Annotated in this window: 45 protein-coding genes and 1 pseudogene (1 of these 46 running past the window's edge); 13 read left to right on the top strand and 33 right to left on the bottom strand. The window is 70.0% G+C overall.

What is annotated here, in order from left to right:
• Positions 1 to 206: 206 nt before the first annotated feature.
• The 3 genes from BGP73_RS14490 to thyX form a co-directional block, all read right to left on the bottom strand.
• Entirely contained in the window at positions 207 to 1,892 is a 1,686-nt protein-coding gene (locus tag BGP73_RS14490) for a ribonuclease J (RefSeq protein WP_069814837.1), read from the bottom strand.
• Positions 1,893 to 1,993: 101 nt separating this feature from the next.
• The gene (gene dapA, locus BGP73_RS14495; protein ID WP_069814838.1) at positions 1,994 to 2,893 is read right to left on the bottom strand and encodes a 4-hydroxy-tetrahydrodipicolinate synthase; all 900 of its coding nucleotides are present in this window, start codon (positions 2,891 to 2,893) and stop codon (positions 1,994 to 1,996) included.
• A gap of 206 nt (positions 2,894 to 3,099) precedes the next feature.
• Positions 3,100 to 3,864, bottom strand: coding sequence for an FAD-dependent thymidylate synthase (gene thyX, locus BGP73_RS14500; protein WP_374701148.1), 765 nt, complete (start codon positions 3,862 to 3,864; stop codon positions 3,100 to 3,102).
• A 167-nt stretch (positions 3,865 to 4,031) separates the two neighbouring features.
• Here thyX and BGP73_RS14505 point away from each other — a divergent pair, with 167 nt between their 5' ends.
• Positions 4,032 to 4,580, top strand: coding sequence for a hypothetical protein (locus BGP73_RS14505; protein ID WP_069815361.1), 549 nt, complete (start codon positions 4,032 to 4,034; stop codon positions 4,578 to 4,580).
• Positions 4,581 to 4,621: 41 nt separating this feature from the next.
• Here the strand turns inward: BGP73_RS14505 and BGP73_RS14510 are convergent, their stop codons facing one another.
• From BGP73_RS14510 to eccD, 6 genes are all read right to left on the bottom strand, one after another.
• Positions 4,622 to 5,074, bottom strand: a complete 453-nt coding sequence (locus tag BGP73_RS14510; RefSeq protein ID WP_069814840.1) for a hypothetical protein — start codon at positions 5,072 to 5,074, stop codon at positions 4,622 to 4,624.
• An 11-nt stretch (positions 5,075 to 5,085) separates the two neighbouring features.
• Complete coding sequence (gene dapB / locus BGP73_RS14515) at positions 5,086 to 5,850, bottom strand: 4-hydroxy-tetrahydrodipicolinate reductase (protein ID WP_069814843.1); 765 nt, start codon at positions 5,848 to 5,850, stop codon at positions 5,086 to 5,088.
• A gap of 104 nt (positions 5,851 to 5,954) precedes the next feature.
• Positions 5,955 to 7,334, bottom strand: a complete 1,380-nt coding sequence (locus tag BGP73_RS14520) for a M16 family metallopeptidase (RefSeq protein ID WP_069814845.1) — start codon at positions 7,332 to 7,334, stop codon at positions 5,955 to 5,957.
• Positions 7,331 to 9,583 (bottom strand): polyribonucleotide nucleotidyltransferase, encoded by a 2,253-nt coding sequence (locus tag BGP73_RS14525; protein ID WP_069814847.1) that lies wholly within the window; start codon positions 9,581 to 9,583, stop codon positions 7,331 to 7,333. The genes BGP73_RS14520 and BGP73_RS14525 overlap by 4 nt, the downstream gene beginning before the upstream one ends.
• 395 nt (positions 9,584 to 9,978) lie before the next feature.
• Complete coding sequence (gene rpsO / locus BGP73_RS14530) at positions 9,979 to 10,266, bottom strand: 30S ribosomal protein S15 (RefSeq protein ID WP_069814849.1); 288 nt, start codon at positions 10,264 to 10,266, stop codon at positions 9,979 to 9,981.
• Positions 10,267 to 10,459: 193 nt separating this feature from the next.
• Positions 10,460 to 11,929: a type VII secretion integral membrane protein EccD gene (eccD, locus tag BGP73_RS14535; protein WP_069814851.1), complete on the bottom strand. Its 1,470-nt coding sequence runs from the start codon at positions 11,927 to 11,929 to the stop codon at positions 10,460 to 10,462.
• Between the two features lie 253 nt (positions 11,930 to 12,182).
• On the opposite strand from eccD, the gene eccCa reads away from it, so the two are divergent.
• The 5 genes from eccCa to BGP73_RS14555 all read left to right on the top strand — a co-directional run bounded on the left by eccCa (position 12,183) and on the right by BGP73_RS14555 (position 20,222).
• Positions 12,183 to 16,178 carry a type VII secretion protein EccCa gene (gene eccCa, locus BGP73_RS14540; RefSeq protein WP_069814853.1) on the top strand — a complete coding sequence of 1,332 codons (3,996 nt, stop codon included), beginning with the start codon at positions 12,183 to 12,185 and terminating at the stop codon, positions 16,176 to 16,178.
• 253 nt (positions 16,179 to 16,431) lie between these two features.
• The gene (locus tag BGP73_RS14545) at positions 16,432 to 16,854 is read left to right on the top strand and encodes a hypothetical protein (RefSeq protein WP_069814855.1); all 423 of its coding nucleotides are present in this window, start codon (positions 16,432 to 16,434) and stop codon (positions 16,852 to 16,854) included.
• Between the two features lie 10 nt (positions 16,855 to 16,864).
• Positions 16,865 to 19,183 (top strand): hypothetical protein, encoded by a 2,319-nt coding sequence (locus BGP73_RS14550; RefSeq protein ID WP_069814857.1) that lies wholly within the window; start codon positions 16,865 to 16,867, stop codon positions 19,181 to 19,183.
• A 48-nt stretch (positions 19,184 to 19,231) separates the two neighbouring features.
• The gene (locus tag BGP73_RS22905; RefSeq protein WP_139134570.1) at positions 19,232 to 19,828 is read left to right on the top strand and encodes a hypothetical protein; all 597 of its coding nucleotides are present in this window, start codon (positions 19,232 to 19,234) and stop codon (positions 19,826 to 19,828) included.
• Positions 19,829 to 19,991: 163 nt separating this feature from the next.
• Positions 19,992 to 20,222, top strand: coding sequence for a DUF397 domain-containing protein (locus BGP73_RS14555; protein WP_069814858.1), 231 nt, complete (start codon positions 19,992 to 19,994; stop codon positions 20,220 to 20,222).
• Between the two features lie 76 nt (positions 20,223 to 20,298).
• Here BGP73_RS14555 and BGP73_RS14560 read toward each other — a convergent pair whose 3' ends face one another.
• The 6 genes from BGP73_RS14560 to mycP form a co-directional block, all read right to left on the bottom strand.
• Positions 20,299 to 20,589 (bottom strand): WXG100 family type VII secretion target, encoded by a 291-nt coding sequence (locus tag BGP73_RS14560; protein ID WP_069814860.1) that lies wholly within the window; start codon positions 20,587 to 20,589, stop codon positions 20,299 to 20,301.
• Between the two features lie 36 nt (positions 20,590 to 20,625).
• The gene (locus BGP73_RS14565; RefSeq protein ID WP_069814862.1) at positions 20,626 to 20,970 is read right to left on the bottom strand and encodes a WXG100 family type VII secretion target; all 345 of its coding nucleotides are present in this window, start codon (positions 20,968 to 20,970) and stop codon (positions 20,626 to 20,628) included.
• A 46-nt stretch (positions 20,971 to 21,016) separates the two neighbouring features.
• A complete protein-coding gene (locus tag BGP73_RS22155) occupies positions 21,017 to 22,186 on the bottom strand; it encodes a S8 family serine peptidase (RefSeq protein WP_079127564.1) in 1,170 nt (389 codons plus the stop codon).
• A gap of 1,386 nt (positions 22,187 to 23,572) precedes the next feature.
• Entirely contained in the window at positions 23,573 to 24,010 is a 438-nt protein-coding gene (locus BGP73_RS14570; RefSeq protein ID WP_069814864.1) for a hypothetical protein, read from the bottom strand.
• A gap of 275 nt (positions 24,011 to 24,285) precedes the next feature.
• Positions 24,286 to 25,863: an outer membrane protein assembly factor BamB family protein gene (locus BGP73_RS14575; protein WP_079127531.1), complete on the bottom strand. Its 1,578-nt coding sequence runs from the start codon at positions 25,861 to 25,863 to the stop codon at positions 24,286 to 24,288.
• 440 nt (positions 25,864 to 26,303) lie between these two features.
• Positions 26,304 to 27,656, bottom strand: coding sequence for a type VII secretion-associated serine protease mycosin (mycP, locus tag BGP73_RS14580; RefSeq protein WP_079127532.1), 1,353 nt, complete (start codon positions 27,654 to 27,656; stop codon positions 26,304 to 26,306).
• Positions 27,657 to 27,828: 172 nt separating this feature from the next.
• Here mycP and eccE point away from each other — a divergent pair, with 172 nt between their 5' ends.
• The 3 genes and pseudogenes from eccE to BGP73_RS22160 form a co-directional block, all read left to right on the top strand.
• On the top strand, positions 27,829 to 29,232 hold the full coding sequence (gene eccE, locus BGP73_RS14585) for a type VII secretion protein EccE (protein WP_079127533.1): 1,404 nt from the start codon (positions 27,829 to 27,831) through the stop codon (positions 29,230 to 29,232).
• On the top strand, positions 29,232 to 29,984 hold the full coding sequence (locus BGP73_RS14590) for a hypothetical protein (RefSeq protein ID WP_069814868.1): 753 nt from the start codon (positions 29,232 to 29,234) through the stop codon (positions 29,982 to 29,984). The genes eccE and BGP73_RS14590 overlap by 1 nt, the downstream gene beginning before the upstream one ends.
• 290 nt (positions 29,985 to 30,274) lie before the next feature.
• Positions 30,275 to 32,413: pseudogene (locus BGP73_RS22160) on the top strand (SCO5717 family growth-regulating ATPase); the annotation flags it as partial.
• 206 nt (positions 32,414 to 32,619) lie between these two features.
• Here the strand turns inward: BGP73_RS22160 and BGP73_RS14600 are convergent.
• The 8 genes from BGP73_RS14600 to rimP all read right to left on the bottom strand — a co-directional run bounded on the left by BGP73_RS14600 (position 32,620) and on the right by rimP (position 40,860).
• Positions 32,620 to 33,591, bottom strand: coding sequence for a bifunctional riboflavin kinase/FAD synthetase (locus tag BGP73_RS14600; protein WP_069814872.1), 972 nt, complete (start codon positions 33,589 to 33,591; stop codon positions 32,620 to 32,622).
• Positions 33,592 to 33,782: 191 nt separating this feature from the next.
• Positions 33,783 to 34,691: a tRNA pseudouridine(55) synthase TruB gene (truB, locus tag BGP73_RS14605; protein WP_069814874.1), complete on the bottom strand. Its 909-nt coding sequence runs from the start codon at positions 34,689 to 34,691 to the stop codon at positions 33,783 to 33,785.
• Positions 34,688 to 35,182, bottom strand: a complete 495-nt coding sequence (gene rbfA, locus BGP73_RS14610; RefSeq protein ID WP_069814876.1) for a 30S ribosome-binding factor RbfA — start codon at positions 35,180 to 35,182, stop codon at positions 34,688 to 34,690. Before rbfA ends, truB begins: the two co-directional genes overlap by 4 nt.
• A 79-nt stretch (positions 35,183 to 35,261) precedes the next feature.
• On the bottom strand, positions 35,262 to 35,558 hold the full coding sequence (locus BGP73_RS14615; protein ID WP_069815366.1) for a DUF503 domain-containing protein: 297 nt from the start codon (positions 35,556 to 35,558) through the stop codon (positions 35,262 to 35,264).
• Between the two features lie 194 nt (positions 35,559 to 35,752).
• Positions 35,753 to 38,749 (bottom strand): translation initiation factor IF-2, encoded by a 2,997-nt coding sequence (gene infB, locus BGP73_RS22165; protein WP_079127535.1) that lies wholly within the window; start codon positions 38,747 to 38,749, stop codon positions 35,753 to 35,755.
• A 143-nt stretch (positions 38,750 to 38,892) separates the two neighbouring features.
• The gene (locus tag BGP73_RS14625) at positions 38,893 to 39,207 is read right to left on the bottom strand and encodes a YlxR family protein (protein WP_069814881.1); all 315 of its coding nucleotides are present in this window, start codon (positions 39,205 to 39,207) and stop codon (positions 38,893 to 38,895) included.
• Positions 39,208 to 39,307: 100 nt separating this feature from the next.
• Complete coding sequence (nusA, locus tag BGP73_RS14630) at positions 39,308 to 40,330, bottom strand: transcription termination factor NusA (protein ID WP_069814883.1); 1,023 nt, start codon at positions 40,328 to 40,330, stop codon at positions 39,308 to 39,310.
• Between the two features lie 2 nt (positions 40,331 to 40,332).
• Positions 40,333 to 40,860: a ribosome maturation factor RimP gene (gene rimP, locus BGP73_RS14635; protein WP_069814885.1), complete on the bottom strand. Its 528-nt coding sequence runs from the start codon at positions 40,858 to 40,860 to the stop codon at positions 40,333 to 40,335.
• A 222-nt stretch (positions 40,861 to 41,082) separates the two neighbouring features.
• On the opposite strand from rimP, the gene BGP73_RS14640 reads away from it, so the two are divergent.
• The 3 genes from BGP73_RS14640 (at position 41,083) to BGP73_RS14650 (ending at position 43,309) form a co-directional block, all read left to right on the top strand.
• Positions 41,083 to 41,652, top strand: a complete 570-nt coding sequence (locus BGP73_RS14640; protein ID WP_244501209.1) for a hypothetical protein — start codon at positions 41,083 to 41,085, stop codon at positions 41,650 to 41,652.
• A gap of 50 nt (positions 41,653 to 41,702) precedes the next feature.
• A complete protein-coding gene (locus tag BGP73_RS14645) occupies positions 41,703 to 42,212 on the top strand; it encodes a ferritin-like domain-containing protein (protein ID WP_069814887.1) in 510 nt (169 codons plus the stop codon).
• Between the two features lie 146 nt (positions 42,213 to 42,358).
• Positions 42,359 to 43,309 carry an aminoglycoside phosphotransferase family protein gene (locus BGP73_RS14650; RefSeq protein WP_069814889.1) on the top strand — a complete coding sequence of 317 codons (951 nt, stop codon included), beginning with the start codon at positions 42,359 to 42,361 and terminating at the stop codon, positions 43,307 to 43,309.
• 64 nt (positions 43,310 to 43,373) lie between these two features.
• On the opposite strand, the gene BGP73_RS14655 is transcribed toward BGP73_RS14650, so the two are convergent.
• The 7 genes from BGP73_RS14655 to BGP73_RS14685 all read right to left on the bottom strand — a co-directional run bounded on the left by BGP73_RS14655 (position 43,374) and on the right by BGP73_RS14685 (position 52,781).
• Positions 43,374 to 45,068, bottom strand: a complete 1,695-nt coding sequence (locus BGP73_RS14655) for a proline--tRNA ligase (RefSeq protein WP_069814891.1) — start codon at positions 45,066 to 45,068, stop codon at positions 43,374 to 43,376.
• 62 nt (positions 45,069 to 45,130) lie between these two features.
• A complete protein-coding gene (locus BGP73_RS14660) occupies positions 45,131 to 45,685 on the bottom strand; it encodes a GNAT family N-acetyltransferase (protein ID WP_069814893.1) in 555 nt (184 codons plus the stop codon).
• A gap of 84 nt (positions 45,686 to 45,769) precedes the next feature.
• Positions 45,770 to 46,615, bottom strand: coding sequence for a GNAT family N-acetyltransferase (locus BGP73_RS14665; RefSeq protein ID WP_069814895.1), 846 nt, complete (start codon positions 46,613 to 46,615; stop codon positions 45,770 to 45,772).
• A gap of 144 nt (positions 46,616 to 46,759) precedes the next feature.
• Positions 46,760 to 47,914, bottom strand: a complete 1,155-nt coding sequence (gene ispG / locus BGP73_RS14670) for a flavodoxin-dependent (E)-4-hydroxy-3-methylbut-2-enyl-diphosphate synthase (protein WP_069814897.1) — start codon at positions 47,912 to 47,914, stop codon at positions 46,760 to 46,762.
• Positions 47,915 to 48,177: 263 nt separating this feature from the next.
• Positions 48,178 to 49,479: a M50 family metallopeptidase gene (locus BGP73_RS14675; protein WP_069814899.1), complete on the bottom strand. Its 1,302-nt coding sequence runs from the start codon at positions 49,477 to 49,479 to the stop codon at positions 48,178 to 48,180.
• A complete protein-coding gene (dxr, locus tag BGP73_RS14680; protein WP_069814901.1) occupies positions 49,476 to 50,729 on the bottom strand; it encodes a 1-deoxy-D-xylulose-5-phosphate reductoisomerase in 1,254 nt (417 codons plus the stop codon). Before dxr ends, BGP73_RS14675 begins: the two co-directional genes overlap by 4 nt.
• Positions 50,730 to 50,843: 114 nt before the next feature.
• Positions 50,844 to 52,781 carry an acyl-CoA dehydrogenase family protein gene (locus BGP73_RS14685; RefSeq protein WP_069814903.1) on the bottom strand — a complete coding sequence of 646 codons (1,938 nt, stop codon included), beginning with the start codon at positions 52,779 to 52,781 and terminating at the stop codon, positions 50,844 to 50,846.
• 245 nt (positions 52,782 to 53,026) lie between these two features.
• On the opposite strand from BGP73_RS14685, the gene BGP73_RS14690 reads away from it, so the two are divergent.
• Positions 53,027 to 53,698 (top strand): GNAT family N-acetyltransferase, encoded by a 672-nt coding sequence (locus BGP73_RS14690; RefSeq protein WP_069814906.1) that lies wholly within the window; start codon positions 53,027 to 53,029, stop codon positions 53,696 to 53,698.
• Between the two features lie 76 nt (positions 53,699 to 53,774).
• On the opposite strand, the gene BGP73_RS14695 is transcribed toward BGP73_RS14690, so the two are convergent.
• The 3 genes from BGP73_RS14695 to BGP73_RS14705 all read right to left on the bottom strand — a co-directional run.
• Entirely contained in the window at positions 53,775 to 55,232 is a 1,458-nt protein-coding gene (locus BGP73_RS14695; RefSeq protein WP_069814908.1) for an aldehyde dehydrogenase family protein, read from the bottom strand.
• 180 nt (positions 55,233 to 55,412) lie between these two features.
• The gene (locus BGP73_RS14700; protein ID WP_069814910.1) at positions 55,413 to 57,074 is read right to left on the bottom strand and encodes a PucR family transcriptional regulator; all 1,662 of its coding nucleotides are present in this window, start codon (positions 57,072 to 57,074) and stop codon (positions 55,413 to 55,415) included.
• A gap of 114 nt (positions 57,075 to 57,188) precedes the next feature.
• A protein-coding gene (locus tag BGP73_RS14705; protein ID WP_069814911.1) for an ATP-binding protein crosses the window boundary here: on the bottom strand, positions 57,189 to 57,671 show its end. 1,737 nt of this gene lie beyond the right edge of the window; only the last 483 of its 2,220 coding nucleotides appear in the window; the start codon falls outside the window, past its right edge; its stop codon occupies positions 57,189 to 57,191.

Genomic DNA, 57,671 nt, shown 5'->3' on the forward strand with positions numbered 1-57,671 from the left:
ATTCCAGAGGCCGTTGGAAAGCCTTTTGCCTTTCGGCTGACCCGACCGTAGCAGATTCTGCTTAGTCGGTTTCCCTCCGGGTTTTCGTTAAGGGCAGGCGCACTAGGCTTCCTGTCCCTCACCCCGGTGGAGCCGTAAAGGTACTGGACGGCCGCACCAGGAAGCAAATCCGCCCGGCACGACCGCCCAACAGGAGTGACGTGACGTCAGACCTCCACCACGACGGGGAGGATCATCGGACGACGGCGGTAGCTCTCGGACACCCATCTGCCGACGGCCCGGCGGATCAGCTGCTGGAGCTGGTGCGGCTCGGCGACCCCGTCCGAAGCGGACTTGGCCAGGGCTTCCTCGATCTTGGGGACGGCGGCGGAGAGCGCCGCGTCTTCGATGCCCGAGCCGCGGGCGTGGATGAACGGGCCGCCGGTGATCTTCCCGGTGGTGCTGTCCACCACCACGAAGACGGAGATGATGCCTTCCTCCCCGAGGATCCGCCGGTCCTTGAGGTGGGTCTCGGTCACGTCTCCGACGGAGAGCCCGTCGACGTAGACGTAACCCGCCTGCACCTTGCCGACGATCTTCGCGATGCCGTCGACCATGTCGACGACCACGCCGTCCTCAGCGATCACCACCCGGTCCTTGGGGATACCGGTGGAGGCACCGAGCTCGGCGTTGGCCCGCAGATGGCGCCACTCACCGTGCACCGGCATCAGGTTCCGCGGCTGGCAGATGTTGTAGAAGTACAGGAGCTCGCCGGCGGACGCGTGTCCGGAGACGTGCACCTTGGCGTTGCCCTTGTGGACGACGTTGGCGCCCCAGCGGCTCAGCCCGTTGATGACCCGGTAGACGGCGTTCTCGTTCCCCGGGATCAGCGAGGAGGCGAGGATGACCGTGTCGCCGGGGACGATGCGGATCTGGTGGTCCCGGTTGGCCATCCGCGAGAGGGCCGCCATCGGCTCTCCCTGTGACCCGGTGCAGACGAGCACCACCTCCTCGTCCCGGAGGTCGTCGAGCGTCTTGACGTCGACGACGAGGCCGGCCGGCACCCGCAGGTATCCGAGGTCCCGGGCGATCCCCATGTTGCGGACCATCGAGCGGCCGACGAAGGCCACCCGTCTGCCGTGCTCGTGCGCGGCGTCCAGGATCTGTTGGATGCGGTGGACGTGGCTGGCGAAGCTGGCCACGATGATCCGCTTCCGGGCGGTGGCGAAGACCTGCCCGAGGACGTTCGAGATCTCCCGCTCCGGCGGTACGAAGCCTGGCACCTCGGCATTGGTGGAGTCCGAGAGCAGCAGGTCGATGCCCTCCTCCCCGAGCCGGGAGAAGGCTCGCAGGTCGGTCAGACGACCGTCGAGGGGGAGCTGGTCCATCTTGAAGTCCCCCGTGTGTACCACCATGCCGGCGGGGGTCCGGATCGCCACGGCGAGCGCGTCCGGGATGGAGTGGTTCACCGAGACGAACTCGCAGTCGAACCCTCCGATCCGCTCCCGGTCCCCTTCCTTGACCTCGAGGGTGTAGGGGCGGATGCGGTGCTCCTGCAGCTTGGCCTCGATGAGGGCCAGGGTCAGCTTGGAGCCGATCAGCGGGATGTCGGCCTTGAGCCGGAGCAGGTACGGGACACCGCCGATGTGGTCCTCGTGCCCGTGGGTGAGCACGATGCCGTCGATGTCGTCGAGGCGGTCCCGGATGGTGGTGAAGTCAGGCAGGATCAGGTCGATCCCCGGCTGCTCCTCCTCGGGGAAGAGCACTCCGCAGTCGACGATCAGCAGCCGGCCGTCGTATTCGAAGACCGTCATGTTCCGGCCGATCTCCCCCAGCCCGCCCAGCGGGGTGACACGGAGGCCACCTTTGGGGAGCTTGGGAGGCGGGCCGAGTTCTGGATGGGGATGGCTCAAAGGACTCTCCTCACCACGCGCGCCACCTGCCCGTCGGGCACGTGGCGCGCGTGACATTCCTACACTTGCGTTTGCTCTTGCTATGCAGTTGTGAAGTCTGGTTACAGATGTACTCCACCGGCGGCGAGGTCGCGCCTCAGCTGCTCGGTCTCCTCCGCGGTGAGTTCCACCAGCGGCAGTCGCAGCGGTCCGGCGGGCAGCCCCTGCTGCACCAGGGCGGCCTTGGTCGTTATCACTCCCTGGCTGCGGAACATGCCGGTGAAGACCGGCAGCAGCTGCTGGTGGATCTCGGTCGCCTTGGCCACGTCGCCCGAGAGGTGCGCCTCCAGCAGCGCGCGCAGCTCGGGGGTGACGAGGTGTCCCACGACCGAGACGAAGCCCACCGCACCGACCGACAGCAGTGGGAGGTTCAGCATGTCATCGCCCGAGTACCAGGCCAGGCCCGACCGGGCGATCGCCCAGCTGGATCGGCCGAGGTCGCCCTTGGCGTCCTTGTTGGCGACGATCCGCGGGTGCTCGGCGAGCCGGACGATGGTCTCGGTGTTGATCGGCACACCGCTTCGGCCGGGGATGTCGTAGAGCATGACCGGCAGGTCGGTCGCGTCCGCGATGGCGCTGAAGTGCCGGTAGAGCCCTTCCTGCGGTGGCTTGCTGTAGTAGGGCGTCACCGCCAGCAGGCCGTGGGCGCCCGCCTTCTCGGCCGCGCGGGCCAGCGCGATGCTGTGCCGGGTGTCGTTGGTACCGGCTCCTGCCACCACGTGGGCCCGGTCGCCGACAGCCTCCACCACTGCCCGCACCAGCCGGGATTTCTCCTCGTCCGTCGTGGTGGGCGACTCGCCGGTCGTACCACTGACGACCAAGCCGTCGTTGCCGGCATCCACCAGATGGACGGCGAGTCGCTGCGCACCGTCGAGGTCGAGTTCACCATCGGCGGTGAACGGCGTGACCATGGCGGTCAGCATCCGCCCGAACGGGGTCTGTGGTGTGGAGGTCGGAGCCATGGGACCCACGCTACTCGGAGGGCACCCCGGAGCGCGCCCTCGGGTGACCGGGGACAGGGATCCCGGCACTGCCTGCTCGGGGGTTCAGACAGTGCCGGGTCCGCTTTTCAGCCTAAATGAACTTCTTGAAAGCATGCAATCCGGACACCTCTCCAGAGGTGCCGTGGCGCTGATCACCAGGGCTTCGCACCCGGTCGGGCGGCCGATCAGGGCGCGACGCGGCCGTTGTCGTTGAAGGCCGCGTAGGTGAGCGGCATCAGCTTCGCCCACTCGGCCTCCATGCGCTCTCCCACCATCTCGATCTCCCGCTGCGGGAAGGAGGGTACGGCCGCCCGCTCGTGCTGGGTCCGCAAGCCGAGGAAATGCATCAGGGAGCGGGCGTTGCAGGTGGCGTACATGGAGGAGAAGAGCCCCACCGGGAGGACCGAGCGGGCCACCTCGCGGGCCACTCCGGCGGCCAACATCTCCTGGTAGGCGTCATACGCCTCCCGGTAGGCACGCTCCGTCACCCGGGTGGTCAGTTCGTGCTGCTCCTCGGTACCGGCCACGAAACGGTACTTGCCTGGGCGCCCTTCCTGCACGAGCTTGCGGGACCGGCCCGGGACGTAGAAGACGGGTCGCAGTTCCCGGTAGCGCCCGGACTCCTCGTTGTAGGACCAGCCGACCCGGTGCCGGAGGAACTCCCGGAAGACGAAGATCGGCGCGCTGATGAAGAAGGTCATCGAGTTGTGCTCGAAGGGGCTGCCGTGCCGGTCTCTCATCAGGTAGTTGATCAGCCCCTTGGAGCGCTCCGGGTCCTTCTGGAGCTCCTCGAGGGACTGCTCTCCGGCGGTCGACACTCGGGCGGCCCAGAGGACGTCGGAGTCCGCGGCGCTGCACTTCACCAACTCGACGGTCACATCGTCGCGGAAGCTGGGTTCGACGCTCTGAGCGGGGGTCTCGGTCACCGGCGGGTCCCTTTCACTGTTCATCACAGGGGCTCCGCCCAGCTTAGGACTCCGCACTGACACCCCGGCCCGGACGCGGTGCGGCGGCGGTCCGGACCGGGCAAGGTGGCCCGCCCCACGATTACCCGGATAATCTCACCGGGCACAGCCCTACCGAGCGTGCCAGCGTGCACATGAGTGAGGACCCCGTCGTGCCACTGACCTTTCTGACCGACGAGCGCGCTGTCATGGAGACTCCGGACGAGACGACGGCCCGTCTCGACGACCGCAGTCGCTGGCGGCGTCCGTACCGGCCCGGCCCCTACCGGGTCGGGGCTGCGGCACTCCTGATGCTGCTCGCCGCCTACGTGCTCTTCGCCGGGGTGATCATCGCCCTGGCAGGCCCCCTGAAGGGCGCGGGCGCCTGCCTCGCGCTGGCCGCCGTACTGATCGCCCTGGCGCTCCGCCTGCTGCGGATGGGCGCCTGGGTGAGCGAGCGGGGCGTCCGACGAGTCGGTCTGCTGTCCACCACCACCCTGCCGTGGCGGCGGCTGGCGAGCGTCCGGACGACCCAGCAGCCGGTGAAGTGGCTGGGACTGCCGCGCACCGTGCAGGGGCAGGCGCTACTCGCCGTTCCGCTCACCGGCGAGCCGCCGCGCCCGCTGCTCACCGACCACAACGCGGACTTCCTCGGCCGTTCCGAGGCCTTCGCCAGGGCCTGCGACGCCATCGAGGCCTGGGCGGACGAGTACCGCCGCTGAGGGCCGTCCCCGAGGGGCGGAGTTCTGACCGGGCCCGGCCCTCAGGACCGTGGAGTCTCGCTCTCCCGGAGGGAGATGGCCCGCTGCATCGCCTTCCGGGCCCGCGGGGTGTCCCGGGCGTCGTGGTAGGCCACGGCGAGCCGGAACCAGTTCCGCCAGTCCTCCGGTGCCTGTTCGGTCTCCCTGCGGCGTTCGGCGAAGACCGCGTCGGCGCAGTCCCGGTCGATACGGCCGCTGGGGGTGCGGAGCAGTTCGTCCCTGGGCAGGCCTCCCTCGGCGTCCAACTCCGCCGCCAGGCGGTTGGCGCGGACGGCGAACCGGGTGGCCTGCCAGAGGAACCAGCCGCCGATCAACGGCAGTACCAGGACCGACGCGCCGAGGACGACGGTGACCGGGGTGCCCTCCTCGATGAGCAACACCCCTCGGCTGCCCACCAGGACGAAGTAGACGACCAGGACGGCCGAGAGTACGAAGTGCGTGATCTTCGCGCGCATGGAGCCGTCACTCAGCCGAGGTCGAGGAAGTTCTCCAGGCCGAAGGTGATGCCCGGGGCGGTGGGCACCCGCCGTACCGCCAGCAGGATCCCCGGCATGAAGCAGCTGTGGTGCAGGGAGTCGTGACGGATGGTCAGGGTCTCGCCGGTGTCGCCGAGGAGCACTTCCTGGTGGGCCAGGAGGCCGCGCAGCCGTACGGCGTGCACGGGGACTCCGTCGACATCGGCGCCCCGGGCCCCCTGCAGCGCACTGCTGGTGGCGTCCGGCTGCGGCGCCGCGCCGGCCTCGCGGCGGGCCTCGGCGATGAGCTGCGCGGTCCTGGTGGCCGTACCGGAGGGTGCGTCGGCCTTGTTCGGGTGGTGCAGTTCGACGACCTCGACCGATTCGAAGAACCGGGCCGCCTGCCGGGCGAAGGCCATGCTCAGCACGGCCCCGATAGAGAAGTTCGGTGCGATGAGCACCCCGGTCGAACCGGCGGACGGCGAGGCGTCGAGAGCCTCGCGCAGCCGGCCCAGGCGCTCTTCGGTCCAGCCGGTGGTGCCGACCACGCCGTGGATGCCGTGCGCCACACAGAATTCGAGGTTTTCCATCACCGAGTCCGGGTGGGTCAGCTCCACGGCGACCTGCGCCCCCGCCTCGGTGAGCTCCTCCAGCCGGTCGCCCCGGTCGAGCGCGGCGACGAGCTCCAGGTCATCGGCGTTCTCGACCGCCCGGGCCGCCTCCGAGCCGATGCGCCCCTTGGCCCCGATGACCGCCACCCGCAGCTTGCTGCTCATAGTGCTCCGTTCTTCACGGTGTGGTTCTGCCGTCCTGCTGGACGGGTCCCGCTGGCTTCCACTCGAAAGCGTGACAGGGAGCGATGCCCGTCAGCATCCTCCGTTCACGCGACGGTCTCGCTCAGCCGGTCCGCCTGCCGGTCCCGCAGCGGGCCGATCACCGACAGCGAAGGCCGCTGACCGAGGATGTCACGGGCCACCGCCCGTACCTCCTCCGGTGTGACGGCGCTGATCCGCTCCAGCATGTCGTTGACGGACATCTGGTCGCCCCAGCACAGCTCGCCCTTGCCGATGCGGTTCATCAGCGCGCCGGTGTCCTCCAGACCGAGGACGGTCGATCCGGACAGCTGGCCGACGGCACGCCGCAGCTCCGCGTCGCTCAGGCCCTCCGCCGCGACCTGGTCCAGCTCGTCCCGGCAGATCTTCAGTACGTCGTGGACCTGGTTCGGACGGCAGCCGGCGTAGATCCCGAAGAGTCCGCAGTCGGCGAACCCGGCGGTGAAGGAGTAGACGGCGTAGGCCAATCCGCGCTTCTCGCGGACCTCCTGGAAGAGACGGGAGCTCATGCCGCCGCCGAGCGCGGCGTTCAGCACACCGAGCGCCCACCGCCGGTCGTCGGTGCGCGGGATACCGGGCACACCGAGGATCACGTGCGCCTGCTCGGTCTGCCGGTCGAGCAGGTCGACCCGGCCGGCGGTCCGCAGCGTGTGGCTTCCCGCTCGCGGCGGGACCGGCTCCGCGCCGGTACGGGAGAGCGCCCCGACCCGGTCGAACGCTCGGTACACGTGTTCGACAACCGACTCGTGTTCGACGTTGCCCGCGGCCGCGACGACCAACCGGGTCGGGTCGTAGTGCTCCTGGTAGAACCGCTCGATCCGGTCCCGGGTGAGGCCGTTCACCGTGTCGACGGTGCCCAGTACCGGGCGGCCCAGGGCCGTCTCCCCGAACATGGTCTCGGCGAAGAGATCGTGCACACCGTCCCCGGGGTCGTCCTCGGTCATGGCGATCTCTTCGAGGATGACCCCCCGCTCGGCCTCCACGTCCTCGGCGGCGATCAGCGAGCCGGTCAGCATGTCGCTCACCACGTCGATGGCGAGCGGGAGGTCGTCGTCGAGCACACGGGCGTAGTAGCAGGTGTACTCCTTCGCGGTGAAGGCGTTCATCTCGCCGCCGACCTCGTCGACGGCCGCGGAGATGTCCAGCGCGCTACGCCGTTCGGTGCCCTTGAAGAGGAGGTGCTCCAGGTAGTGCGTGGCGCCGTTGAGTTCCGGGGTCTCGTCCCGGGAACCGACGTGCGCCCAGATGCCGAAGGTGGCGGAGCGCACGCTGGGGAGGGTCTCGGTGACGACGCGGAGGCCACCGGGCAGAGTGGTGCGGCGGACCGCGCCGACGCCGTTCTCGCCGGTGAGCAGGGTTTCGGTACGGGCGACGGCCCGCCCCTCCGAGGAGGCGCGGGCCGTCGTCCGGTCTGTACGGACCGTCACTTCGCGGCTTCGTCCTTCGTCTGGAACTTGGCCTCGGGCTGCTCCTCGGCCTCGGCACCGGCCTTCTCCTCGTCCTCCAGGACGGGGATCAGTGAGAGCTTGCCCCGGGAGTCGATCTCGGCGATCTCGACCTGGACCTTGGCGCCGACCTGGAGGACGTCGTCGACGTTCTCGACCCGCTTGCCGCCAGCGAGCTTACGGATCTGCGAGACGTGCAGCAGACCGTCCTTGCCCGGCATCAGGGAGACGAAGGCTCCGAAGGTGGTGGTCTTCACCACGGTGCCCAGGTACCGCTCACCGACCTCCGGCATCGTCGGGTTGGCGATGCCGTTGATGGTGGCGCGGGCGGCTTCGGCGGCCGGTCCGTCGGAGGCACCGATGTAGATGGTGCCGTCGTCCTCGACCGAGATGTCCGCGCCGGTGTCCTCCTGGATCTGGTTGATCATCTTGCCCTTGGGGCCGATGACCTCGCCGATCTTGTCGACCGGGATCTTGACGCTGATGACGCGCGGGGCGTTCGGCGACATCTCGTCCGGGACGTCGATGGCCTCGTTCATCACGTCCAGGATGTGCAGCCGGGCGTCCCGGGCCTGCTTGAGGGCCGCCGCCAGCACCGAGGCCGGGATGCCGTCCAGCTTGGTGTCCAGTTGGAGGGCGGTGACGAACTTCCGGGTGCCGGCGACCTTGAAGTCCATGTCACCGAAGGCGTCCTCGGCACCGAGGATGTCAGTGAGCGTCACGTAGTGCGTCTGCCCCTCGACCTCCTGGGAGATCAGGCCCATGGCGATGCCGGCGACAGGGGCCTTCAGCGGCACACCGGCGTTCAGCAGCGACATGGTGGAGGCGCAGACCGAGCCCATGGAGGTGGAGCCGTTGGAGCCGAGCGCCTCGGAGACCTGCCGGATGGCGTACGGGAACTCCTCGCGGTCGGGCAGCACCGGCAGCAGGGCCCGCTCGGCCAGCGCGCCGTGGCCGATCTCACGCCGCTTGGGGGAGCCCACCCGGCCGGTCTCTCCGGTGGAGTAGGGCGGGAAGTTGTAGTTGTGCATGTACCGCTTGCGGGTCACCGGCGAGAGGGTGTCCAGCTGCTGCTCCATCCGGAGCATGTTCAGCGTGGTGACGCCCAGGATCTGGGTCTCGCCGCGCTCGAAGAGCGCCGAGCCGTGCACCCGCGGGATCGCCTCGACCTCGGCTGCGAGGGTGCGGATGTCGGTGACACCACGGCCGTCGATGCGCACCTTCTCCTTGATGATGCGCTCGCGGACCAGGGTCTTGGTCAGCGACCGGTACGCGGCCGAGATCTCCTTCTCCCGGCCCTCGAACTGCGGCAGCAGCTTCTCGGCCGCCAGGTTCTTGACGCGGTCGAGTTCGGTCTCCCGCTCCTGCTTGCCGGCGATGGTCAGCGCCTGGGCCAGCTCGTCCCGGACGGCCGCGGTCAGCGCCTCCAGGACGTCGTCCTGGTGGTCCAGGTAGATCGGGAACTCGGCGGTCGGCTTGGCAGCCTTGGCGGCCAGCTCGGACTGCGCCTGGCAGAGGGCCTTGATGAACGGCTTGGCGGCCTCCAGGCCGGCGGCCACGACCTCCTCGGTGGGGGCCTCGGCGCCGTCCTTCACCAGCTGGATGGTCTTCTCGGTGGCCTCGGCCTCGACCATCATGATCGCGACGTCGCCGTCCTCGAGCACGCGGCCCGCGACGACCATGTCGAAGATGGCGTTCTCCAGCTCGCTGTGGGTCGGGAACGCCACCCACTCTCCGTTGATCAGTGCGACCCGGGTACCGCCGATGGGGCCGGAGAACGGCAGACCGGCGAGCTGCGTCGAACAGGAGGCGGCGTTGATGGCGACCACGTCGTAGAGGTGGTCGGGGTTGAGCGCCATGATCGTCTCGACGATCTGGATCTCGTTCCGCAGTCCCTTCTTGAAGGAGGGGCGCAGCGGGCGGTCGATGAGGCGGCAGGTGAGGATCGCGTCCTCGGAGGGCCGCCCCTCGCGGCGGAAGAAGGAGCCGGGGATGCGCCCGGCGGCGTACATCCGCTCCTCGACGTCGACCGTGAGCGGGAAGAAGTCGAGCTGCTCCTTGGGGTGCTTCGAGACGGTGGTGGCCGACAGCACCATGGTGTCGTCGTCCAGGTAGGCCACCGCGGAACCGGCGGCCTGACGGGCCAGCCGGCCCGTCTCGAAGCGGATGGTGCGGGTGCCGAAGGATCCGTTGTCGATCAGCGCTTCGGCGTAGTGGGTCTCGTTCTCCACCAGGAAATTCTCCTCGTCTGCGTCCCTCGCCCGGGTGGCGGGGACGTGCGGTGGAGCGTCCCGGTCCGCTCGCTCCCTCCGGCCGGGCCGGTCTTCGATCGAAGCCCCCGGGATACGCGCGGTGCGCGTCGTTCCGGCGGCCACTACCGAGGACCGGCGCCTGCGGCGTCGGTGCGGCGGTGGGGTGCGCCCCTCCTCGTCACGGCTCCGCGTCGGTCGCGCAGCCGCGTTGTTTGCTTTTGTTGGGCATTACCAGACTACAAAGCTTCCCTCGGCGTCACGAGGGATGAAGCCTCCGGACTGCCGGAACGCCACTCGCGCGGTCACCCTCCCCGAGCGGCGTACGGCGAAGGGAGCGGCTCCCAGCGGGTGGGAACCGCTCCCTTCGCAGCGACTTACTTGGCGCCCGCGGCGCCGCGGCGGATGCCGAGGCGTTCCACCAGCTGGCGGAAGCGGGTGATGTCCTTCTTCGCCAGGTACTGCAGGAGGCGGCGTCGCTGGCCGACCAGGAGCAGCAGACCCCGGCGGGAGTGGTGGTCGTGCTTGTGGGTCTTGAGGTGCTCGGTCAGGTCCGAGATCCGGCGGGAGAGCAGTGCGACCTGGACCTCGGGGGAGCCGGTGTCGCCCTCCTTGGTCGAGAACTCGGCCATGATCTGCTTCTTCGTAGCGGCGTCAAGCGACACGCGGTACTCCTCAAATTCTTCTTCGAAACCACCGAGTGCCCCTGGTCTGACTCGCAGGGGAGCTTCCATTACTCGGGAGGTGAGGTCCGCTGGGCGCTGTCCCCAGCTCGACGAGCCGCCGGGGACGCGTACACGAACGGCCGCCATCACAGTAGCAGTCCCCGGGCCTCCCCTCGGCCGCCGGTCGCTCCGGTCATCCGCTGGTCATGCTGCGAGCCGAGGTGTAAACGTCGAGGACCGCCAGGCAGAGCGGCACCAGGGACAGCAGTAGGAGGCTCTCGGACACCTCGAGGAAGCGGCCCCAGAAGGGTGACAGCCCCTTCCGGGGGACGATCAGGGCCACCGCGACCAGCAGGGCCGCGCCGAAGGCCACCGCGGCGGCGAGCCAGAGCGTCCGGATGTCCATCGCTGAGGTACTGCCGGCCAGCAGCTCCGCCACCGCCGCGGGCGGCGGGTTGAGCGACAGCCCCAGCAGCAGCAGCGACAGCGACGACAAACCGGCGCACAGGACGCAGCCGACCTGCGAGGTGTACCGGAAGAGCCGGGCCCGCAGCAGCATCGCGAGCCCCGTGGCGAGGGCGAGCAACTGGGCCCAGACGATCTCGGAGAAGCTGAGCACCGCGGCCGACCCGATCACGACGAGGGCGCAGCCGCCGACCAGACCGAGCAGCATCTCGTGGCCTCGACGCGCCTGTCCCGCGATGCGCTCGCCGTCCACCGGTTCGGCCGCCGGCAACGCCTCCGGGTCGGCGTCGAGGTCGCCCTCGCCTCCGGCCCGCGGCGCGGCGTAGCCGATGGGCAGTCGGGCGAAACGGGCGGACAACCCCGGCAGGAAGGCGACGGCGCCGATGGCCGCCGGAGCGCAGACGGCGGCGACATCGGTGGCCGAGGCGTCGGCGAGGACGGCGGTGAAGGTGGCGAGGGTACCGACCGCGGCCGCGAAGGTCGTCGCGACGAACGGGCCGTCGCCACTCGGTGTGAGCGCGACCAGGGCGACCGATCCCACCAGGACGCAGGCGCAGCCGAGGAGGAACTGCAGCCGACCGGCCCCCTGCCCCGCCTCGGGGGCCAGGATGCCGGAACCGGCGATCATCAGGTGCGGCATCGCCCCCAGACCGAGGGCGACGGCGGAGGCGCGGTCCCCGTAGACCCGGGCGCGCACCCCGGCCAACGCCGTCAGCAGCAGGGCCGCGGCGCCGGCGACGACGCCCGGCAGGCCGTGCATGTCATGCCGGAGAGGGTCGGCGAACCAGATCACGAAACCCATCAGGGCGAGCAGCACCACCCCACCGGTGAGGCCGGCACCGCGCAGCAGGTCGTCGGTCCAGCGGCGGCGGTCCCGGGCGACGGCCGACGCGACCGCGTCGGAGACGTCGTCGAAGACGGCGGGCGGCAACGAGTCCGCGAAGGGGCGGAGCAGCAACACCTGTCCGTCGAGGACGCCCTGGGCGGTGAGCGACCGGGCGCCGTCGAGCACCGAGCCGTCACAGCGCACCAGGTGGTAGCCGACGGGGGCGCCCACCGCCTGTGACTGGCCGGTCAGCCGGAGGACCTCGGGGCAGAGGTCCGCCACCGCCACGTCGTCCGGAAGAGCGACATCGATACGGCTGTCGGGTGCTACGACGGTGACCCGGCAGAAGCCGGTCGCTGTGGCCGTACTCACCTGGTGAGACCCCCTGTTTCCGGTAGTACGCGGTGTATTCGGTCAGTTTCCCGCCGGCTTCTTCCGCCGGGTTTCCGGTGTTCTCTCCGACGGTGCGCGGCCCCGCGGCTCCGTCACACACAGTGCGCGGGCGACACCCTACCGCCACCGGTCCCATGGTCTTGCCATAGGATCACCGCCGCTGGGAGGGGAGCTGTCGCCACGCGGGCGCCGGCGCGAACTCCTCTGTCCGTACCGAGGGATTGGTGCTCCGGTGAGCCAGATCGTCGTCAAACGCCCGCCGCGTTCGCTGCCGCCCGAGGTGCCCCTCGACGAGCTGCGCCTCGAAGCGCCGCCCGAACTGCCCCGCGGGCAGCAGGACGGCGTGCTGATGCAGCTGCTGCCGATGCTCGGCATGGGGTCCTCGGTCGTCTTCTTCTTCAACCCCGGCGCGCATCCCTTCATGCGGGTGATGGGCTCGCTGATGCTGGTGTCCACGCTGGCGATGGTGATCGCCCAGGTCGTCCGGTACCGCCGCGGCACCCAGGGCCAGTTGGCCGACGCCCGGCGCGACTACCTCAAGTACCTGGCGCAGACGCGCCGGAAGGTCCGCCGTACGGCACGCGCGCAGCGCGACGCACAGCTCTACCTGCACCCTGCCCCGGACCAGCTGTGGTCCCTGATCGCCCGGGCGTCCTCCCGGTCGGCGGGCGAGGGGCAGTCCCGGGTGTGGGAACGCCGGGTCGCCGACGAGGACTTCGGCCAGGCCCGGATCGGCCTGGGCACCCAGCAACTGTCCACCCCCCTGGTGGCGCCGGACACCGCGCCGGTTGACGAGCTTGAGCCGCTGACGGCCGGGGCGATGCAGCGCTTCCTGTCGGTCCACGGCTCCGTGGAGGGCCTGCCGATGGCCCTGTCGCTGCGCGCCTTCTACCACGTGACCGTCTCCGGCCAGCCCGAAGCCGCACAGGGCACGGCCCGGGCGCTCATCGCCCAGCTGGCCGCCTTCCACTCCCCCGAGGACCTGCTGATCGCGGTGGTGGCCGGCCCCGGCGCCGTCGCGCGTTGGGACTGGACCAAGTGGCTGCCGCACGCGCAGTTGGCCGGTGCCGTGGACGGCGCGGGCAGCAAGCGGCTGTTCGGCGACGACCTCGGAGAACTCGAGCAACTGCTGGCCGACCGCCTCGAGGGCAGGTCCCGGTTCAGCCGGGAGAGCCCTCCGCTGCTCGACCAGCCCCACCTGCTCGTCGTCCTGGACGGCGGCATGGTGCCGCCGGACTCCGTCTTCGCCGCACCGGAGGGCCTGCAGGGCGTCACCATCGTCGAGATGGTCTCGGGCGAGCTGGGCGAACCCCGCGGCGGCCTGTCGGTAGTGGTGCACCCCGGACGGCTGCGACTGGAGTCGGCCTCCGGGATCTGCTATGACGGCTCCCCCGACACCCTGTCGCTGGAGGCCGCCGAGGCCCTTGCCCGGCAACTGGCCCCGCTGCGCGCGGGGACCGGGGACGACGACGAACCCCTGCTCGCCAACCTCGACTTCACCGAACTGCTCGGGCTGGGCGACGCGGCCTCGGTGGACGTGGCCCGCACCTGGCGCCCGCGCTCGACGGCCGAGCGTCTGCGGGTGCCGATCGGCGTCGGCGAGGACGGCCAGCCGGTGATGCTGGACCTCAAGGAGGCGGCCCAGGAGGGCATGGGCCCGCACGGGCTGTGCGTGGGCGCCACCGGTTCGGGCAAGTCCGAGCTGCTGCGCACCCTGGTGCTGGGGCTCGCGGTGACCCACCCCTCGGAGACCCTGAACTTCGTACTGGCGGACTTCAAGGGCGGTGCCACCTTCGCCGGCATGTCCCAGCTGCCGCACGTGGCGGCCGTCATCACCAACCTCGCCGACGACCTGACCCTCGTCGACCGCATGGGCGACTCGATCCGCGGTGAGCTCCAGCGCCGGCAGGAACTGCTCCGCTCCTCCGGCAACTTCGCCAACGTGCACGACTACGAGAAGGCCAGACTGGCCGGGACCCCGCTGGAACCACTGGCCTCCCTCGTCCTGGTCATCGACGAGTTCAGCGAACTGCTGACGGCCAAGCCCGACTTCATCGACATGTTCATCCAGATCGGCCGCATCGGCCGGTCGCTCGGTGTCCACCTGCTCCTCGCCTCGCAGCGGCTGGAGGAGGGCCGGCTACGCGGTCTGGACACATACCTCTCTTACCGGATCGGGCTCCGCACCTTCTCCGCGGCCGAGTCCCGCACCGCCCTGGGCGTGCCGGACGCCTACCACTTGCCGTCCGTACCGGGATCCGGGTTCCTCAAGTTCGGCACGGACGAGATGACCCGCTTCAAGGCCGCCTACGTGTCCGGCCCCTACCAGGCGGGAAACACCCGGCGGGCGGCGGAGGGCCGCAGCGGGCTGGCCGTGGAGCGCAAACCCGTGCTGTTCAGCGCCGCACCGGTGGCCGTCTCACTGCCGCCCCCGGACCCACAGACCCGTCTCCGCCCCGGCCGGGCTCCGGCCGAGGACGACGCGTTGGCCGACACCGTCCTGGACGTCGTCGTCCAGCAGCTGGAGGGCCGCGGCGCACCGGCCCACCAGGTCTGGTTGCCGCCGCTGGACCACGCCCCGTCGCTCGACCGGCTGCTGGAGTCCCTGAAGGTGACCGAGGGGCGCGGCCTGCAGTCGGCGGCGGAGCAGCAGCAGGGGCGGCTGACCGTACCGCTGGGGCTGGTGGACAAGCCCTTCGAGCAGCGCCGGGAGACGCTCGTGCGGGACTTCTCCGGCGCCGCCGGCCACATGATGGTGGTGGGCGGACCGCAGTCCGGCAAGTCCACCCTGCTCCGCACCCTGATCGCCTCCTTCGCGCTCACCCACACCCCGCACGAGGTGCAGTTCTACGCCCTGGACTTCGGCGGCGGCACGCTCAGCGGCGTGGCCGACCTGCCCCACGTCGGCGGGGTCGCCTCCCGCCTCGACCCGGAACGCGTGCGTCGGACAGTGGCCGAGGTCGCCGGTGTGCTCGCCCGTCGTGAGGAGTTCTTCCGGCAGCACAACATCGACTCCATCGCCACCTACCGCAGGCAGCGAGCGGCCGGGCGGCTGCCGGGCGAGGAGTGGGGCGACGTCTTCCTGGTCATCGACGGCTGGGGCGCCTTCAAACAGGACTACGAGCTGATGGAAGGGGTCATCGCGGACATCGCAGCCCGCGGCCTCGGCTACGGAGTGCACGTCGTCCTCACCGCCTCCCGCTACATGGAGGTACGAGCGGCGCTCAAGGACCAGATCCTCTCCCGGCTGGAGCTGCGCCTGGGCGACACCATGGACTCCGAGTTCGACCGGAAGGTCGCGGCCAACATCCCGAAGGGCGTCCCCGGACGGGGGCAGGTGCCGGAGAAACTGCACTTCATGACGGCACTGCCGCGTATCGACGGCTCCTCGGCCGCGGAAGACCTCTCGGAGGCCACCGCGGACCTGGTCCGACAGATCGCGACCGGTTGGCAGGGACCGCCGGCCCCCAAGGTCCGGCTGCTGCCCCGCAGGCTCACCGCCGACCGGCTGCCCAAGGGCTACGAGTTCCCCCAGCAGGGCATCGCGATCGGCATCGACGAGACCGACCTCGAGCCGGTCTTCGTCGACTTCGAATCCGACCCGTTCTTCCTGGTCTTCGGCGAGAGCGAGTCGGGGAAGACGGCGCTGCTGCGACTGATCGCCAAACAGCTCTCGGAGCGGTACACACCGGAGCAGGCGCGCATCGTGGTCGGCGACTACCGGCGCACGCTGCTGGAGGCCGTCCCGGAGAGCCACCTCCTCGAGTACGCGCCGCTGGCCGCCTCCCTCCAGATGCACATGGAGGCCGTCAACACGGTGATGCAGAAACGTGCCCCGAAGCCCGACATCACTCCGCAGCAGCTGCGCGACCGCAGCTGGTGGTCGGGCCCGCAGCTGTTCGTCATCGTCGACGACTACGAACTGGTGGCCACCAACTCCGGCAACCCCCTCTCGGTGCTGACGGAGAACCTGCCGTTCGCCCGCGACGTGGGCATCCGGTTCATCATCGCCCGCAGCTCCGCGGGGGCCTCCCGTGGGATGTACGAGTCCTTCATGCAGCGCGTCAAGGAGCTCGGCGCGCAGGGCGTCGTCCTCTCCAGCGACCGGAGCGAGGGCGACATCCTCGGCAACGTCCGCTCCCAGCCGCTGCCGCCCGGGCGGGGGTACTTCGTCTCCCGGCGGCGGGGGACGCCGCTGGTGCAGTTGGGCTGGCTGCCGGACCACTGAGCCGGACCCAACGGATCCCCGGGATGGTCATGTCCCGGGGATCCGCCCTCCGGTGGTCCGGGCGTGTGCCGGAACACCGCGCTCGCCCGGGTCGACCGACCAGGCAGGCACAGAAAGTGCCTGTGCCACCACACAGCGCTTGTTACCGTCAGCAGAGGCGCTCGTGTGCCGGATCCCGCACGTACTGGAAACGCGGCCGGCATTGGCAACCAGCGGCCGCTGGTACCGAAAGCCGCAGAGAGGAAGACGACTCATGGGCTTTGACGAGGAGTGGGGGCAGGCCCGCGCACAGGCCAGCACCCGTATGCAACTCGCCTCCGCCACGACCCACGACGCTGCCGGTGGCGGGGGCGGCAGCGGAGGCGACTTGGTGCACAGCTCCAGCGCACTGAGCGCGGTGGCCAAGGCCGCCTACGACCTCTACTTCGACCTCCACGCCGCCGGCAAACTCGCCAAGGAGAACTCAGAGGCGGCAGCGAGCAGCCTCACCGGCGACGGCTTCCGCACCGGTGCCGCGCTGAGCAAGGCACTGGGCACCTGGGGCACCCAGGTGCGGAGCCTCATGGACGCCTGCGCACACATCCAGCGGCACCTTGAGGGGTCCAACGCCGCCTACCACGAACGCGAGATGGTGACGGAGACGACACTCCAGCAACTCAAGAAGAACTTCAGCTGAGGAGCCTCCCTTGCTCGGTTTCGATGATGTGCTCAATGTACGTCTGGGCGCTCTCGATGACGCGGTCAGTGACTGGACGGCGACCGTGAAACGGCTCAGGCACTTGGCGGAGGAGGACGCTCCGGCGATGAGGCGGAAGTCGGATCAGGCCGACTGGAAGGGCGAGAACGCGGCGGTCACCAAGCCCTTCGTCCGCAAGACCGTCAAGGAGTTCGACGACGCGCTCAAGGAGGCCACCAGCATCCGCAACATCCTCCGGGACGCGAAGAAGAAGTTCGCCGAGCACCGCACGGCCCTCCAGAACCTCATCGAAGAGGCGCCGGAGCACCAGGTGCACATCGACGCCCGGGGGACCGTCCGCTCCACCAAGGTCCAGGCCCCGCTCTCCGCCGACTACTGGCAGAACACCCCGGCCCTGGCACCGCAGCACACCGACGACAAGGCCGTCACCGCCATGGCGGGCCGCATCAAGAAGGTCCTCGAAGCCGCCACCCACGACGACGAACTCGTAGCGGAGGCACTCAACGCCATCGTCGGCGACAACACGCACGACTTCACCAACACGGGGTTCGCGAACCTCAAGGACGCGCAGGCCTACGCTGACGCCCAGACGGCAGCCGAACTGGCCAATAAGATCTCCACCGAGGGAACGGCTCCCAACCTGGAGGAGTTGCGGCAGCTGGGGAAGCTGATGGACACCCACAGCGGTGATCCGATCTTCGCCACCAACTTCTACCGGGCCATGGGGGCAGAAGGCTCACTGGAGTTCTACGCCAATGCCGCCATCGATTCATCGACCCTCGGCGACCAGACACGGCAGAACCTCATCCGCAACATCCAGAACGACATGGGCACGATGCTCGGCATCGCGTCCGACAAAGATACCGCTGGGCATCTGGACCAAGCGTGGGTCAACGACCTCCTCAAGGCCGGCCACAAAGAACTTGATATCCATATGGGTGACCTCGGGACTCAGGTCTATGGGCATCAGGCACTCGCCTCGATCATCCGGAACGGCGAATACGACCCCGACTTTCTCGTGCAGGTCGGTCGCGACATGGTGGGGATGGACCACAACGATCCTGAGGTCTGGTACAACACACCAACCAACAAGGACATCGGACTCAATTTCGACGAGTCGAGCGGAAGGGGCTTCTACCCGTTCACCGGGCTCATGGAGGCTTTGGCGAACAACCCCGCGGCAGCCACCGAGTTCTTCTCCGATTCGGTGCGCACGGATAGCAACGGCGATGGTATCTACACCGACGAAGATGACTTCGCCACCGTCGCCTATGACTCGAACTACGACGGGACGATCAGCCCGACAGACAAGAAGACTCCCCTCAGCATTGTCGACTTCATGCTCGACAAGGACCCACTCGCAGACGCGCGCGACTACAGTTCCGACGGCGAGCCACAACCAGCACAGAGAGCACTTGGAAACGCCCTGGAAGCCGCAGTAGAGAAAGAACCTTCGGGGGCATGGAGCGAGGAGTATCATCTCGATCGCAGATCGAAGGCAGACGACATCATGTTCCGGGTGGTCGACAAGATCGCATCAGAGCCTTCCCTATTGAACGGAAAAGAGCCTGGCAGTCCTGGCCCTCTGACAGGACTTGCTAAGAATTTCGGCAACATGGCTGCCGCCTATATGCCCGAGATGCAATTGGCGCTGGAGGATGTCTCCTATCTGACGGACAAGGAAAAGCCTCCCCCCGTGTTCGACGAACCGAAAATGCAAACCTTTCTGACTGCCGTTGCTCAGCATCCAGGAGCCTACGGCACTATTACAGCAGCACAGGAGGCCTACACAAATCTCCTCATCAGAGACGCAGTTGACAGCACGGATGACCCAGTCCACCTAAAAACCAGGGTGGAACACGCAGTCAAGCCAGGCGCCCAAATTGCCGGAATCATAAATGAGGCTCGCTCCGCAGCGATCCACGAAAAAATTCTGTACGACCAAGACGAGTACAACGCCGCCATCGATGAAAAAATTGGATCAGCCAGGTCTGCGATCGAGTTGTTCACCGGAAAATACATCGAGAAAATCCCCGGCGGAGAAAGCTTGATCGACGAGATCGAGGATGCAATCAGCAAGCGCGCATACACGGACGAATCAGAGAGAGCAGCAGAAGAACACACTAAAGAATACCTTGAACCGAAAAGAGTCGTCAAAAATTCCGTAGTAGAAGCCCTGAGAGTCGCTGCTATAAATCACAAGATGTCTGACGAAGATTTCCGTGAAATCACTACATCCGCTTCAGTTGCAGCGGGACAAGCTTATACCGAGGGGAGCGCTGATGCGGCGAAGTCAAGGTCGCGATGATCTTAGACAATTCCCTGAAGCTATCATCGCACGCGAGGAACAATGGCAGTGAATTTCAACCAAAATCCTTGCATTCGCGTCACAGGTTGCACAATCTTCACCTTTATCCTTGTTTTAACTCTAGCCAGCTGCTCGAAAGATGAAACTGTCAGGACTAAGCTCGATCCCCCCACCGATTCATGCTGGAGCAGCCTGAACAGAGAAAAATTGCGAGAACTTCTACCACATGGAGAGCGTGTAAGCAGTGCCATTATCCCGAAAAAAGGATTTGCATTGCCTGAAAAGATCTACAGTTCGTGCATCGTATACGTAGACGGATTCAACGCTTTCACGGCTGCTGCTAACCTTAGGCGTGATAAAAGCGCCGCTGAGTTCGAAGTCCCAGAAGACGCAAACAGGAAACCCCTACAACTCGGAGGCGACGCAGAGGCCTGGTCATGGGAAGGACAAGCAGCTGCCGTATATCACTGCAAAATCCCGCCACACAAAATCAGAAATATACCCCATCGAAAGCCTTACAAATACGTCACTCTTCGCGTATTCACCTATACCCCAGACAAAGGAAATAAGCACCGAGCCCCTCTTGTCTCACTGCTCAAAGAATTCAAGGACTTCACTGACAAACAGCTTGAGTGCGTAAAATGAGACCACTGTTCGCCCAACCCTGTTTCTACGACACTCAGATGTTCGGCCGCTTGATCAAAAGCCAGTTGCCTCACATAGCGCATAAGTTTGAGCTTGAATAGGCAGTCACAGGCGTCAAACCCTCCGAGGTCGGCATCCGCCGGCCAACTCGAAAGGCAAACTGATGGTTGATGACCGAGAGAAGGCCGAGCTGTACGCACTTGACATCTCGGATGTGGAGTGGGTTGGTCCCCCTGGTGACCCCTCTGAGGAGAGGGTCGAGATCGCGCATCTCCCCGGGGGCGCGGTAGCGATGCGCTCCTCTGCGGACCCGGACACAGTCCTCCGCTACACCGAGGCCGAGTGGCGTGCGTTCGTCCTCGGCGCACGTGACGGCGAGTTCGACCTCAAGTAGTGGCCGCCACGCGAGAAGGCTGTGGGCAGCCGTCCCGACCGCCCACAGCCTTCTCATTTCGCCTTGCCGACTTGCCTCAGATGCGGAACTGGGCTGCGGCACCCTTGTCCGTCGCCCTGTAGCCCTCGGTTGCGGTCATCAGCGCCCGTGAGATCTGAAGCAGGCTGGAGTGGAGCCCCTCAGCGTTCCGGGTCCAGTCGGTCTGGGTCTCGTGGAAGGCGGTCTTCGCTTCACCTTCCCAGGTGTTGACCACCCTCGTCACACGCCGGTGAAGGCCTTCCAGTTGCTCCTTGATGTCATTGGCCGTCCGGCGGATGTCCTCGGACGCGGTGGTGACGGTCTCGTAAGTTACCGCGGTGGTGGTCACTGTCTCTCCTTACTCGACGAACAGCTGCCTGGCCGGCTATGCCAGGTCCAGAATCTTGCTCTGACCGCCCGGTTCCGCCTGCAGCTTCTGGAACTGCTGGAGTTGGTCAAGCTCCTGTTGGTCAAACCCGTCCCGGCTCATCTTCATGGCCTCTTCGACAATGACGAGTTTTTCGCGGATGCTCCTCGCATGATTGTTCACATTCCGCTGGAGTTCGTTGTAGGCACCGGCAGCCGAGCCCTTCCAGCCACCCTCGATCCTGTCCACGACAGCGTTGAGGGACCGAATCTTCTCGTCGAGCATGTCCTGCATGGTGTCCAAGTCCTTGACCAGTTGGTCAAGCTCACTCGAGCTGACATCAAGCTTTCCCGTCTCGCCCATATCGGGATCCTTTCTTCTCCACAAATTCGGTCACGGCTGAACTGAGCTACGGAGACTTACGTCGAACCCTCATGACAAGCACCGCCGCTGCTATGGCAACTGCGGCGACAGCTCCCACCGCGGTCCACAGGATCGCCGGCCGTCCTGCCTCGCCGGCTGTTTCCGCTTCTCCGTCTTCGCGGTCCGCAGGTTGGTTCGGAGGTTCGTCAGCGTTCTTACCCTCGGGCGCGGACGTCGCAGGGGTGGGCTTGGCCGATTCCCGCGCGGCGAGAAGCGGGTTGACATCCGGCGGGCCTGGATCCCCCTTGCCCTCGAGGAGCACTTGAGCCGGGCGAATACTTCCGTAGCCCAGGTACTTACTCGGGATCTTTCCCTTGGGCTTACCGGCTGTTTCCATCATGACCCGAAGAACCTGATTGCTCGTCCAGTCTGGATGTTTCGACCAGATGAGTGCTGCGGACCCGGAGGCGATGGCGGTGGCATTGCTCGTACCTGAGGTCATGCAGAATTTGCGCCTCTCTGGGCAGCGTCCGGGCATTTCGTCTCCGGCAGCAACCAAGGCGACCTCGGGGCCATAGGTAGACCACGCAGCAGAACGGCCATTCCGATCGACTGCCCCAATGCCGACCACCCCAGGCGTGGCAGCAATACCGGAATGTGCGTTGCCACTCTCCCCCTCATTCCCGGTACCTGCGAACACCAAGACATCATTCTTTAGCGCATGATCGACAGCAGATTGCAGTTCAGGATATTTCCCTGGACCTTGATCAAATCGCATGGAGATATTGATGATCTTGCTTCCATTGTCAATGGCATAGCGAATCGCTCTTGCCATAGACTTCGGCGCGTAATCCTCTTTACTGTTCCATGGCCGTATTGGCAGAATCTTGGCATCCGGCGCAACGCCTTGGATTCCCCCACCGGCACCCGTTCCAGCGATAAGCGAGGCCATCTGCGTGCCGTGCCCATTGTCGTCATCATTGATGTCTCTGGGACTGTGGGAAAGGTCTGCCCCCGGCAGAACTCTTCCTTTTAGCTCCGGGAGAGAGTCATCAACTCCCGTATCAATCACCGCTACTTTTATTTTCTCGCCTGTACTGACCTCCCACATGAGATCAGCCTTCATGGCGTCCAGATACCACTGGTCCTGGTCTAGAGCTGCTGCCGCTGGGGCGAAGCCTCCGACAGAAACGAACACGGCAGCAGTGAGCCCCATGAACACTGGCCACCTCCATCGATCGAAGGCCGAACACCACATGAGCTAATGCTCTCCTTTTTGCCAAAATTTGGCCGTGCTTAGTCAATGACTGGTGGAACTGTTCTACGATGCCCTACTGTCCATGCCTCCTCACCTCTCCCAGAATGTGCCTCAGTCTCATCCAGGAGCCCCTCGTCTGTTGATTCCTGACGCCCGCGCGCCGTTGAAGGACCGGCATCGGCTCGGATGAGCCCTGAGCCGCCTGGCGTGAAAGTGGATTTACCACGATCGGTCATTCTGAGTTGGCCAACCTGGCCGCCTTGGTGGGATGCAAGCCTCCGTGTCGGCGCTTGTTTCCCCGTTGCCGCTGAACTCCCTGTTTGAGAGCCGCCTCCAGGCGGGCCGGGCATACGACCAGTGGCCCCTCGTTCCTCTCCCGCAACCGCTCCACCAGGGATCCGGGGAGTTGGAGCAGCGAGACTTCTCTTTCCCATACCACCAATGACTCCGTCACGGCCACCTTTATGGGGGCTTTCAAGCTGTCCACGTGGGCCACCTGGTACACCCCTTGACACACCGGATGACTGCGAACGTTGAAGCGTGTTCCATGCGGCGGGAATGCCGGGCCGAATTTGAGGCGGTGAACTATCCGAGCTCGCGTTCTGCGTAACGGAATTAGAGGAGATATTTACCGGATACGCCTTGTTTTCGGAGACTGCTGGAATGACGGCAGAGTCGATTACCGTGCCCGTTTCCCGCGCTACTGATCCAACGTCTACCGGCTTGCCTGCCTGGGAGACGCCAGACTCAAGCGGTTCGTTGACTCTGCGTCCATAAGCTGATGCATGTCCCTCTTCCAGAGCCCGTGCAGAGATCAAGTCATCGAAGACCTCACCTCGCCTTGCTCCTGCCATCGGCCGGAAGTTGGGCTCGGGCTCAGCGTTTATGACGGCTGAGGAAGTCCGGTAGTAGGAGGAAAGCCGGTTCAGCTGCGCGATGGCTTCCTCTCGTTTGCCCTTCTCCTCCTTGAGCCGGGCAGCTTCCTTCACCGGGTCGATGGAGCACTCGCCGTTGGGCTTCGGTACAGCTGCCTGAGCTTCCCTCAGCGCCTGCCCGGCATGGGCCATTTGAGCACCGACGACAGTGCTGTACTCACCGAGCCTGAGGGTCTCGTTGATCATCTCCCGCCCCCACTCGCGGAAGGCGTCGCCCCCCTCGCCCTCCCACTCGACCCGACCGACGTAGACCCGGAGAGCCTCGGCGACTTGGTTGATCTTGGAGCTGGCCTCTCTCAACGCCTCGCTCACGCTGGTGAGTTCTGCGGGATTGGCATTCGCCACCATTGCGTAGAGCGCGTCCAGCGAACTGCCTTCGAACTCGTCCTGCGCCATCTTCACTCCCCCATCAGCTGAAGGCGCCGCCATCGACAGTCTCGCCACTGCCGATCTCGGGGGTGTTCGCCCCGGCGCCGGTCGGAGACTGGTAGTGCTTCTCGGTGCGCGCCATGATGGCGCGCAAGCGCGCCGCCTGCTCCGCGTCGATGCCCTGGTAGTCCTTGTCCGCCATGTCTACGGCGAGTCCCATGGCCTCGATCTGCTCGCAGAAGGTGCGGGAGAGTGTTTCGAGCCGGGTGCGGATCTTCTCGTAGTGGCTCGCCAGTTCCTCGGCCGCCGCGAACCCGGTGCCGAACGCGGTGGTGGATACCGCCTGCTCGCCGAGTTTGTGCGGTGTGGCCGCGGACGCGTCCAGTCCGATCAGTATTTCGTCGATCCGGCTCTTGAAGGACTGGAGACTGACGCTCCCCACATCGAGGTTCTCGCCCCCGCCGCCTCGACCCCCCATAAGGCTGATCCCCCTCCGTCGCGTTTGTGAAGCTTGATCCACTTACCCTAGTCACACGCTGCGACGTACCCAACACGCTACCAGCGAAGGTGAGGTGAGTCATCGTCGGGTAATACGGAAGGACGGGCTGCTCTGCTAGCCCGGGCGGGATGCCTCGGAACGCACGAACGGATGACACGCGTGTGGCCGCCCGGTCTTGAGGTTCGATTTCGAACCTCAAGACCGGGCGGCCACTTGGTGCCGGCCTCGGCGTCTCGCGCCGGAGGCGGGTGTGGTCAGTCCTCGCCGAAGGCCACGAGGAGCTTCTCGTCGCCGGTCAGGCGAGCCGCACCGATGTAGAAACGGCCGTCCTCGTAGAGAACGACCGAGGAGTAGAAGCCGTCCTCGATGCCCACCGACGCGGCCGGGTTCTTCATCAGGACCTCGGCCTTCCCGTCGCCCGCGTCGAGGCTCAGGATCGCGCCGCTCTCGTCGTACGTCGGCTCCTGGTAGGCGATGAGCTTCCCGTCCTCGGTCCTCATCGGACTGGAGGTCGCACCCTCGGCCGGGCTCGCCTTCCACTTCACCTTGCCCGTGTCGAGGTCGAAGGCGTGGATCTCGTTGCTGCGGCCGAACGTCTCGTCGTCCTTCTCGGCCGCGGTCGGCAGGTAGAGGGTGTCGGCGTCAGCGGCGATGCCCCGGCAGCTGTCGGGGTCGTTCATCGAGAGCATGCCGCAGGCCGGCTGGTACTTCCCCTGGCCCAGGTCGAGTTCGGAGCGGAGCTTGCCCTTGTCGTCGACGGCCACGACGCCGGCTCCCTTGCGGTCCTTCTCCCCGACCAGGGAGACGACCGCGGGCGAAGTCGAGAAGATCTTGCTGACCTCGACTTCCTTCTTGGTCTGGTAGCTCCAGAGCGTCTTGCCGTTGGCCGGGTCGACCTTCTCCAGCTTCGAACCGGTGTCGAGGCAGGAGGAGATCCGGAGGAGTGCCTCGCCTCCGGCGTAGCCGTCGACGGAGCAGCCGGCCGGCATCTTGGGCTTGGGAAGCTCCTTTCCGTCGCTGACCCGAAGCAGCGTGGTTCCGCCGAACCAGGTGACGCCGGCGGCGTCACCGCTGATGGCCAGTGACGTCCAGGTGTAACTGGAGCCGAACCCCCCGCCCTTCGGCAGCGGATTGTCCCAGACCTTCTTCCCCGTCTTGAGGTCGATCATGGCGACCTTGCTGCACGAGTCCTTCTTGCCCTCGTAGGCCACCACGACCTTGTCGTCCTCGCTGGCGCTCTTGGGAGCGGCGCAGACGTTGCCGCCGAGCTCGACGGTCCACTCCTCGTCCCCGGAGGACACGTTGTACCCGGCGACGGAGGTGAGGAACGGTTTGACGACGGTCTTGCCTGCGGTCCAGAGGCCCGGTGAGTCGACCCCGCTCTTGGGGACCTGGGGCGAATCCTGCTGCCAGAGCAGTTTGGCTTCACCGTCCCCGCCGACGCCCTCGAGGCCGCCGCCGTCCCGACCGCCGGCGTCGTCGTCCTGCGGCTTGTCCTCGCTCCTGTCTCCCCCGTCCTTCTCCTTGCCGTCGCTCGCCGAGCTTCCCTCGGCGACCTTCTCGTCCTCGCTCTTGTTGAGCGCGAACACCACTCCGCCGGCTATCAGGGCGAGCGCCACCGCGGCGGAGCCGATGATGACGGCGAGTCGCTTCTTGGAGCTGCCTCCCGGCCCCTTGCCCGGTGCCCCGTACTGCGGGTTGGCACCGTACTGCGGGGCGGCTCCGTACTGCGGGGACGGCGGCTGGGCATAGGGGTTCGCCGCGGCGTTCGGGTCGGCGGGCCCCCAGCCGGGGGGTGTGCCGGGAGGCGGGCCGGCCGGCGGCGGGGGCATGCTGGGCGGCTGGCTCGGCGGCGGCGGTGCGCCGTGCCCGTCAGCGGACGATCCGGCCGGCGCGGCGGGCGGTGGCGGCATGTTCGGCGGCTCGCCGGGCGGGGTCGCTCCCCCGTTGGAAGAGTCCTGTGGTGGGCCGAATCCGCCCTGCGGCGACTGCTCGGGCGGCTGTGGTGGCTGAGACATGAACTGCGTACCTCTTCTGGTCGGCCCGCCACCCGGCCGGCTTTCCCGTCCCCCGGTACACCCGCCTCCCAGGAGCTGGCGAGAAGCGGGTCGGACGCAGTCCCTGCCGACGGACGGCGTTCAATATTTCGTAAAACCCTACCGTCTGTCGATTCGCCGTTCGGGAGCGCCCGTCGCATCGGTACCCGCTCACCATCACCTGATGACGCTGGTGTGACACGGGGCTGTTGCCGAGCGTCGTTCTAGGCGGCGGGTCAGCCGCGTCGGCGCCGGTGGTCGCGGAGGACGATGGCGGTGCCCGCCACGACGACGGTCAGCAGGACGGTGCTGCCGAGGGCATACGTCGCGTACCGCGTCTGGCGTTCCTGCGGCGTCTCGCCGACGCTCAGCGCCGCCGGCTCCGGTGGCGGGATCTTCCACAGTCCGGAGTCCGGTGTGGGTTCGGCGATGCGGCGGTCGTCCTCGGTGAGCGCGCGGGCCGGGTCGACGACGCCCCAACCGACGTTGTCGTCACGGCCGTTGATACTGCGCTCGGCGGTCTGCTGGATCTGGGCGGCGATCTCGTAGTTCTTCCAGTCCGGGTGTTTGGCGCGGAGCAGCGCGGCCACGGCGGATACGTAGGGGGCGGAGAAGCTGGTGCCGTTGTCGACACACTGGCCGAAGCCCGGGACCGTCGAGACTATGTCCACTCCGGGCGCGGCGACGTCGACGAAGTCGCCGCGCTGGGAGAACGGCGCGCGTTCGTTGTTGCGGTCCGAGGAGGCCACGGCGATGACGCCGTCGTAGGCCGCCGGATAGGTCTCCTTGACCTTGCCGTCCAGGCCGTCGTTGCCGGCTGAGGCGACGACGACCGCGCCGTGGTCGAGCGCCCGGTTGACGGCCCGGTACAGCACGGAGTTCTTCGAGATCGGTTTCTCGGTGTCCTGCGAGATGTTGATGACGTCCGCGCCCTCTCGCACCGCGTGGTCGATGGCGAGCGCCAGTGTGCCGGTGGTCCCGTTGCCCTTCTCGTCGTTCTGCCGGATCGGGATGATCTTCGCCTCCGGTGCCAGGCCGACGAAGCCGGTGCCTTTCACGGGCCGGGCGGCGATGATGCCGGCCACCTTGGTGCCGTGCCCGACGGTGTCCACCGTCCCGTCGCCGCTGCTCTTCCCGGCCTTGGCCCCCTTGACGAAGTCGGCTCCGCTGCCTGCGTCCACCGCCGCCTTCAACTGCGGATTGGCGCGGTCGACCCCGGTGTCGATGACGGCTACTCGGACCGGTTTCCCGCTGGGATCACGCCCCTTGGTGTCCTGCCACAGCTGGTCGAAGATCACGCGTTGCAGGGCCCAGGGCCGGCCTTTGAACTGCTCCTTCATCGGGTACGTGCAGCGGCCCGCCTGCTCTTCGTCCTCGGCCAGGGCGACGGTCCGGGTGCTGACTCGTTCGCTGTCGGCGAGCGCGGTGGCGCCGTTGCGCGGCTCGGCGACCACCGGGGCGGAGGCGGGAGCGAGGGAGACCGCGGCGAGCAGCGCGGCCGTGAGCAGCGAGACGGGTACCGGAGCAGGGGGTGCGGAGCGCCTGCCCGTGCCGTTGGACGCGGTGCGCTGGTCCCGTCGGGACACCATGATCGCTGTTTCCCCCGAGTGCTCGTGGCCTGGACGGGCCTCGTCGCCCGTCGTCGTTCGCCGACTACTATGCCGGGCTGCGGTCGGCACCGCGCGTGCGGGTAGGGTGACGTTCGGTCAACTCCCCTGCGGGCGGGGAATATCGATGGATACAGCAGGGGGCTTGGAGCGCATGGCTAGGGCAGGGACGACCTGGTCGAGGGGCTCGGGCACCGCTCCGGTCTCCGAGGCGACCATCCCGCGCGGCGGTTCGGGCGGTCGGGGTGCAGAGGCTGCTCCGTCCGGGTCTGCTGGTCCCAGGAGCGCACGGGCCGGTGCGGCGGCCGGGCGGGACCAGGAGACGGCGGCCACCGGTTCCGCGGTGCTGCGGCTGGACTCCCGAGCAGCCCGGCTGGGTCCGTTGGGGCTGCGCCAGTTGGTACTGGTGGAGCTCTCCGCCGCGGTTCTCCTGGTGGCCTGGGTCGTCGACCCGCTGTTGCTCATCCCGGCCACTCTGGTCGCCGCCGCGCTGGTACTGCTCGCTCTGCTGCGCCGGCGCAACCGTTCGCTGCCGGAGTGGCTGGGGAGTGTGCTGGCGCTGCGCCGCAGGCAGCGTCGGGCGGCCACCGGGCTGCTCGCCGTTGGGCCGCAGACCGATCCGCGGCTGGCGCCGGTGGTGGAGTGCGAGCCGTCGCTGCGGACGTACGGTTTCACCGTGCGGGATCACCGCACGGTCGGGATGGTCGGAGACGGCACCTTCCTCACCGCCGTCCTGCAGATCGAGCCGAGGTCGGTGGGACTGCGCCCTCGGCAGGCGCTGCCGCTCGGGCCGCTGGTGGACGCGTTGTCCGGGGTCGACGGTATCCGGCTGGAGTCGGTGCAGATCGTGCAGCACACCCAACCGGCGCCGGCACCGCACCTGCCGGAGCAGTCGGTGGCGGCACGCAACTACCAGCCGCTGCGCGAGTGGGAGAGCGCACCGTCGGTGCGGCTCACCTGGGTCGCGCTGAGATTCGACCCGGAGCTGTGCGCGGAGGAGGTGGCGGCGCGCGGCGGCGGGCTCGACGGGGCGCAGCGGTGTCTGCTGCGCGTGGCCGACCAGTTGGCCAGCCGGGTGACGGGAGCGGGTTTCCAGGCGACGGTGCTGTCGGAGGACCAACTGCTCTCCGCGGTGGCCACCTCGCTGTGCGCGCACCCCATGGCCACGGCCCAGGCCGGCCGGGCGGACCGCCCGGCACGGCGCACCAGGGAGTCGGCGCGGACCTGGCGGTGCGACGATCGTCGGCATACGACGTTCTGGGTGGCGCGCTGGCCGCAGTTGGGGGCGGGCGGGGTGTCACTCCCGCAACTGGTGGCGCCGCTGACCTCGGTGCCGGCACTGGCCACGACCTTCTCTCTGACCCTGCGCGGACGAGGCAGACGGGAGGTTTCGGTCGCCGGTCATCTGCGGGTCACCGGCCGGAGCGACCGGGAACTGGAGTCGGCGCGGCGGGCTTTGCTGGAGACCGCGAACGGGCTACGGACCAACCTCGTCCGCTTGGACCGTGAGCAGTTGCCGGGTCTGCTGGCCACGCTCCCGCTGGGAGGTGCGCACTGATGTCCGCAACTGGTACACCACCGTCCTCCGGGGCGGTGCGGGCCGGGCGCCGGCCGCGCACCGGCTTCGGGTTGATCGGCCCGCGCCGGGAACGGCACGCTCTCACCGCGGAACGGCTGTCCGCGCTCTCCCTGCCGGTGGGTGACGACGGGGTGGTCGTGGGCGTGGGCGAGGACGGCGGTCCGGCGGTGCTGGGCTGCCACCGCGCGGCCCCCTCGCAGGTGGTGCTGGTCGGCGGTGTCTGGACGGCCCAGGTCCTCGCGCTGCGGGCCGCGGGTACGGGGGCCCGGGTCGCCGTCGAGACGGGGCGGGCCTCGACCTGGGCGGCGTTGGCGCAGGCTGCGGGGGGAGAGCAGCAGTGCATGACGTTGCACGATGTCGGGCGGGTGCCTCCGATGGGCGCCTCGGTGAGCAGCCCGGTACTGGTGGTCCGGGACTGCGGTATGAAGCCGCCGCGGGGCCGGGTGACGCCCGCGCCGTGGCAGTCGGTGCTGACCCTGCTGCCGTATCTGAGCCCGGCCGCCCCACGGTTGATGGAGTTCGCGGACGTCGTCGGGGTTCAGCGGGTGTCCCCCGACGAGGCGGCCAGGACGGCCCGGATCCTCGGGTTGTCGGCCGAGGAGTCGGAGGCGCTTCCGACGCTCGACGACGGCGTCACGCTCTGGTGTTCGGGGCGGGAGCGGCGGCTGGTGACGACCGCGCCGACCGACGTGGAATCGGGTCTGCTGGGTGTCGCCCGGAGGATGGACTGAGCTCCCCGTCCGTTCGCCGAGCCGTGACCTCTGGTCTACTGGTGGCCGTGTTCCCGTCGTCGGACGGCTGCTTGGGGACGGGAGCGGCGTACGGAACTCCTCGCGGATGCGGACGGCCCTGCCGTAGTGGCCCCCGGGGTGTTTAGGCTTGCCTTGGGCGCGGCCACAGACCCGCGGCAGCCGGCTGGTGCGGGCGGCGTCGCGCTCCGGGGGATGCGCCGAACGGTCAGACGTTCTTCGGGTCACCCCTGATGCGGCAGACGTGGGCGTCGGAGCAACCAGGAGGCATTGTGAACAGCGATCGGGACGAGAGCCGCGCGGGCAGGGACACTCCCGGCGGGGATCCGTCCGACGCGGAGCCCGACCACACGGGCGAGTTCACCATCGACTACACCCCGCCGGCCTGGTACACCCAGGCCCCTCCGGCATCCGCCGGCGGTGCCGCGGGGCAGGCCGGCCCTTCGGCGGCCTCGGCAGCCGTTGCGGGGGAAGGGGACGCCGGGACTCCCCTCACCGAGACTGAACCGGAAGATGCCATTCCGGCGGGTGCCCAAGGCGTGGGTGAGACGTCCGTCTCCGCCGCGCCGGCCGCCTCGTCGCACCCGGAACATTCCGTTGGGGCTCCCGCTGCTGACCGGTCGTCCGATCCCTCGGACCCCACCACCGCGGAGGCCGAAGCGGAGGACGAGCCGGAGGACACTCCTCCGCCCGGCTGGCCGGCGCCCCCGGCCTCCCCGGGCGCGGCGGCGCCGGCGGGTCTGCCGCCGCTGCCCCCCGACTTCCAAGCCGCCGGTCCGCAGTCCGGCCCGGCCCCGGCGACCACCCCGCCGGCACCTACTCCCCCGACTGCGGTCCCACCGCAGGCGCCCGCCGGTTACGGGTACCCGAGGCCGGCTGCGCCCTGGCCGCCGCAACAGGGTGCGCAACCCCCCCAGCAGCCCGCCGGCTACGGCTATCCCCAGCCGCCGGCCGGTGCCCCGGGCGGGTGGCACGGAGCGCCGCCCACTCCCCCGGCGCCCTCCGGCCCCACCTCCCCGGAAGCCACCCGGCCGGCTCCGACGCCCGCGGCCGACGGCCCGGCGCAGGACGGACAGCAGCCCGGCGGCCAGCCGGGGAACGCCCCGGCCCACGGCGGCAACTACGGTTATCCGCAGCCCGGTGCCCCCGCCCAGCCGGCTCCGGCTGCCGAACAGCCCGCGGCACCCTGGCCCCCACAGCCTGCGGCGGGCCAGCAGCCGGGGACGCCGGCTCAGCCCGCGGCCCATCAGCAAGGGCAGGTCGCACCGGTCGATCCGCGCGCCGGAGGCTGGCCCACCGGTCCTGAGCCGGGTCAGCAGCAAGGGGGCGCGCCGCTCGGCTACACCGCCTCCGTGGAACTCTCCGCCGACCGTCTGCTGCGGGACAGGAAGCAGAAGCCGAAGAGCAGGAACGGCGGTGGCTCACGCTTCAAGCTGGGCGGCAAGAAGGAGGAGGCCGAGCGGCAGCGGAAGCTCGCGCTCATCCGCACCCCGGTGCTTTCCTGCTACCGGATCGCGGTGATCAGTCTCAAGGGCGGGGTGGGCAAGACCACCACGACCACCGCTCTCGGGGCCACGCTGGCCAGCGAACGGCAGGACAAGATCCTCGCGATCGACGCCAACCCGGACGCCGGCACGCTCGGCCGACGGGTCCGCCGGGAGACCGGAGCGACCATCCGCGACCTGGTGCAGGCCATCCCGCACCTGCACAGCTACATGGACATCCGCCGGTTCACCTCGCAGGCGCCCTCCGGTCTGGAGATCATCGCCAACGACGTGGACCCGGCCGTCTCCACCACCTTCAACGACGAGGACTACCGCCGCTGCGTCGATGTACTCGGCCGGCAGTATCCGATCATCCTCACCGACTCCGGCACCGGGCTGCTCTACAGCGCGATGCGCGGGGTCCTGGACCTCGCCGACCAGCTCATCATCGTCTCGACTCCGTCGGTGGACGGTGCCAGCAGCGCCAGCACCACGCTCGACTGGCTCTCCGCACACGGCTACGCCGAACTGGTGCAGCGCAGCATCACGGTCATCTCCGGGGTCCGCGAGACCGGAAAAATGATCAAGACCGAGGACATCGTGGCGCACTTCCAGACGCGCTGCCGAGGGGTGCAGGTCGTCCCGTTCGACGAGCACCTTTCCGCCGGCGCCGAGGTCGACCTCGACATGATGCGGCCCAGGACCCGCGAGGCGTACTTCAGTCTGTCCGCACTGGTCGCCGAGGACTTCGCCCGCCACCAGCAGCAGCACGGGCTGTGGACGCCGGACGGCAACCCGCCTCCGCAGACCGCCCCTCCGCTGCCCGGCGCGCAGCAGGCGCCTCCGCCCCACGGTGGTCATTACCCGGGCCATCCGCAGCAGGGATGGCAGCCCGGGGCGGCGCCTCCCCCGGCACCGCAGCAGCCCGGCTGGCCCCAGCAGCAGCCCGGCCAGCCCGGTGGTTACGGCTTCCCGCAGCAGTAGGGACGCTCACGGGCGGGGGACCCGCGGCTCGCGGGTCCCCCGCCCGTTCTTGGCCGGTGCTCCGCCGCGGGTGGGTTCCGCTGAGTCACCGGGAGAGCCTGACCGCCCCGGCGCATCGCCCTGGGAGGCCGAGCGCTTCCCGGCGGCCCTCAGCGTGTCGAGGCGGGTTCCTCGGTCCCGGCGCCGGTGATGAGCGCCCGGCAGCGCTGCACGTCTTCGGCCATCCGCTCCAGCAGTAGCTGGAGCGATTCGAACTTCTCCTGGCCGCGCAGGAAGGCGAGGAAGTCCACCGCCACGTGCAGCCCGTACAGTTCCAGCCCGACCCGGTCGATCGCGTAGGCCTCCACCGTCCGCTCCACCCCGTCGAACTGCGGATTGGTGCCGACGGAGACGGCCGCGGGCATGGATTCGCCGTCGACCACGAGCCAGCCGGCGTAGACACCGTCGGCCGGGATCGCCGAGTGCGGGAGGGTCTCCAGGTTGGCGGTCGGGTAGCCGAGTTCGCGGCCGCGTTGCGCACCGCGGACCACCACCCCCTCCACCCGGTGCGGCCGGCCGAGGATCTCCATCGCCCCGGCGACGTCTCCCTCAGCGACCAACTCGCGGGTCAGCGTCGAGGAGAACGGCTCGCCCCCGCCCGCGGCCCCTCGGACGTACAGGTCGACCACCTCGACCTGGTAGTCATGGCTCTCGCCCAACTCGGCGAGGAGTTCGACGTTGCCGGCGGCCCGGTGTCCGAAGCGGAAGTTGGGCCCTTCGATGACGGCCTTGGCGCGCAACTTGTCGACCAGGACCTTGACCACGAAGTCGGCGGGCGAGAACTGGGAGAACTCGGTAGTGAACGGCAGGATCAGCATCGCGTCCACACCGAGTTCCGCCATCAGTTCGGCCCGCCGTGGATAGGACGCCAGCAGCGGCGGGTGGCTGCCGGGGCGGACGACCTCACTGGGATGGGGGTCGAAGGTGACGACCACCGCTGGGAGACCCAGCTCACGAGCGCGCTCCACCGCCCGGCCGATGATCAGTTGGTGGCCGCGGTGCACGCCGTCATAGGAGCCGATGGTGACCACGCTGCGGCCCCAGCCCTCGGGGATCTCCTCCAGCCCTCGCCAGCGCTGCACTGTGACTGCTCCTCGCCAAACTGTCGACCGCGGTGCCGCCAGGCACCGCCCCCATGTCCCTATCGGTACACGGCCCGGAAGCCGCTCCCTAAGCCTGCCATGCCGGGCAGTCCGCTCCGCACCGGACCTCCGCCGTCGCCGGCGGGTCGGTGCGGAGGCGCCGTCCTCCGTCGAAGCACCGGACGATCATGTCAGGTGAAGACCGCCAGGCTCTTCGCCTTGCCGCCGCTCTCCTCCACCAGGGCCAGGAAGCGACTCTCCGGCTCCGGTCCGAAGACGGCGACCGGACCGGTGGTCCCCAGGCCCGGCGTGTTGATGCGGACGCCGTTGCCGAGCAGCCTGGCCTGCTCACCGTCCACGTCCCAGCGAGGGAAGGCGGCTGCCGCCGCCTCGCCGATCGGCATCACCGTCAGCGACTCCTCGAGCTGCTGCAGGCTGCGGGCCGCGTCCAGGCCGTACGGCCCGACACGGGTGCGCCGCAGCGCGGTGAGATGGCCGCCGACGCCCAGCCCCGCGCCGAGGTCGCGGGCGAGCGCCCGCACATAGGTGCCCGAGGAGCAGGCGATGGTGGCGTCGACGTCCAGCACCTCCGTACCGTCCGCCGCCTCCACGGCACGTACCGCGTGGACGGTGAACGAGGAGACGGTGACCGGCCTGGCGGCCAGTTCGAACTCCTCCCCCTCCCGCACCCGCGCGTAGGACCGCTTGCCGTCGACCTTGATCGCGCTGACCCTGGACGGCACCTGCTGGATCTCGCCGGTGAGCTTGGCGACCCAGCCGTCCACTGCTTCCCGGCTCACCCCGGCCGTCCCGGCCGACGCGGTGAGCTCACCCTCGGCGTCGTCGGTGAGGGTGGCCTGACCGAGCCGGATGGTCGCGGTGTACTCCTTCTCGGTCAGCGCCAGGTGGCCGAGGAGCCGGGTGGCCTTCTCCAGACCGATCACCAGGACCCCGGTGGCCATCGGGTCCAGTGTCCCGGCGTGGCCGACGCGGCGGGTGCGGGCGATGCCGCGCAGCCGCGCGACGACGTCGTGCGAGGTGTGTCCGGCGGGCTTGTCGACGATGACCAGGCCCGCCGGAGCTGTTCCGGTGCGCTTCATGCCGGGGAGGAACCCCCGCTGCCGCTCTCGCCTCCGGCGTTGCCCGAGGCGTCGTCCTGCTCCTCGTTCTCATCGGCCGGCTTGCGGTACGGGTCTGCTTCCCCCGCGTAGCTGGCTCCGGTGGAGGACTCCCGCACCTGCTCGTCCTGGGCACGCGCCCGGGCGAGCAGGTCGTCGATGGTGCGGGCGTTTTCCGGCAGGGCGTCGGGGACGAACGTCAGGGTCGGGGTGTAGCGGACCCCGGTCTGCCGTCCCACCTCGGAGCGGAGGACGCCCTTGGCGCTCTCCAGCGCGGCTGCCGAGGCCGCGCGCTCCTCGTCGTCCCCGTAGACCGTGTAGAAGACCGTGGCCTCCCGCAGGTCCCCGGTGACCCGGGCGTCGGTGATCGTGACGAACCCCAGTCGCGGATCCTTGATGCGCCGATCCAGGGTCTCCGCGACCACGACCTGGATGCGGTCGGCCAGCTTGCGGGCCCGCGCGTTGTCGGCCACTGGTCCGTCTCCTTCTGTCTCTTCCGTGTGTTGCTTCAGTGGGTTCCGAGGCCGCTGCCCGGGCGACCGCTGTCGTCGTTCACTCGTCCTCGTCACCGTGGAACCGCCGCCGTACGGACAGCAGTTCCACTTCGGGCCGGTCGGCGACCATGCGCTCACACCGGTCCAGCAGGTCCGCGAGGTGGCCTGCCTCTCCGGAGACCGCGCAGAGGCCGATACGGGCCCTGCGGTAGAGATCCTGGTCTCCGACCTCCGCCACGCTCACCCCGTACTTCCGCTGGAGCTCGGCGACGATCGGCCGGACGACCGAGCGCTTCTGCTTCAGCGACCGTACGTCGCCGAGGAGCAGGTCGAAGGAGAGCGTCCCGACGTACATCGGCATGGGGTCACCTCCCGTACTCCGAGGCCCGGGAGGTCGTGCCCCCGGCCGGAGTCTCGTGATCCGGTCTTCTTCCGCGGCCGCGCCCGACAACCACCGGGACCACGGGCCTGGAGAACCCTACGTGCGACGGCCGGGGCCGGTCGACGGAAATACCCTCCGCCGACCGGCCCCTGCTCATCCGACGTGGATCAGCCGCGTGGCTTCTCCCGCGTCTCGTACGTCGCGATGACGTCGTCGACCTTGATGTCGTTGTAGCTGCCGAGGTTGATACCGCCCTCGAAGCCTTCCCGGATCTCGGTGACGTCGTCCTTGAAGCGGCGCAGGCCCTCGATGGTGAGGTTCTCCGCGACGACCTTGCCGTCCCGGACCAGGCGCGCCTTGGTGTTGCGGCGCACCTCGCCGGAGCGGACCAGGACACCCGCGATGTTGCCGAGCTTGGACGAACGGAAGATCTCGCGGATCTCCGCCGTACCGAGTTCGACCTCCTCGTACTCGGGCTTGAGCATGCCCTTGAGCGCCGCCTCGATCTCCTCGATGACCTGGTAGATCACCGAGTAGTACCGGACGTCGACACCCTCGCGCTCGGCCGCCGACGTGGCGCGGCCCTCGGCCCGCACGTTGAAGCCGATGACGATGGCGTCGGAGCCGGCCGCCAGGTCGATGTCGGTCTCGGTGACCGCACCGACCCCGCGGTGCAGGATGCGCAGGTCCACCTCTTCGCCGACGTCGAGCTGGAGCAGCGAGGACTCGAGAGCCTCCACCGAACCGGACGCGTCGCCCTTGATGATGAGGTTGAGCTGCTGCACCTCGCCGGCCTTGAGCACCTTGTCCAGGTCCTCCAGCGAGACCCGGCGGGTCCGCTTGGCGAACGCGGCGTTGCGCTCCCGGGCCGCCCGCTTCTCGGCGATCTGCCGTGCGGTGCGGTCCTCGTCGACGACGAGGAAGTTGTCGCCGGCGCCGGGGACGTTGGTCAGTCCCAGCACCAGGACGGGGGTCGCGGGCCCCGCTTCCTCGATGTGCTGCCCGTTGTCGTCGAGCATCGCCCGGACCCGGCCGTGAGCGTCGCCGACGACCATGGTGTCGCCGACCCGCAGCGTGCCGCGCTGGACGAGCACGGTCGCCACGGCACCGCGGCCGCGGTCGAGGTGCGCCTCGATCGCGATGCCCTGTGCGTCCTGCTCCCGGTTGGCCCGCAGGTCGAGCGAGGCGTCCGCGGTGAGGACGACGGCCTCCAGCAGGCTGTCGATGTGCAGCCCCTGCTTGGCGGAGATGTCGACGAACATGGTGTCGCCGCCGTACTCCTCGGCGACCAGGCCGTACTCGGTCAGCTGACCGCGTACCTTCGTCGGGTCCGCGCCCTCGACGTCGATCTTGTTGACCGCGACCACGATGGGCACCTCCGCCGCCTTGGCGTGGTTGAGGGCCTCGATGGTCTGCGGCATCACGCCGTCGTTGGCCGCCACCACGAGGATCGCGATGTCGGTGGACTTCGCACCGCGGGCACGCATGGCGGTGAACGCCTCGTGGCCCGGGGTGTCGATGAAGGTGATCCTGCGCTCTTCGTCGTTGACGTGGGTGGCGACCTGGTAGGCACCGATGTGCTGGGTGATGCCGCCGGCCTCGCCCCCACCCACGTTGGTCTTGCGGATGGCGTCGAGCAGCCGGGTCTTACCGTGGTCGACGTGACCCATGACGGTCACCACCGGCGGACGCGGCAGCAGCATCTCCTCGCCGCCCTCGTTCTCGCCGAACTCGATGTCGAAGGACTCGAGAAGCTCGCGGTCCTCCTCCTCCGGGCTGACGATCTCGACGACGTAGTTCATCTCTTCGGCGAGCAGTTGCAGCGTCTCGTCGGAGACCGACTGGGTCGCGGTGACCATCTCGCCGAGGTTGAGCATCACGGCGACGAGCGACGCCGGGTTGGCGTTGATCTTCTCCGCGAAGTCGGTGAGCGAGGCACCCCGCGACAGCCGGACGGTCTGCCCGTTGCCGCGCGGCAGCATCACACCGCCGACCGACGGGGCCTGCATGGCCTCGTACTCCTGGCGCCGCTGCCGCTTCGACTTGCGTCCGCGACGCGCCGGACCGCCGGGGCGGCCGAAGGCACCCTGCGTACCACCGCGGCCACCGGGGCCGCCGGGGCGACCGCCGAAGCCGGGGCGGCCGCCGAAGCCGCCACCGCCGCCGGGACGACCGCCGAAGCCGCCGCCACCGCCACCGGGACGACCGCCGCCACCACCGCCGGGGCGGCCACCGAAGCCGCCACCGCCACCGGGACGACCGGCACCGGGACGACCGGCACCGGGACGACCGCCGCCGGGGCCCGGACGCGGGCCGGCAGCCGGACGCTGCGGCATCATGCCCGGGTTGGGACGGGGACCGCCGGGACCAGCGGGACCGCCACCGGGACGGGGACCGCCCTGCGGACGCGGCATGCCGCCCGGCGTCGGACGGGGAGCGCCCTGGCCCTGCGGACGAGGCCCGCCCTGGCCGCCGCCCTGCGGACGGGGACCGCCACCGGGGCCCTGCGGACCACCGGGGCGGGGGCCCGGCCGGGGCGCGGACGGACGTGCCATGCCGGTGCTGCCACCGGAGGTGAAGGGGTTGTTACCCGGGCGCGGCCCGGAGGGACGACCGCCGCCGCGACCGCCCTGGCCACCGGGGCGCGGTGCACCGGGGCGTGCGCCCTGACCCTGGCCCTGAGCCGGGCGTCCCGGCCGGGGGCCGGGGGTGGCGCCGGGCTTCGGTGCCGGGGGCGCGGTGAACTCGGGTGCCGCCGGGGCGGCGGGGCCGGGCTTGGGCGCCTGCCGTTCCGGGGTCTTCGGGGCCGGCGGTCCCGGGCGCGGCCCGGGGGTGGGCGGCTGGGGTGTGCTCTTGGGCCCTGGCGTGGCCGGCCGGGGGCCGGGCGTCGGGGCCGCCTTGCCGCTCGCCGCCGGCTTGGCGGGGCCGGGGGTGGGCGGGGTCGGCTTGCCGGGCGCCGCCTTGCGGGGCGCGGCCGGCTTGGCAGCAGGACGGCCGGAGCCGTTGCCCTGCTGGAAAGCGTCTGTCAGTTTGCGTACAACCGGTGCCTCGATGGTCGAGGACGCCGAACGGACGAATTCACCAAGTTCCTGGAGCTTGGCCATGACGACCTTGCTCTCTACTCCCAGCTCCTTGGCGAGCTCGTATACCCGGACCTTTGCCACTTCGCTCCTTCTGGTCCGGATTCCGCCGGACCGTCGCTACTTCATGGGCGTACTCATCGCGTACTCATCGAGTGCTCATCGCAATCTCGACCTACTTCCGACTCGCGAGGTACCTGACCGCACGGACTTCCCGTGCCGTTCTCTTACGGTTGCGCCTGTTCGGGCCGTACAACCCGCTCGGCGTCTGCGGCCTGCTCGACGGTGCGGCGCAGTTCCGTGGTGTCCAGCGCTCCCTTCACCCGGAAGGCCCGGGGGAACGCCCGACGGCGGATCGCCAGATCGAGACAGGCCGGTACGGGGTGCACATACGCTCCCCGACCGGGCAGCGTACCGCGAAGATCGGGGACGCACCCGTCCTCGACCCGCACCGTACGCAGCAGATCATCCTGGGCCGCACGCTCACGGCACCCCACACAGGTTCGCTGAGGGCATGCACGAGCATGCGTCCGGCCAGACACAGTTCAGTCTACCTCCCCGAACACCCTGTCCCCTAAGGGGTAAGGGGCCGCCCGGCTCCACCTATTCCGCGTTCTCTCCGGCCCGAAGGGTCGGAGACCGTCACATCCGGTCGCCGGCCGACTCCGTCTCGGTGTCCGGGCGGATGTCGATCCGCCAGCCGGTGAGCCGGGCGGCCAGCCGGGCGTTCTGCCCTTCCTTGCCGATCGCCAGGGAGAGTTGGTAGTCGGGGACGGTCACCCGAGCGGACCGGGCCGCCAGATCGACGATGTCCACCTTGCTGACCCTGGCCGGGGAGAGGGCGTGGGCCACCAGCTCCGCCGGGTCCTCCGACCAGTCCACGATGTCGATCTTCTCGCCGTTCAGCTCGGCCATCACCGCGCGCACCCGGCCCCCCATGGGGCCGATGCAGGCTCCCTTGGCGTTGATGCCGGGGCGGGTGGAGCGCACCGCGATCTTGGTCCGGTGCCCGGACTCGCGGGCGATGGCGGCGATCTCCACCGTGCCGTCGGCGATCTCCGGCACCTCCATCGCGAAGAGTTTCCGGACCAGGTTGGGGTGGGTCCGGGAGAGCGTCACCGACGGTCCCCGCACCCCCTTGGCCACCCGGACGACATAGCAGCGCAGCCTGGTGCCGTGCGGGTACTCCTCGCCCGGCACCTGCTCCTGGGTGGGCAGGATCGCTTCCAGCTTGCCGATGTCCACCAGGACGTTCTTCGGGTCCCGGCCCTGCTGGACGACGCCCGCGACGACATCGCCCTCCCGGCCCGCGTACTCGCCGAAGGTCAGCTCCTCCTCGGCGTCCCGCAGCCGCTGGAGGATGACCTGCTTGGCGGTGGTCGCCGCGATCCGGCCGAACCCGGAGGGGGTGTCGTCGAACTCCCGCGGCTCCTGCCCCGGCTCGACGTCCCCGCCGCCCGGCTCGTCGGCGGAGCCGACGTCCTCCTTCGCCCACACCGTGACGTGGCCGGTGGTCCGGTCCAGCTCGACGCGGGCCTGCCGGCGGCTCCCCTCGGTGCGGTGGTAGGCGATGAGGAGGGCCGACTCGATCGCCTCGACCAGCAGGTCCAGGGAGATCTCCTTCTCCCGGACCAGCCCCCGCAGGGCACTCATGTCGATGTCCACGGCTACGCCTCCTCTTGGCTCTGGCCGTCGGCGGCCTGGTCACCGGCGCTGCCGGCCTTGCGGTTGAACTCCAGCTCCACCCGGGCCTTCTCGACCTCGTCGAAGGCCAGCCGGCGGTCGGTGGGCTTGCGGCCCTTGACGCCGGGCACCCGCACCTCGATGCCCTCCTCGTCCACGCCGGTGATGCGGGCGACGAGTTCGCCGCCGTCGGTCAGCCGGGCCTTGATCAGCCGGCCCGTGGCGCGCCGGTAGTGGCGCGGCTCGCTCAGCGGCCGGTCGGCGCCGGGAGAGGTGACTTCGAGGACGTAGGGGTGTGCGCCCATGGCGTCCGTCTCGTCGAGCCGCTCGGAGACGACCCGGCTCAGCTCGGCGCAGGTGTCCAGTTGGACGCCGTCGTCGGAGTCGACCACGACCCGCAGGACGCGGCGCTTCCCGGCGGGGGTCACCTCGATCTCTTCCAGGTCCAGGCCTCTTGCGACGACCAGCGGTTCGAGCAGTCCGCGCAGCCTTTCGCTCTGGGTGGTGCTCATCCGGGTGACTCCTCGGCCGCGTGTGCTGTTGTGGGAAGGGCGCGTGTCAGGTCAGAGGATATCGGGTCGCCGGGGTTCCCGGTCGCCACCTCCCGGTGGCCGAGTCGAGCCGCTCGGCGATGCGGCGGGCCTCCGCGGGTACGCTCAGCACGACCGATCAAGAATTCGCATCTCGAATCCGCCATCCACCGCCGAGGCCTTCGCACACCGGAAAGGTGCACCGTGCCGCTCGTCACACCGCTGCGGGAAGCCCGATGCGGGCTGGACAGGAGGGGGCTGCTGGTCGGTGCGGCGGGTGTCTCGGCACTCCTCTTCCTCCGGCCGGGGACCGGCGGCGCGTTGGGAGGAGCGGGCTCGGACGGGCCGAGCGCCGCCGAGCAGCGGCTGCGTCGGCGGGCGGCTCGCGATTCGAAGGCCCTGCTGGCCCGGTACGAAGCCACCGTCGAGGCACACCCGCGGCTGAGCGAGCGGCTCCGGCCGCTGCGGGAGCAGACCGCGCGGCACGTCGAGGCCTTCGCCGACCCAGAGCGTCCGGACCCGATCTCCGGCTCCGCTTCGCCCGGGGCGTCTCCCGGTGGGGCGGATCGCGGCACGGACGGGAAAGAGGCGAGGCCGGTGGCGGTGCCGAAGAGCGAGCGGGCCGCGCTCAAGGCGCTGGCCGAGGCCGAGGACAGCGCCGTCCGCCGCCGTGGGGAGGCCCTGCTCGATGCTCCCGGAGAGCTGGCCAGGCTGCTGGCATCGGTGGCCGCGGCGGGGGCGGCCCATGCCTACCTCCTGAGGGAGGACGCCTGAATGGGCGGGGTCCGGGGGTGGGCGGCAGCCGACCGTGAAGGAGGTATCCGATGACCCGTTCAGCGGTTCCGTCGGCCCGTGCGGACGCCGGGCGGCCGGAGGACGCGCTCGACGCGGCGCAGGCGGCGCTCGCGGCCGAACACGCCGCCGTCTACGGCTACGGGGTGGTCGGCGGCCGGATCTCGGAGAAACGGGTGAAGGAGGCCCGCACCGGGCACGAGGCCCATCGGGCCCGGCGGGACGCGATGCACCGTGTGGTTCGGGACCTCGGGGGGCGGCCGGCGGCCGCCGCCGCGGCCTACACGCTGCCGTTCCCGGTGCCGGACTCGGCTGCCGCCGTGCGGCTCGCCGCCGAACTGGAGGAGCGGGTGGCCGCGGCCTACGCCGACCTGGTTCGGGTGGCCGAGGGGTCGCTGCGCCGGGAGGCTGCGAGCGCGGTACGTGAAGCCGCGGTGCGGGCGGTTCGCTGGCGGGGCGGCGGGGTGGCCTTTCCGGGGCTCGGCGAGCGGCCGGCGGACACCCCCGCCGAGACCGCGAGCCGTTCCGCGGACGCCCTTTGAGCGGCGGCGAGGCCCGGCGTCGGGAGCGACCGGGAACCTGGGTAGGGACGGAGCCGGAGCACCGTCCCGTAGTCATCGGCTGAGGCATCGGGCCGCCGGTTCCCGGCGAGCTACTGTTCGAAGCGAGTGAAAGGGGGAGCCGGGGGATGGCTTCTCGAGCACGGCCCGGGGACGGCGACGCCTCCTCCCCTCTTGAGCCGCCGGAGCGCCTGGTGCGGGCGGTGTACGAGGAAGGCGGGGAGAGTGACCGGGAGTGGTTGGCGGCTCTGCCCGTGCTCACCGCGGCGGCGCTGGAGCGTTGGGAGCTGACCCCCGGGCGGATCCAGCGCCCGGGCGGCCGCGGCAGCCTGGTGCTCCAAGTGCGTCGGGCGGACGGCGGCCCGGCCGCACTGAAGCTGTTGTCGCCCCGGATACGTGCGCGCCGGGAGCACGCCGCGCTGGCGCACTGGGACGGCTGGGGCGCGGTGCGGCTGCTGGAGGCCGATGCCACCGCGGGGGAGCTGCTGCTCGAACGGCTCCATGGAGACGTGCCGCTCAGCTCCCTGCGGGAGTCGAAGGCGCTGTTGGAGGCCGCGGGGACCATCCGGCGGCTGTGGGTGGATCCGGGGCCGGACCACCGTTTCGCGACGGTCGCCCAGCGCACCGGTGCGGCGGCGCGGGGGCTGCGCCAGGCGGTCGACGCGGAGCCGCTCGCCGAGGATCTCCGCCCCCTGATCGAGGAGGCACTCGCCGTGCGGGCGGAGCTGGTCGAGGGCTCCGCGGCGTCGCTGCTGCTGCACGGGCGGTTCCGGCAGTCCAAGGTGTTGTCCGGGGAGCGCGCGCCCTGGCTGGCGGTGGGTCCGGAGCCGCTGGTCGGCGAGCCGGCCTACGACCTGGCCCGGCTGGCGAGGGACCGCTTGGAGGACCTGATCGCCGCTCCGGGGGGATCGGCCGCCGCCCGCCGGCGGGTGGCCGGCCTGGCCGACTCGCTGGAGGTGCCCGCCGAGCGGCTGCGCGGCTGGACGTTGTTCCGGGCGGTCGAGTCCGGGGTGCGGCTGCTGTCCCTGGGCAGACGCCGGGAGGCCGAGGCCGTCCTGGAGTTCGCCGGCTGGCTCTGAGACGCGGTGAGGCGGGACGCCCCGGGCCTCTGCCGGGCGGACCGCCCGGCAGAGGCCCGTCGGATCAGTGGGAGAGCCGCTCGAGCGCCTCGTCGACGGTGAGCTCCTCCCGCTCCCCGGTCCGCCGGTCCTTCAGCTCCACGACCCCCTCGCCGGCCCGCCGCCCGGCGACCAGGATCGTGGGGACGCCGAGCAGCTCGGCGTCGGTGAACTTGACGCCCGGGGAGACGCCGGCGCGGTCGTCGACGATCACTCGTACGCCCGCCGAGTGCAGTCTCTCGGACACCTCCAGGGCCAGCTCGGTCTGCTTCGCCTTTCCGGCGGCCACCACGTGGACGTCGGCCGGAGCGATCTCCCGGGGCCAGCACAGGCCCTTCCCGTCGGCGGTCTGCTCGGCGAGGGCGGCCACCGCGCGGGAGACTCCGATGCCATAGGAGCCCATGGTGACCCGTACCGGCTTGCCTTCCCGGCCGAGCACGTCGAGCTCGACGGTGTCGGTGTACTTGCGGCCGAGCTGGAAGATGTGGCCGATCTCGATGGCCCGGTCGATGCGGAGTCCGGTCCCGCACCGGGGGCAGGGGTCGCCCGGCTCTACGACCACCACGTCGAGGTACTGGTCCACCTCGAAGTCCCGGCCGCAGACCACGTTGCGCGCGTGCTTGCCCGGCTTGTTCGCACCGGTGATCCAGGCGGTGCCGGCGGCGACCCTGGGGTCGGCGATGTACCGCAGCTTCTCGCCGACCGGACCCTGTGGGCCGACGTAGCCGCGGACGAGGTCGGGCCGATCGGCGAAGTCGTCGGCCGTCACCAGTTCCACGGTGGCCGGTGCCAGGTGCTCGCCCAGCTTGTCGAGGTCCACCTCGCGGTCGCCGGGCACCCCGACTGCCGTGATCTCCCCGTCCACCTTGACCAGGAGGTTCTTCAGAGTGGCCGAGGCGGGCACGGAGAGGAACTCGGCGAGCGACTCGATGGTCGGGGTGTCGGGTGTGTCCAACTCCTCGACGGGCGGGTGCTCGGTCCGCTCCACGCTCGGCGCGGGCACCGTCACGGCCTCGGTGTTGGCCGCGTAGTCGCAGGCCGGGCAGGAGACGAAGGTGTCCTCCCCGGCGGCCGCGGGGGCCAGGAACTCCTCCGAGGCGGAGCCGCCCATCGCACCGGAGACCGCGGAGACAATGCGGTAGTCGAGCCCGATCCGCTCGAAGATCCGGGTGTACGCCCCGCGGTGCAGTTCGTAGGCGGCGGCGAGGCCCTCGTCGTCGGTGTCGAAGGAGTAGGAGTCCTTCATCAGGAACTCCCGGCCGCGCAGTACGCCGGAGCGCGGGCGGGCCTCGTCGCGGTACTTCGTCTGGATCTGGTAGAGGATCACCGGCAGGTCCTTGTAGGACGTGCACTGGTCCTTGACCGTGAGGGCGAAGATCTCCTCGTGGGTCGGGCCGAGGAGGTAGTCGCCGCCCTTGCGGTCCTTCAGCCGGAAGAGCAGTTCACCGTACTCCTCCCAGCGGCCGCTCGCCTCGTACGGCTCCTTCGGCAGCAGCGCGGGCAGCAGTACCTCCTGCCCGCCGATGGCGTCCATCTCCTCACGGACCACGCGGGCGATGTTCTCCAGGACCTTCTTGCCGAGCGGCAGCCAGGTCCAGATTCCGGCGGACGTGCGACGGACGTACCCGGCGCGGACCAGCAGCTTGTGACTGAGGGTCTCGGCATCGGCCGGGTCGTCGCGCAGCGTCTTGAGCATCATCCGGGACATGCGCTGGACCATGAGGCGTCTCCTGCTGAAGAAAAGCGATTGGCAGGAGGCTATCCGGCCCGCGGCGTTTTCCGTTAACCCGCCTGGGCCGGAGGCCGCGCCAGTGGCAGCCGGGCCCCCATCACGGCGTACGGCCTGGGGGCGCTCGGGAAGACCACCCGGCGGGCGAGGTCGCGGTAGCCGAGGTCGTGGTAGAGGGCGCGTGCCGGACTGTCGGTGTCGATCGCCGAGAGGATGCTGCGGGGCTGCTCGGCGCTGTCGGTGATCACGGTGATCAGCCGCCTGCCGATGCCGCGCCGCTGGTAGGCGGGGAGTACGTGGAGTTCGGTGACGACGAAGGAGTCGTCGAGCCAGCTGTCCAGGCCGTTGCTGCGGAGGCTGGGTTCGACGACCGTGGACCACCAGTGCGAGCGGCGGTTGGGCATTCCGTAGACGAAGCCCACCAGTTCTCCGGCGCCGGTCGTAGCCCCGTAGGCGCGGGCGCCGGGGCTGGCGAGGTGGCGCAGGACGATGTCGCGGCGGACCGAGATCTCCTCGCCGCTGAGTCCGAAGGCCAGCGCCTGCACGGCCAGCGCGTCGTCCACCCGGGCGGCAAGGTCGAGGGGGCCCACCGCGACGTCGTCATCCATGGGCGGGAGACTACCGGCCCCGCAGCCCCCGCGCGGGCCCGCTCGCCGTCCGGTCCTCCATCGGACCGGGCGGGGAGGGCGCGCTCAGAACAGGACGCTCATGAAGGAGCCGACCTCCCGGAAGCCGACGCTGCGGTAGGTGGCGCGGGCGGGGAGGTTGTAGTCGTTGACGTAGAGGCTGGCGACCGGCGCGATGAGGCCGAGGGTCTGCTGGAGCACGGCCGCCATACCGGTCTTGGACAGGCCCCGTCCACGGTGTTCCGGGGCCACCCAGACGCCCTGGATCTGGCAGGCCTCGCTGGTCACGGCGCCGATCTCGGCCTTGAAGACCACCTGGCCGTTCTCGATCCGGGCGAAGGAGCGGCCGGCGGCGACCAGCTCGGCGACCCGGGCCTGGTAGAGCAGCCCGCCGTCCCCGGCCAGCGGGGAGACGCCGACCTCCTCGGTGAACATCGCCACGCAGGCGGGCATGAGGATGTCCATGTCCTCCTTGCCGACGAGGCGGACCCGGGGGTCCGGTTCGACGTCCGCCGGCACGGACTCGGTGACCATCAGAGGCTGGTTGCGCCTGACCTCGCGGGCGGGGCCCCAGCTCGGCTCCAGCAGTCCCCACAGCTGTGCGGTGGGTCCGGCCGGGCCTACGATCGAGGAGCAGCGGCGGCCGGTACGCCGGGCCCGTTCGGCGAAGGCCCGCACGGCCTCGGGTCCGGCGCCGATCGGCACCAGGTTGGCTCCGGCGTAGCAGAGCGACTCCAGCCGTCCGCCGGTGTACCAGCCCCACATCTCACCGCCGAGGCGCCAGGGGTCGAGGCCGGCGACGCGTACCCGCGCCGCCACGAAGACGTTCGCGACCGGCTCTCGGTCCAGGACCGCGAGGGCGGCGTCCAACTCTCCGGGCTGGAGGACCCTGGTGGTGGTCGTAGTCAGCACGTCTCGGGGCCTCACCGTCTGCTGTGTGTCGTGCCGGGGCGCCCCCAGGCTCCCCGGCGCACTGTACCCCTCTGCGACCGGTGCGGTTCCCGGTCGGAGACGGCTCTCCCCGGTCCTCGGGCGTGGCCCCGGCCGTCGCTGCGGTCAGCCCACCGAGATCTCGGGCGGGCCGGAGATGGTGCCGTCCTTCTCCATCTGCTCGGCGATCCTCATCGCCTCCTCGATCAACGTCTCGACGATCTTCGACTCCGGCACCGTCTTGATCACCTCGCCCTTGACGAAGATCTGCCCCTTACCGTTACCGGAGGCCACCCCGAGATCCGCCTCCCGCGCCTCACCCGGACCGTTGACCACACACCCCATCACCGCGACCCGCAGCGGAACCTCCATCCCCTCCAGCCCCGCGGTCACCTCATCCGCCAACTTGTACACATCCACCTGCGCCCGCCCACAGGACGGACACGAGACGATCTCCAACCTGCGCTGCCGCAACCCCAACGACTCCAGGATCTGCGCACCGACCTTGATCTCCTCGACCGGCGGCGCCGACAACGACACCCGGATCGTGTCCCCGATCCCCTCCGACAGCAACGCCCCGAAAGCCACCGCCGACTTCACCGTGCCCTGGAACGCCGGCCCCGCCTCCGTCACCCCCAGATGCAGCGGATACTCACACCGCTCCGCCAACTGCCGGTACGCGTTGACCATCACCACCGGATCGTTGTGCTTCACCGAGATCTTGATGTCCCGGAACCCGTGCTCCTCGAACAACGAGCACTCCCACAACGCCGACTCCACCAACGCCTCAGGCGTCGCCCTCCCGTACTTCCGCAGCAGACGCCTGTCGAGCGAACCCGCGTTCACCCCGATCCGGATCGGCGTACCCGCCGCCGAAGCCTCCCGCGCGATCTCCTTCACCCGGTCGTCGAACTGCTTGATGTTCCCCGGGTTCACCCGCACCGCCGCACAACCGGCCTCGATCGCCGCGAACACGTACTTCGGCTGGAAATGAATATCGGCGATCACCGGAATCTGCGACTTCCGAGCGATCACCGAAAGCGCGTCCGCGTCATCCTGCGTCGGACACGCCACCCGCACGATCTGACACCCCGCCGCCGTCAACTCGGCGATCTGCTGAAGCGTCGCACCGATATCCGAAGTACGCGTCGTGGTCATCGACTGCACCGACACCGGCGCATCTCCCCCGACAGCCACCGATCCGACCTGGATCTTGCGGCTGACCCGCCGGTCGGCGAGTTTGAGCGGAACAGTCGGCATTCCCAGCGAAATCGCAGTCATCTGGCGAGCAACCCCATGGTGTGAACGTTGGACCCGAGTTCGGCCGGGCTCCGCTCCCTGAGATTACGGCACCCTGCGGTCGTCCCGGTAAACGCCTCCCGCAGGACCACCCAAAGGCCGCAGTTCGGACCAAGGGTTGTCACCCGTCCTCCCGCCCCGGTGCTGCCGCCGGACAGGGCGGGCGCGGCCCCTGGAGCAGCCGCCCCGCCGGTGCGCCGGTCGGGGGCGGGCCGCCCGACCGGCGCCGGAGGAGGCTGCGCCCGTCAGGTGATGCGCACCGGATTGACGATGTCGGCGGCGAGGACCAGCAGGGTGAAGCAGATGAACACCCCGGCGACGGCGTAGGCCACCGGCATCATCCGGGCGACGTCGAAGGGTCCGGGGTCCGGCCGGCGGAAGAGCCGGGCCGTGTGGCGCCGCACCGACTCCCACAGCGCGCCGGCGACGTGTCCGCCGTCCAGCGGCAGCAGCGGCAGCATGTTGAACAGGAACAGCGAGAGGTTGAACATCGCGATCAGCAGCAGGGTGGTCATCACGCGCTGGATCGGCGGGATGTCGAGACTGAACACCTCGCCTCCCACCCGTGCGGCGCCGACCACCCCCATCGGGGAGTCCGCCTCCCGCTCCGCGCCCCCGAAGGTGGCGTCCCAGAGCGCCGGCACCTTGCCCGGCAGGTTGACCAGCGCCTGCACCGCCGAGCCCGCCATGTCGCCCATCCGCTCGACGGACTGCCCGAAGGACTGCTTGACGATTCCGTTGGCCGGGCTGAAACCGAAGTAGCCGGCTGTCACGTACTCACCGGGGATACTCCGCCCGGCGGCGTCGTGCTTGAGGACCTTGTTCGCCACCAGCTCGGGACGGAGCGTCGCGCGCTTCCCGTCCCGCTCCACCAGGACGGTGGTCGCCCCGGTGGTGTCGCGGATCTGCTGTTCGAGGGCCTTCCAGTCATCGATCGGCTTCCCGCCGAAAGCGATGATCTTGTCCCCGGGTTGCAGGCCGGCGGCTTTCGCCGGGGAGGCGGGGTCCCCGGCGCCGCACTTGTCCCGCTGCTCGCTCTGCGCGATCACGCAGTCGGAGACGGTGCTGACGACGGTCGTCTCGGTGTTGATGCCGAAGCCCATCAGCACGCCCATGAAGATGGCGATCGCCAGGATCAGGTTCATCCCCGGCCCGGCGAGCATGACGATGACGCGCTTCCAGGGCTTGCGCGTGTAGAACAGCCGCTTCTCGTCGCCCGGCTCCAACTCCTCGAAAGAGGCCGACCGGGCGTCCTCGATCATGGTCCGGAAGGGCGAGGTGGAGCGCCGGGCGATCTTGCCGTCGTCCCCCGGCGGGAACATGCCGATCATCCGGATGTAGCCGCCGAGCGGGACCGCCTTCAGGCCGTACTCGGTGTCGCCCTTCTTCCGAGACCAGATGGTCGGGCCGAAGCCGACCATGTACTGCGGTACCCGCACGCCGAACAGCTTGGCCGTGGAGAGGTGCCCGAGTTCGTGCCAGGCGATGGAGAACAGCAGGCCGACCACGAAGACGACTATGCCGAGAACCGTCATCAGGGTGGTCATGCACGAGCCTCCGCTGTCACCTTCGCCGCCGCTTCGCGGGCGCGGGAGCGCGCCCAGGTCTCCGCCTCAAGGACGTCCCCGACGGACAGCGAGGTTCCGCGGTCGGGCACGCCGTGTTCGGCGACCACCTTCTCGACGGTGTCCACAATGCCATTGAAGGGCAGCCGTCCGGCAAGGAACGCCTCGACGCACTCCTCGTTGGCGGCGTTGAACACGGCGGGCGCGGTGCCGCCCAGCTCACCCACGTGGCGGGCGAGGGAGACGGAGGGGAAGGCCTCGTTGTCCAGCGGGAAGAACTCCCAGCTCGACGCCTTGGTCCAGTCGCAGGCCGGGGCGGCGTCGGGTACCCGCTGCGGCCAGCCGAGCCCGAGGGCGATCGGCATCCGCATGTCCGGGGGGCTGGCCTGCAACAGGGTGGAGCCGTCGACGAACTCCACCATCGAGTGGACGTAGGACTGCGGGTGCACCACCACCTCGATCCGGTCCAGCGGAACGTCGAAAAGCAGGTGCGCCTCGACGACCTCCAGACCCTTGTTGACCAGGGTTGCGGAGTTGATGGTGACGACGGGGCCCATCTGCCAGGTCGGGTGGGCGAGCGCCTGCTCGGGCGTGACCTGGGCCAGCTGCGCCTTGGTCCGGCCGCGGAACGGACCGCCGGAGGCGGTGACGACCAGTTTGTGCACCTCACCGCGGTCCCCGCCGAGCAGCGCCTGGAAGAGCGCGGAGTGCTCGGAGTCGACCGGCACGATCTGCCCCGGTTTGGCCACCGCCTTGACCAGCGGCCCGCCCACGATCAGCGACTCCTTGTTGGCCAGGACGAGGATCCGCCCGGCCTCCAGCGCGGCGAGGGTGGGGCGCAGTCCGATCGAGCCGGTGATCCCGTTCAGTACCGAGTGGCAGTCCGCCCCGGCCAGTTCCGTGGCCGCGTCCGGGCCGGCCAGGATCTCCGGCTGCGGCTTGCTCCCGTAGCGGGCGGCGAGCGCCTCCCGCAGCGCCGGCACCGCCTCCCGCCGGGCGACGGCCACGGTGTCGACCCGCAGCCGGTGCGCCTGCTCGGCCAGCAGCTCCACCCGGCCGCCCGCCGCGGACAGGCCGGTGACTCGGAAGCGGTCGGGGTTGCGCAGCACCACGTCGATGGCCTGGGTGCCGATCGAGCCGGTGGAGCCGAGGATCACGATGTCCCGGGGCCCCCCGGTGACCGCGGCCGCGGCGGGGAAGGTCAGATACGGATGGGCGAGAGAGTCCGTCATCCCACCATTGTGGCCGGAGGGTGATCGCGGCATGCCACGGAGCCCCCGCTTTCCCCCCTGTGCGCGCACCCGGGTGGCGGCTCGCCGGGGCGCGGCACCGGGCGCGGCACCGGTTCAGCGGACGGAGCGGTGGACGTCCGGCTTCGCCGAGGGGCCGGGGGCGGCGTCGGCGATCCAGGGGCCGTCACCGCTGGGGTCGACCACGCCCTCCTCCAGCCAGCGGTAGACCCCGCCGAGCACGCCGGCGACCACCTTGCGGTCCGTCGCGTCGGTGTTCGTCCAGAGCCTGGCGTACAGCTCCTCCACCCGGATCCGGGCCTGCTGGCAGAAAGCGTCGGCCAGCTGGTAGGCCTCGCGTCCGTGCTCCCCCTCGGTGCGCAGCCGTTCGGCACGTACGCATGCCGCGCTCATCGCGAAGAGCTCCGCCCCGATGTCGACGATCCGGCCGAGGAAGCCCTGCTTGCCCTCCAGCCGGCCCTGCCAGCGGGACATCCCGTAGAAGGTCGAGCGGGCGAGCCGGCGGGCGCAGCGCTCGACGTAGCGGAGGTGCCCGGAGAGGTCCCGGTGGCCGACCGGGTGGAAGTCGCCGTACGCCCCGGGCAGCCGGCCCGCTCCGAAAACCAGGCCAGGAAGCCAGCGGGCGTAGAAGCCGCCGGCCCGGACCCCGGCTCTGGCCTTCTCCCCCAGGCCCTTGTCCGGGTCGACCAGGTCTCCGGCGACCGACAGGTGGGCGTCCACGGCCTCCCGGGCGATCAGCAGGTGCATGATCTCGGTCGAGCCCTCGAAGATGCGGTTGATCCGCAGATCCCGCAGCAGCTGCTCGGCGGGGACCCCTCGCTCCCCCCGGGCGGCGAGCGAGCGGGCGGTCTCGTAACCGCGCCCACCGCGGATCTGCACCAGCTCGTCGGCCATCCGGCAGGCCATCTCGCTTGCGTAGAGCTTGGCGAGCGCCGCTTCGATCCGGATGTCGTTGCGCTCCTCGTCGGCCATCAGGCCGGCGAGGTCGACCATGGCTTCGAGGGCGAAGGTGGTCGCCGCGATGAACGCGGTCTTGGAGCCCACCGCCTCGTGCTCGGCGATCGGTCTGCCCCACTGCTCCCGGGCGCCCGACCACTCGCGGGCGATCTTCAGAGACCATTTGCCGGCCCCGACGCACATCGCCGGCAGCGAGAGCCTGCCGGTGTTCAGGGTGGTGAGGGCGATCCGCAGCCCGGCACCCTCCGGGCCGATGCGGTTGGCCGCGGGGACCCGCACCCGGTGGAAGCGGGTCACGCCGTTCTCCAGGCCACGCAGGCCCATGAACTCGTTGCGGTTCTCCACCGTGATGCCGGCGGAGTCCGCCTCGACCACGAAGGCGGTGATGCCGCCCCGGCGGCCCGGCTCCCGGGGCACCCGGGCCATCACCACCAGGAGGTCGGCGATCACCCCGTTGGTGGTCCACAGCTTCACCCCGTCGAGGACGTAGTCCGGTCCGTCCGGGACGGCCGTGGTCGCCAGTCTGGCGGGATCCGAACCGACGTCCGGCTCGGTGAGGAGGAAGGCGGAGACGTCGGTGCGGGCGCAGCGCGGCAGGAAGGCGGCCCGCTGCTCGGGCGTTCCGAAGAGCCGCAGCGGCTCGGGCACGCCGATCGACTGGTGTGCGGAGAGCAGCGCGCCGACCGCCGGGCTGGCGGAGCCGACCAGGGCGAGCGCCTTGTTGTAGTAGAGCTGGGTGAGGCCGAGCCCCCCGTACTGGCTGTCGATCTTCATGCCCAGGGCGCCGAGCTCCTTGAGCCCGCTGACCACCTCGTCGGGGATCCGGTCCTCGCGCTCGATGCGGGCTCCGTCGATCCGGGTCTCGCAGAAGTCGCGGAGCTCGTCGAGGAAGCGCTCGCCCTGGCGGGCGTCCCCGGGTGCGGGCCTGGGGTGGGGGTGGATCAGATCCGGCCGGAAACGGCCGAGGAATAGCTCCTTGGCGAAGCTCGGCTTGCGCCATGTGTGTTCCCTGGCTTCTTCGGCGACCTTCCGTGCCTCGCGTTGGGAGACGGTGGGCTCGGTGGCTGGGGCGGTCATCTCGGGGAGTCACCTCGGGCGGGTAGGGATGGGCGGCCCGGCGCCGCGGCCGGCTAGGGGACGGTCGCCGGCTCGTGCGGGAAAGTTCCAGCCGAGCCACCGACCCGTTGGAACCGTCCACCGTGGACTGCCTGATATCTGGCGATATGTACCGCTTCCTTGGTCTACGGAAACCTCTGCGGTTCCGCCGCCCCGAGGCGGTAAACCGTTCGACCGCCCGGCCTCTGAAATGCCACGCTCCTCCCATGGAATCCCACTTCTGGCCGCTCTACCGCCTGCGGATCACGACTCCGCGCCTGGAGCTGAGGCTGCCGGATCCGGAGCTGTTGGAGGAGTTGGCCGCGGTGGCCGCTGGCGGCGTGCACGAGGGCGGACGGATGCCGTTCTCCGTACCGTGGAGCGCCGCTTCACCCCAGCAGCGCGGGCGCGGGACCTACCAGCACCTGCTGGGCACGATCGCCGACTGGCGGCCCGAGCGGTGGACCCTCTCACTGGCCGTGCTGTGCGAGGGGCGGGTGGTGGGGCGACAGGACCTGACGGCGAAGGACTTCGCGGTCACTCGGCAGGCGTCAACCGGCTCCTGGCTGGGCCTTCCCCACCAAGGCAGGGGCATCGGCACCGAGATGCGGGCCGCCGTACTCCACCTGGCTTTCCAGGGGCTCGGCGCGCACTGGGTGACCTCGACCGCGATGACGGACAACCCGGGCTCACTCGGGGTCTCACGCAAACTCGGCTACGCCCCGGACGGCCTGGAGCAGGTCGCGGTGCTCGGCCGGCCCCGCGCCCTCCAGCGGCTCCGCCTGGACCGCGCGGGTTGGCGGGCGCACGCCTCCGCTCCGGTGGGGATCACCGGACTCGCGGAGTGCGCGCCGTTGTTCGGCCTGCCGGAGGACGACCTCCCCGCGGAGGCGGGGTGAGAAAACGGGCCGGAGGCCCGCTCGTGGCGGAGCGGGCCGCGCTCCCGGCGGTGCCGGGAGCGCGGCCCGTCGACGCTCAGAGCTCCAGGCCGGTGAGGACCATGACTCGTTCGTAGGTGTAGTCCTCCATCGCGTACTTGACGCCCTCGCGCCCCACCCCCGACTGCTTGGCCCCGCCGTAGGGCATCTGGTCGGCCCGGTAGGAGGGCACGTCCCCGATGATGACCCCGCCCACCTCAAGCGCCCGGTGGGCGCGGAAGGCGGCCTGGACGTCGTGGGTGAAGACGCCCGCCTGCAGGCCGTACTCGGAGTCGTTCGCCGCGGCGAAGGCGGCCTCCTCCCCCGCCGCCCGGCTCAGGGTCAGCACCGGGCCGAAGACCTCCTCGCAGGAGAGCCGGGTGCCCGCCGGGACGTCGGAGAGCACGGTGGGGGCGTAGGTCGCTCCGTCCCGCCGACCGCCGGTGAGCAGCTTGGCGCCCGCCCGCACCGCCTCGTCGACCCAGGACTCGACACGCTTGGCCGCGTCCTCGTTGATCAGCGGTCCGACGTCGGTCGCGTCGTCGGACGGATCGCCGGTGACCTGAGCCTCGACCGCCGCGACCACCTTGGGCAGCAGCCGGTCGTAGACCGTCTCGTCCGCGATGACCCGCTGGACCGAGATGCAGGACTGGCCGCCCTGGTAGTTGGCGAAGGCGGCGATACGGGTGGCGGCCCAGTCGAGATCCTCCTCCGAGGACCAGTCGGCGAGGACGATCGCCGCCCCGTTCCCGCCCAGTTCGAGGGTGGTGTGCTTACGCGGCGCGGCGTCCAGCAGCGACCAGCCGACCGGTCCGGAACCGGTGAAGGAGATCACCGGCAGCCGCTCGTCCTGGACGAGTGCGGGCATCCGCTCGTTGGGCACCGGCAGCACGCTCCACGCTCCGGCAGGCAGCTCCGTCTCGGCGAGCAGTTCCCCGAGGAGCAGCGCCGACAGCGGGGTGGCCGGAGCCGGTTTGAGGATGATGGGCGTCCCCACGGCGAGGGCCGGGGCGACCTTGTGGGCGCAGAGGTTCAACGGGAAGTTGAACGGGGCGATGCCCAGTACGGTGCCGCGCGGGAAGCGGCGGGTGAGCGCGAGCCGGCCGACGCCCCCGGCGTCGGTGTCCAGCCGCTGCGCCTCGCCCCCGTTGAAGCGGCGGGCCTCCTCGGCGGCGAAGCGGAACACCGAGACGGCGCGGCCGACCTCGCCTCGGGCCCACTTCATGGGCTTGCCGTTCTCGGCGGAGATCAGCCGGGCGATCTCCTCGGTGCGTTCGACGAGCCGTCGGCTGACGTGCTCGCAGGCCGCCGCCCGGACGTGGGCGGGGGTGGCGGCGAACTCCGCGCGCACGGCCTCGGCCGCGGCGACCGCCTCTTCCACCTGGGCTTCGGTGGGCACGCTCACGGCACCGAGCTGGCGGCCGTCCCAGGGTGAGGTGACGTCAAAGGTGCTGTCGCCCGCCGCCGGGCGGCCGGCGAGCCAGAACTCGTGGGGAGCTTCGCGGGTGGAGGTCACAGCGGATCCCGGCCCTTCGGAGATGGTGTGGACGGTGCGGTGTGGCTGCTCCCACGGTAGGGGCGCGACCGGGAGATGACGCTTGTCCGCGGTGTAGTGGTGTGCCGCCGCTACTGGCCGCTTCGGCGCTATCGCTGCGCGCCCCTGACCGGGACGGCGACCGGGGGCGCGGCGCAACCCTCAGTCCGTGCGGCCCGAGGATGCCTTGAGGGCGAGCCAGAGCTCCATGCGGACGTCCGGATCGTCGAGGGAGCGGTGCAGGATCTCCTCCACCCGGCGCATCCGGTAGCGCAGGGTGTGCCGGTGCACGCCGAGCTCCGCCGCGGCCGCGTCCCACTGCCCGTGGTGGGAGAGCCAGGCCCGCAGCGAGGCGACCAGGTCGCCGCGGCCGGTGGCGTCGTGCTCGTAGAGCGCGCGCAGCATGCTGTCGGCGAACGCCCGTACCGCGTCGTCGGCCAGCAGCGGCAGCACCGATCCGGCGGCCACCTGCTCGTGCTCCACCAGCACCCGGCCCCGGCGGCGCGCCACCGAGAGCGCCTGCTCGGCCTGACGGTGGGCACCGGCGGCCGCGATGGGGCCGGAGGGTGCCGAGACCCCGATGACCACCTCGCCCTGCCGGGGGCTCGGTCTGCCGCGCCGCCCGGCGGGGTCGGCCTCCCGGCGGGACTCCAACTCCTCGGCGTACCAGCCGCAGGCGGCGACGGCCGCCCCGCCGTCCGGAGCCAGCGCCACCAGTCGCCCGCCGGCGGCCTCCGAGACGACCAGGACCGCCTCCCCGGCGCGCGCCGAGGCGGATTCCAGGGCTTCGGCGAGCGCGTCGAGGGGGTCGGCGGCCCTCTCACCGTCCTGGGCCTGCTGCCCGCCGTCGGCCGGTGCGCCCCGACCGGCCGCCGTTCCCGCCTCCTCCGCGATCAGCACCCGGAACGGTGCGTCGAGCAGCCCTCCGTAGAGGTCTCCGGCGACCGCCCGCGCGTGGTCCGGCTGCCCCGCCCGCAGCATCCGCAGCACCGCGGAGCCCAGTCGCTGCTCGGCCTCCTGGAGGGAGCGGGAGCGTTCGGTGGTCAGGGTCAGCAGCGCGACGGCGGAGTGCACGGCGTACCGCTCCGCCGTGCCCGGCGGTCCGCTGGTGCCGACGGCGAGCACGCCCCCGGCGCGTCGGCCGCTTCCGAGCGACTGCAGTTCCACCCGGTCCTCACGGTCGTCGGGTCCGAGGACGGCACTGGCCGGCGCCGGGCGGGCCAGCAACCGCTCCGCCTCGGGGGCCAGCCGGGCGGCCCGCCGGGCCGCCCACTCCGGCGCGGCCGCCACCACCGCGCCGGCGACGTCGTAGAGCGCTGCCCAGCCGCTGATGTGCGCCGCGAGCCGCCCGAGCAGCGCCGCCGGTCCGGCGGCGCTCAGCGCGGCCCGGGTCAACTCCCGCTGAGCCTCGAATCCCGCCGTGACGGCCCGGTACTGCTCGGCGGCGATCGCCGCCGAGACCACCTTGCTGATCGCGATGAAGGGGGTGCGGCGCGGCACCTCCAGCAGCGGCAGGCCCTCCTCGGCCGCCGCGGCCACCAGGGCCGGCGGGATGTCCTCGTAGTTGACCCCGACCGCGAAGCCGAGCCCCACCACACCGGCCTCCACCAGCCGCCGCACGTAGCGCCGCATCACCTCGGCGTCCTCGACGTCCAGCTTCATCGCGGTGACGAGCAGCAGCTCCCCTCCCTCCATGTAGGGGACGGGGTCCGCCAGCTCGCTGGCGTGGGCCCACCGGACCGGTTCCTCCAGCCGGTCGTGCCCGGCCCGGACCACGAGCTTCAGCGCGGGGTGGTGGACGAGCGAGGCAAGCGTTGGGGGCATGGCACCTTCATGGCGACGGGTAAGCCGTCCGGTGGGGACGGTCTGCTTCGATTCTGCCTCAGCGGCAAGGTCCGGCGCGGACCCGGCGGCTTCCGGCGCCTGCCGCCGGCCCCTTCAGTCCCGCAGTCTCACCAGCAGGGGCGGGGTGTTCTCGCCTCGGACGGTGGTCAGCGAGACGACCGCGTGCCCGGGCGGCACCGAGTGCGCCAGTTCGGATGCCGACCAGCGTTCCCGCTCCACCTTCCGGACGGTGACCGCCTGGCTGGTGACGGCCTTGCCGGTGATCAGCCGGCGCACCGTGTGCACCAGCCGGGTGAACGGCTCGTCGGCGACGATCTGCCGGTCGGTGACGTCCCGCGTCTCCACCCACTCCTTGCCCCACACCTCGGCGAACCGCGCCCCGTCCCAGGTGGTCACCCCGGCCAGCGCCATCCGGCAGCCGACGGCGCCGAGCAGGGCGCTGCGCAGCCCCTCCGGCACGTCGTCCAGGGTGCGCAGGGTGAGCAGGGCGCCGGCGTTCGCCGTGCGGAGCCGCTGCACCCCCCGGAGCGCCTGGGCGGTGACGGTGTCGGAGGCGTCGTCGAGGACCAGGCAGGC

The sequence above is a fragment of the Streptomyces sp. TP-A0874 genome, assembly GCF_001748085.1.
GTDB lineage: Bacteria > Actinomycetota > Actinomycetes > Streptomycetales > Streptomycetaceae > Streptomyces.

Bases quoted from the DNA above. Each gene is read 5' to 3' on its own strand.
- BGP73_RS14655 (WP_069814891.1), bottom strand. From the start codon at position 45,068: ATGGTCCAGCGCATGTCCCGGATGATGCTCAAGACGCTGCGCGACGAC.
- BGP73_RS14650 (WP_069814889.1), top strand. From the start codon at position 42,359: ATGGCTTCTCGAGCACGGCCCGGGGACGGCGACGCCTCCTCCCCTCTT.
- dapA (WP_069814838.1), bottom strand. From the start codon at position 2,893: ATGGCTCCGACCTCCACACCACAGACCCCGTTCGGGCGGATGCTGACC.
- dapB (WP_069814843.1), bottom strand. From the start codon at position 5,850: ATGAGCAGCAAGCTGCGGGTGGCGGTCATCGGGGCCAAGGGGCGCATC.
- BGP73_RS14690 (WP_069814906.1), top strand. From the start codon at position 53,027: ATGGAATCCCACTTCTGGCCGCTCTACCGCCTGCGGATCACGACTCCG.
- BGP73_RS14555 (WP_069814858.1), top strand. From the start codon at position 19,992: ATGGTTGATGACCGAGAGAAGGCCGAGCTGTACGCACTTGACATCTCG.
- dxr (WP_069814901.1), bottom strand. From the start codon at position 50,729: ATGACGGACTCTCTCGCCCATCCGTATCTGACCTTCCCCGCCGCGGCC.
- BGP73_RS14615 (WP_069815366.1), bottom strand. From the start codon at position 35,558: ATGTACGTCGGGACGCTCTCCTTCGACCTGCTCCTCGGCGACGTACGG.
- BGP73_RS14590 (WP_069814868.1), top strand. From the start codon at position 29,232: ATGTCCGCAACTGGTACACCACCGTCCTCCGGGGCGGTGCGGGCCGGG.
- BGP73_RS14565 (WP_069814862.1), bottom strand. From the start codon at position 20,970: ATGGGCGAGACGGGAAAGCTTGATGTCAGCTCGAGTGAGCTTGACCAA.
- BGP73_RS22155 (WP_079127564.1), bottom strand. From the start codon at position 22,186: ATGGGGCTCACTGCTGCCGTGTTCGTTTCTGTCGGAGGCTTCGCCCCA.
- mycP (WP_079127532.1), bottom strand. From the start codon at position 27,656: ATGGTGTCCCGACGGGACCAGCGCACCGCGTCCAACGGCACGGGCAGG.
- BGP73_RS14660 (WP_069814893.1), bottom strand. From the start codon at position 45,685: ATGGATGACGACGTCGCGGTGGGCCCCCTCGACCTTGCCGCCCGGGTG.
- BGP73_RS14685 (WP_069814903.1), bottom strand. From the start codon at position 52,781: ATGACCGCCCCAGCCACCGAGCCCACCGTCTCCCAACGCGAGGCACGG.
- BGP73_RS14645 (WP_069814887.1), top strand. From the start codon at position 41,703: ATGACCCGTTCAGCGGTTCCGTCGGCCCGTGCGGACGCCGGGCGGCCG.
- BGP73_RS14545 (WP_069814855.1), top strand. From the start codon at position 16,432: ATGGGCTTTGACGAGGAGTGGGGGCAGGCCCGCGCACAGGCCAGCACC.
- BGP73_RS14570 (WP_069814864.1), bottom strand. From the start codon at position 24,010: ATGGGGGGTCGAGGCGGCGGGGGCGAGAACCTCGATGTGGGGAGCGTC.
- BGP73_RS14510 (WP_069814840.1), bottom strand. From the start codon at position 5,074: ATGCGCGCGAAGATCACGCACTTCGTACTCTCGGCCGTCCTGGTCGTC.
- BGP73_RS14575 (WP_079127531.1), bottom strand. From the start codon at position 25,863: ATGCCCCCGCCGCCGGCCGGCCCGCCTCCCGGCACACCCCCCGGCTGG.
- eccE (WP_079127533.1), top strand. From the start codon at position 27,829: ATGGCTAGGGCAGGGACGACCTGGTCGAGGGGCTCGGGCACCGCTCCG.
- BGP73_RS14675 (WP_069814899.1), bottom strand. From the start codon at position 49,479: ATGACCACCCTGATGACGGTTCTCGGCATAGTCGTCTTCGTGGTCGGC.
- truB (WP_069814874.1), bottom strand. From the start codon at position 34,691: ATGAAGCGCACCGGAACAGCTCCGGCGGGCCTGGTCATCGTCGACAAG.
- thyX (WP_374701148.1), bottom strand. From the start codon at position 3,864: ATGAACAGTGAAAGGGACCCGCCGGTGACCGAGACCCCCGCTCAGAGC.
- ispG (WP_069814897.1), bottom strand. From the start codon at position 47,914: ATGACTGCGATTTCGCTGGGAATGCCGACTGTTCCGCTCAAACTCGCC.
- rimP (WP_069814885.1), bottom strand. From the start codon at position 40,860: ATGAGCACCACCCAGAGCGAAAGGCTGCGCGGACTGCTCGAACCGCTG.
- BGP73_RS14700 (WP_069814910.1), bottom strand. From the start codon at position 57,074: ATGCCCCCAACGCTTGCCTCGCTCGTCCACCACCCCGCGCTGAAGCTC.